This window comes from Rummeliibacillus sp. SL167 (genome assembly GCF_007896505.1).
GTDB classification, from domain to species: domain Bacteria; phylum Bacillota; class Bacilli; order Bacillales_A; family Planococcaceae; genus Rummeliibacillus; species Rummeliibacillus suwonensis.
Genome location: NZ_VCBM01000004.1, coordinates 288,358 through 335,026 on the forward strand (window position 1 = coordinate 288,358; position 46,669 = coordinate 335,026).

Annotated in this window: 38 protein-coding genes and 2 pseudogenes (1 of these 40 cut by a window edge); 10 read left to right on the top strand and 30 right to left on the bottom strand. The window is 35.4% G+C overall.

What is annotated here, in order from left to right; genetic code table 11:
- From FEZ13_RS16720 to FEZ13_RS16765, 10 genes are all read right to left on the bottom strand, one after another.
- Window positions 1–871, bottom strand: partial view of a peptide ABC transporter substrate-binding protein gene (locus tag FEZ13_RS16720; protein ID WP_146553614.1) — the 5' portion only. The gene continues 755 nt to the left of window position 1, outside the view; 871 of the gene's 1,626 nt are visible here — the first part of the coding sequence; it begins with the start codon at window positions 869–871; its stop codon lies off the left edge, out of view.
- 274 nt (window positions 872–1,145) lie between these two features.
- Window positions 1,146–2,195, bottom strand: coding sequence for an ABC transporter ATP-binding protein (locus tag FEZ13_RS16725; RefSeq protein WP_146553615.1), 1,050 nt, complete (start codon window positions 2,193–2,195; stop codon window positions 1,146–1,148).
- Window positions 2,196–2,199: 4 nt separating this feature from the next.
- Window positions 2,200–3,135, bottom strand: coding sequence for an ABC transporter permease (locus tag FEZ13_RS16730; protein WP_146547479.1), 936 nt, complete (start codon window positions 3,133–3,135; stop codon window positions 2,200–2,202).
- Entirely contained in the window at window positions 3,132–4,070 is a 939-nt protein-coding gene (locus FEZ13_RS16735) for an ABC transporter permease (RefSeq protein ID WP_146547478.1), read from the bottom strand. The genes FEZ13_RS16730 and FEZ13_RS16735 overlap by 4 nt, the downstream gene beginning before the upstream one ends.
- 26 nt (window positions 4,071–4,096) lie before the next feature.
- Window positions 4,097–4,921, bottom strand: a complete 825-nt coding sequence (locus FEZ13_RS16740; protein WP_146553616.1) for a M55 family metallopeptidase — start codon at window positions 4,919–4,921, stop codon at window positions 4,097–4,099.
- 676 nt (window positions 4,922–5,597) lie between these two features.
- On the bottom strand, window positions 5,598–6,518 hold the full coding sequence (locus FEZ13_RS16745) for a S66 peptidase family protein (RefSeq protein ID WP_146553617.1): 921 nt from the start codon (window positions 6,516–6,518) through the stop codon (window positions 5,598–5,600).
- Window positions 6,519–6,839: 321 nt separating this feature from the next.
- Window positions 6,840–7,091 carry a hypothetical protein gene (locus FEZ13_RS16750; RefSeq protein WP_255473232.1) on the bottom strand — a complete coding sequence of 84 codons (252 nt, stop codon included), beginning with the start codon at window positions 7,089–7,091 and terminating at the stop codon, window positions 6,840–6,842.
- Window positions 7,092–7,281: 190 nt separating this feature from the next.
- Window positions 7,282–8,475 (bottom strand): acyl-CoA dehydrogenase family protein, encoded by a 1,194-nt coding sequence (locus FEZ13_RS16755; RefSeq protein ID WP_146553618.1) that lies wholly within the window; start codon window positions 8,473–8,475, stop codon window positions 7,282–7,284.
- 12 nt (window positions 8,476–8,487) lie between these two features.
- Window positions 8,488–9,684 carry an acyl-CoA dehydrogenase family protein gene (locus tag FEZ13_RS16760; protein ID WP_146547473.1) on the bottom strand — a complete coding sequence of 399 codons (1,197 nt, stop codon included), beginning with the start codon at window positions 9,682–9,684 and terminating at the stop codon, window positions 8,488–8,490.
- A gap of 45 nt (window positions 9,685–9,729) precedes the next feature.
- Window positions 9,730–11,112 (bottom strand): LLM class flavin-dependent oxidoreductase, encoded by a 1,383-nt coding sequence (locus tag FEZ13_RS16765; protein WP_146553619.1) that lies wholly within the window; start codon window positions 11,110–11,112, stop codon window positions 9,730–9,732.
- A 163-nt stretch (window positions 11,113–11,275) separates the two neighbouring features.
- On the opposite strand from FEZ13_RS16765, the gene FEZ13_RS16770 reads away from it, so the two are divergent.
- A complete protein-coding gene (locus FEZ13_RS16770; protein ID WP_146553620.1) occupies window positions 11,276–11,539 on the top strand; it encodes a hypothetical protein in 264 nt (87 codons plus the stop codon).
- A 445-nt stretch (window positions 11,540–11,984) separates the two neighbouring features.
- Entirely contained in the window at window positions 11,985–12,944 is a 960-nt protein-coding gene (locus FEZ13_RS16775; protein WP_146553621.1) for a D-2-hydroxyacid dehydrogenase family protein, read from the top strand.
- A gap of 205 nt (window positions 12,945–13,149) precedes the next feature.
- Here FEZ13_RS16775 and FEZ13_RS16780 read toward each other — a convergent pair whose 3' ends face one another.
- The 3 genes from FEZ13_RS16780 to FEZ13_RS16790 are packed head-to-tail and all read right to left on the bottom strand — an operon-like array spanning window position 13,150 to window position 16,621.
- The gene (locus FEZ13_RS16780) at window positions 13,150–13,761 is read right to left on the bottom strand and encodes a hypothetical protein (protein WP_146553622.1); all 612 of its coding nucleotides are present in this window, start codon (window positions 13,759–13,761) and stop codon (window positions 13,150–13,152) included.
- Window positions 13,758–14,624: an ATP-binding cassette domain-containing protein gene (locus FEZ13_RS16785; RefSeq protein WP_146553623.1), complete on the bottom strand. Its 867-nt coding sequence runs from the start codon at window positions 14,622–14,624 to the stop codon at window positions 13,758–13,760. The genes FEZ13_RS16780 and FEZ13_RS16785 overlap by 4 nt, the downstream gene beginning before the upstream one ends.
- Entirely contained in the window at window positions 14,624–16,621 is a 1,998-nt protein-coding gene (locus tag FEZ13_RS16790; protein WP_146553624.1) for a hypothetical protein, read from the bottom strand. The genes FEZ13_RS16785 and FEZ13_RS16790 overlap by 1 nt, the downstream gene beginning before the upstream one ends.
- A gap of 1,109 nt (window positions 16,622–17,730) precedes the next feature.
- On the opposite strand from FEZ13_RS16790, the gene FEZ13_RS16795 reads away from it, so the two are divergent.
- The 4 genes from FEZ13_RS16795 (at window position 17,731) to FEZ13_RS16810 (ending at window position 21,215) form a co-directional block, all read left to right on the top strand.
- Window positions 17,731–18,099 (top strand): hypothetical protein, encoded by a 369-nt coding sequence (locus tag FEZ13_RS16795; RefSeq protein ID WP_146553625.1) that lies wholly within the window; start codon window positions 17,731–17,733, stop codon window positions 18,097–18,099.
- Window positions 18,100–18,165: 66 nt separating this feature from the next.
- Window positions 18,166–19,254, top strand: a complete 1,089-nt coding sequence (locus FEZ13_RS16800; protein WP_146553626.1) for an ABC transporter permease — start codon at window positions 18,166–18,168, stop codon at window positions 19,252–19,254.
- Between the two features lie 6 nt (window positions 19,255–19,260).
- Window positions 19,261–20,517, top strand: a complete 1,257-nt coding sequence (locus FEZ13_RS16805) for an ABC transporter permease (protein WP_146553627.1) — start codon at window positions 19,261–19,263, stop codon at window positions 20,515–20,517.
- Window positions 20,517–21,215, top strand: coding sequence for an ABC transporter ATP-binding protein (locus FEZ13_RS16810; protein ID WP_146553657.1), 699 nt, complete (start codon window positions 20,517–20,519; stop codon window positions 21,213–21,215). Before FEZ13_RS16805 ends, FEZ13_RS16810 begins: the two co-directional genes overlap by 1 nt.
- Before the next feature lie 504 nt (window positions 21,216–21,719).
- Here the strand turns inward: FEZ13_RS16810 and FEZ13_RS16815 are convergent.
- The 10 genes from FEZ13_RS16815 to FEZ13_RS16855 form a co-directional block, all read right to left on the bottom strand.
- Entirely contained in the window at window positions 21,720–22,964 is a 1,245-nt protein-coding gene (locus tag FEZ13_RS16815; RefSeq protein ID WP_146553628.1) for a DUF2075 domain-containing protein, read from the bottom strand.
- 85 nt (window positions 22,965–23,049) lie between these two features.
- Window positions 23,050–23,637 (bottom strand): class D sortase, encoded by a 588-nt coding sequence (locus tag FEZ13_RS16820; RefSeq protein ID WP_146553629.1) that lies wholly within the window; start codon window positions 23,635–23,637, stop codon window positions 23,050–23,052.
- 246 nt (window positions 23,638–23,883) lie between these two features.
- The gene (locus FEZ13_RS19710) at window positions 23,884–24,021 is read right to left on the bottom strand and encodes a hypothetical protein (RefSeq protein ID WP_186725963.1); all 138 of its coding nucleotides are present in this window, start codon (window positions 24,019–24,021) and stop codon (window positions 23,884–23,886) included.
- Between the two features lie 166 nt (window positions 24,022–24,187).
- Window positions 24,188–25,780: a hypothetical protein gene (locus FEZ13_RS20335; RefSeq protein ID WP_186725964.1), complete on the bottom strand. Its 1,593-nt coding sequence runs from the start codon at window positions 25,778–25,780 to the stop codon at window positions 24,188–24,190.
- 28 nt (window positions 25,781–25,808) lie between these two features.
- The gene (locus FEZ13_RS16830) at window positions 25,809–27,818 is read right to left on the bottom strand and encodes an ICP22 family protein (RefSeq protein ID WP_146553630.1); all 2,010 of its coding nucleotides are present in this window, start codon (window positions 27,816–27,818) and stop codon (window positions 25,809–25,811) included.
- An 801-nt stretch (window positions 27,819–28,619) separates the two neighbouring features.
- Window positions 28,620–29,003, bottom strand: coding sequence for a hypothetical protein (locus tag FEZ13_RS16835; protein WP_146553631.1), 384 nt, complete (start codon window positions 29,001–29,003; stop codon window positions 28,620–28,622).
- Window positions 29,004–29,197: 194 nt separating this feature from the next.
- Entirely contained in the window at window positions 29,198–30,178 is a 981-nt protein-coding gene (locus tag FEZ13_RS16840) for a DUF4003 family protein (protein ID WP_146553632.1), read from the bottom strand.
- Between the two features lie 435 nt (window positions 30,179–30,613).
- Window positions 30,614–31,999 carry an NAD-dependent succinate-semialdehyde dehydrogenase gene (locus FEZ13_RS16845; RefSeq protein ID WP_146553633.1) on the bottom strand — a complete coding sequence of 462 codons (1,386 nt, stop codon included), beginning with the start codon at window positions 31,997–31,999 and terminating at the stop codon, window positions 30,614–30,616.
- A gap of 14 nt (window positions 32,000–32,013) precedes the next feature.
- Window positions 32,014–33,324: a 4-aminobutyrate--2-oxoglutarate transaminase gene (gene gabT, locus FEZ13_RS16850; RefSeq protein ID WP_370467723.1), complete on the bottom strand. Its 1,311-nt coding sequence runs from the start codon at window positions 33,322–33,324 to the stop codon at window positions 32,014–32,016.
- A 245-nt stretch (window positions 33,325–33,569) separates the two neighbouring features.
- On the bottom strand, window positions 33,570–34,985 hold the full coding sequence (locus FEZ13_RS16855) for an amino acid permease (RefSeq protein ID WP_146553635.1): 1,416 nt from the start codon (window positions 34,983–34,985) through the stop codon (window positions 33,570–33,572).
- Between the two features lie 766 nt (window positions 34,986–35,751).
- Between FEZ13_RS16855 and gabR the strand changes: the two genes are divergently transcribed.
- Window positions 35,752–37,155, top strand: a complete 1,404-nt coding sequence (gabR, locus tag FEZ13_RS16860) for a MocR-like transcriptional regulator GabR (protein WP_146553636.1) — start codon at window positions 35,752–35,754, stop codon at window positions 37,153–37,155.
- Window positions 37,156–38,030: 875 nt separating this feature from the next.
- Here the strand turns inward: gabR and FEZ13_RS16865 are convergent.
- Window positions 38,031–38,594 (bottom strand): annotated as a pseudogene (locus FEZ13_RS16865) (hypothetical protein); the annotation flags it as partial.
- Between the two features lie 580 nt (window positions 38,595–39,174).
- Between FEZ13_RS16865 and FEZ13_RS19840 the strand changes: the two are divergent.
- Window positions 39,175–39,396: a hypothetical protein gene (locus FEZ13_RS19840; protein WP_222434431.1), complete on the top strand. Its 222-nt coding sequence runs from the start codon at window positions 39,175–39,177 to the stop codon at window positions 39,394–39,396.
- Between the two features lie 551 nt (window positions 39,397–39,947).
- On the opposite strand, the pseudogene FEZ13_RS16875 reads toward FEZ13_RS19840, so the two are convergent.
- The 3 genes and pseudogenes from FEZ13_RS16875 to FEZ13_RS16890 form a co-directional block, all read right to left on the bottom strand.
- Window positions 39,948–40,585: pseudogene (locus FEZ13_RS16875) on the bottom strand (sporulation delaying protein family toxin).
- 85 nt (window positions 40,586–40,670) lie between these two features.
- Window positions 40,671–41,633: a lipase maturation factor family protein gene (locus FEZ13_RS16885; RefSeq protein WP_146553640.1), complete on the bottom strand. Its 963-nt coding sequence runs from the start codon at window positions 41,631–41,633 to the stop codon at window positions 40,671–40,673.
- Complete coding sequence (locus tag FEZ13_RS16890; protein WP_146553641.1) at window positions 41,618–42,226, bottom strand: SdpA family antimicrobial peptide system protein; 609 nt, start codon at window positions 42,224–42,226, stop codon at window positions 41,618–41,620. Before FEZ13_RS16890 ends, FEZ13_RS16885 begins: the two co-directional genes overlap by 16 nt.
- A 562-nt stretch (window positions 42,227–42,788) precedes the next feature.
- Between FEZ13_RS16890 and FEZ13_RS16895 the strand changes: the two genes are divergently transcribed.
- Window positions 42,789–43,181, top strand: a complete 393-nt coding sequence (locus FEZ13_RS16895; RefSeq protein WP_146553642.1) for a thiol-disulfide oxidoreductase DCC family protein — start codon at window positions 42,789–42,791, stop codon at window positions 43,179–43,181.
- 200 nt (window positions 43,182–43,381) lie between these two features.
- On the top strand, window positions 43,382–43,786 hold the full coding sequence (locus tag FEZ13_RS16900) for a PH domain-containing protein (protein ID WP_146553643.1): 405 nt from the start codon (window positions 43,382–43,384) through the stop codon (window positions 43,784–43,786).
- A gap of 629 nt (window positions 43,787–44,415) precedes the next feature.
- Here the strand turns inward: FEZ13_RS16900 and FEZ13_RS16905 are convergent.
- From FEZ13_RS16905 to FEZ13_RS16915, 3 genes are all read right to left on the bottom strand, one after another.
- Window positions 44,416–44,712, bottom strand: a complete 297-nt coding sequence (locus FEZ13_RS16905) for a DUF3784 domain-containing protein (protein ID WP_146553644.1) — start codon at window positions 44,710–44,712, stop codon at window positions 44,416–44,418.
- A 541-nt stretch (window positions 44,713–45,253) separates the two neighbouring features.
- On the bottom strand, window positions 45,254–46,120 hold the full coding sequence (istB, locus tag FEZ13_RS16910) for an IS21-like element helper ATPase IstB (protein ID WP_146553645.1): 867 nt from the start codon (window positions 46,118–46,120) through the stop codon (window positions 45,254–45,256).
- Between the two features lie 85 nt (window positions 46,121–46,205).
- The gene (locus FEZ13_RS16915; protein ID WP_186725966.1) at window positions 46,206–46,514 is read right to left on the bottom strand and encodes a transposase; all 309 of its coding nucleotides are present in this window, start codon (window positions 46,512–46,514) and stop codon (window positions 46,206–46,208) included.
- Between the last annotated feature and the right edge of the window lie 155 nt (window positions 46,515–46,669).

Below are 46,669 nucleotides of genomic sequence, written 5' to 3' on the forward strand. Positions count from 1 at the left end.
CATTTTTTAGTTCTGGGTTATCTTTTAAATCTTGGGCAAGTTCTGATGGAACAGTAGCAATGTCCAATTCATCATTTTGATACATTTGATATTCTGTATTTGTATCATTGACCATAGCCCATTCTATTTTATCAAGTTTTACTGTATCCTTATCCCAATACTGATCGTTCTTTTCAAATACCATTTTTGAATCATGCTGCCATGTTTTTAAGTTAAAAGGTCCATTTCCAACAAATGAATCCGCTTCTGCAAACCATTTGGGATTTTCAACTGCCACTTTTTCATTTATCGGGAAGAAGCTTGGATTTGAAATAATGTTTAAGAATGCTTCAGTTGGAGATTTTAATGTGACAACAAAGGTTCGATCATCCTTTGCCTTAATAGCAATATCCTCCGGTTTTCCTTTCCCAGTGTTATAGTTTTCTGCCCCATCGATCACATAAGCTAAAAATGCTGCTGGGGAAGCTGTTTTAGGATCTAGCATATGTCTCCATCCATATACAAAATCGCCTGCTGTTACTTTATCTCCATTTGACCATTTTGCATGATCACGTAGTGTAAAGGTGTACGTTAAACCATCCTCCGATACATCAATCTTCTCAGCTGTCGCTGGTTCTGGCACATTCTTGTCATTTAATCGTACAAGACCCTCCATCAAATTATTGAGAGGTGCCCATGATACCGCATCAAATGCAACAGATGGATCGAATGAGTTTGGTTCGACCGCATTATTTAAATGCAATACTTTTTCTCCCTTTTTTGTATCATCACTTGTTGTATTTTCTTTCCCTGCATCCTTATTTGCTGTACAGGCCGCTAGTAAAAGCATCAGCAATGAAAGAAATACTAGTGAAAGCCATTTTTTCTTCATACATTTTCCCCTCTTTCCCCTTTTTATCTTGCATGAATGAGCAGTAAGCAACATGCGCTTGGGCTTATTCACTGCGGCTCTCTCCTTTTTATTCCACACTGATGAGCAGTAAGCTCCCCACTTTTTGAGACCCAAACCAACCAACAGCAGATAATATGTGGGAACATCAACTGCCCGTAAAAATCCGATTGTTTCAACGAATACCTAGGATAAGAAAACCTACACTGAGTAAAGCTTTATTTTATATTTATGTGAAGCATTCTATGCTCATCACCTAATCATTGAATAATCCCTTTGCTCTTTCATCTTGCAGCCAGCAGTCCGTATAATGACTAGTCGTTAAATAGGTTGTCCCTGGTTGCACATAGTCACATACCTCCATCACATAAGGACATCTTGCTGCAAATGCACATCCCCTTGGTGGTGCAAATAAATCTGGAGGAGTACCCTCGATCGATTCTAATTCTTCCTCCGCTAGATCCAGCCGTGGAACAGAATTCAACAATCCTTTTGTATAAGGATGTGTTGGTGTATAGAAAATTTCGCGTTTCGTACCGATTTCAATTATCTTACCTGCGTACATCACAGCGATACGATCTGCAATTTTCGCAACGACGCCCAAATCATGCGTGATTAAAATAATAGAAACGCCCGTCTTTATTTGAATCTCTTCAAACAATTCCAATATCTGCGCTTGAATCGTTACATCTAAAGCAGTTGTTGGTTCATCCGCAATTAATAGTATTGGATCACAAATAAGGGCAATAGCAATCACAATTCGTTGCCTCATCCCACCGGAAAATTGATGAGGATACTGTTTTAGTCGTTCTCTCGGATTTGAAATACCAACAAGATTCAACATCTCAATAGCTTTTTTATTAGCTTCCGCTTTACTGATTGATCTATGTGTTCTAAGACCGTCTGTCAATTGCTCTCCAATAGTTAAAGTAGGGTTTAGTGCTGTCATAGGATCTTGGAATATCATCGAAATGTCTACACCTTGAATTTTTCGTGCAGCCTTTTTATCTAGTTTGGTTAAATCTTTTCCTTTGAAAAAAATCCGACCATTTGAAATTTTACCCGGAGGCTGTGAGATTAACCCCATAATGGCATTTGACGTAACACTCTTGCCACATCCTGATTCCCCAACAATTGCTAATGTCTCTCCTTCGTGTAAATCAAATGTTACCCCTCGAACAGCATGAACTTCACCTCCATAAGTTTGGAAAGTTACATGCAAATCCTGTACTTCTAAAATCTTCTTTCCAATTACTATGGAGAGATTTTGATGCTGTTCATCATTCTGCTGTACTTGTATGGTCATATTCCTACCCCCTAAGTTTTGGATCAAGTGCATCTTGCAGACCATCACCTAAAACATTGAATGCGAACATCGTCATAGCTATAAATAATGCTGGGAAGAACAATCTCCACCAATACCCCGATAAAATAACAGGCAATGCATCATTTGCCATCACACCCCAACTAGCAAATGGTGCTTGAATCCCTAAACCTAAAAAGCTAAGAAAGGCTTCTGCAAAAATAGCACTTGGTACTGTTAAAGTCATTTGAACGATGATCGGTCCCATCGTATTCGGTAATAAATTCTTCCGGATAATTCTTAAAGTACCAGCCCCAAATGATTTTGACGCCGTCACAAACTCATAATTTTTGATTTGTAATACTTGACCTCGTACGATCCGTGCCATACCAACCCAACCAGTTATGGTTAAAGCAATGATGATTGTCGTTAAGCTTGGCTCCATCACAACTAAAAGGAGAATAACAACCAACAAATGTGGTAAACCATATAAAATCTCAATAATACGCATCATCACTAAATCTACTTTTCCGCCTTTATAGCCGCTAATGCCGCCATAAATAATTCCAATCGTGACATCGATTAAAGCCGCCATTAGCCCAACAAATAAGGAAATACGCGCTCCATACCATGTTCTTGTAAATACATCTCTTCCCATTTCATCTGTGCCAAACCAATGTTGCATAGATGGCGCTTTGTTTTGATTTGGTAAATCTGTGGCTGTTACTGAATGAGATGAAAACATCGGGATCAAAATAGCAGCTAGCCCTAAGAAAATTAAAAAATATAACCCAAACATGGCTAATTTGTTTTGCTTTAAACGTCTCCATGCATCTGCCCAATAAGAAAGGGACGGTCGTACAACAACCTCCGCCTTTCCCGTACTTTTTGCTCTTGGTTGAAACCATTCATCTTTTACTTCAATTTCACGAAAATCCGTCATGATGGATCACCTTCTTTTTGATGCAATTTGATACGCGGATCTAAAACACCGTATACGATATCTACCAGAAATAACATGAACACTAAAAAAGCACTGTAAAATACGGTAGTTCCCATAATAACAGGATAGTCACGATTATTAATGCTCTCAACGAAGTATTTCCCCATCCCCGGAATGGCGAAGATCTTCTCAATTACAAAAGTACCTGTTAAGATACCCGCTAGCATGGTTCCCATAATTGTCACAACCGGCATCATCGCGTTCCGCAATGCATATCGAACGATGATTTTCCAAGGTGTCAATCCCTTGGCTTTAGCCATCTTTATATAGTCCTGCGTCAACACTTCTAGCATACTAGCTCGTGTTAATCTTGCTATCACCGCCATTGGACCTGTCGCTAATGCAAGTGTTGGCAGTACCATATGCATTGGACTTTGCCACGTTGCTGCCGGAAACCAACCAAGTTCACCTGCAAAAATACGTATAAGCAAAGTTGCCAATATAAAGTTTGGTAAAGAGATTCCGATCACCGCAAAAGTCATCGCCAAATAATCAATGACACCATTATGTCTCAATGCTGCTAACGTGCCTAAAACCACTCCCGAAATAACAGCGACCAAAATGGTAACCATGCCGAGCTCAAATGATATTGGAAACCCTCTACCAATTAGGCTATTAACTGATTCGTTTGGTTTTTTGATCGAAGGACCAAAATCAAATGTTACAATCGATTTTAAATAACTAATATATTGGGAGGACAATGGTTGATCCAACTTATAAAATTTTTCTAAGTTTGCTTGAATAGTTGGATTTGTTGTACGATCGCTATCTAATGGTGATCCAGGAATCGCATGCATTAAAAAGAATGTTAAAGTCGCGATAATCAGGACTGTTCCAATCATCATAAAAAAGCGTTTGATGACATAATTGACCATACAGGTTCCCCCTCTCTTAGATATCTTTAACAATAGCGTGTTTGGAATGCTAATTCGGCCATAACGAGCATTGCTCGATAAGCCTCCAGAATATCCTTTGCTTTAAATTCTATGATTGTCGTTCCTTCTATAATTCTAGTCCCTGGCATCAAGGCAGCCCATTCAGCCTGCCCATAGTTTGTAAATTCAATTTTCAAAATGGGATTATCAGGTGGGATTAATGGTTGAATCTGATCCTTTTTCGCAATCGCTTCTGCTACTTTTGCAGTAACTAATGCTCTTGCCTTTTTCGGATGGAGTGTTTTAACACAGGAACGAGAAATTGTTTCTTTCACTGGAGCCGTAACAACGCCTGGGATAAGGGCTTCTATTTCTCTACATGCGCAGTCATCACCTGCTAAAAAAATAACAGGTACCCCATGATAACCTGCTACATATGCATTAAAGCCAATTTCTCCGATTTCAACATCGTTTATGAAAATCGTTCGGAAGCTAAACGTCATCGAATGACTCATTACTCCTGGCATTCCAGCTCTTGCATGATACCCCGCAAACAACACACCATCAAAAGTTGGGTCAACATTATGTACCATCGAAAATGGCTTGAAGTCACCAGAAATCAATGTCGCATCTTCATGCAATTCTTCCACTAGTAAATTATTCATCTTAGAATGACTATCATTTACTAGCACTTCAGAGGCACCGTGTTGAAAGGCAGACTCAATAATCGCATTCGCCTCTTGTGTCATGATTTTTCTTGAATTTTCATAATTGTGCTCTGAAGATGTAACAAATGTATAATCCGATAAGCCTGTGATCCCCTCCATATCTACTGAAAGAAAATATTTCATCCTCTCTCCTCCCTCATTACCGTTTCATTATTGATTAATCATTACGAATATTCTGAATTTTTAATCGAAATGGTAATAATGTGGCAAAAACTAACATTAACTTATTTTAGCATAAAAATAATTAATTTCCAATAAATATTTTTTAAATAAAAAATGGTGTCTTTTTCAAAACATGTGCTTGATAAAATGAATATGAAGATTTAATAAAAATAGGATTTAATAGTAGTTTTAACTTTGCTTAGATAGATCTTCGCTGTGACTTGCTCGAGTCCTCAAAAATGAATGCACATTTCCTTCATGCGGTGTAGATTCAAGAAATAAATTCAATGTCCCACGGAAAAGCGAACAGTTGAGACCCCTCATGAACAACTAAGGAACGGAATTGTAATGCGCCAATTCCTATTGGTAACGACTCGTGATCAACGTCCTGTTACCCCAAGGAGGCTCAAGCCGTGCCCGCAGGAAAGCGAGCCGTAGCGGAAATCAACAGGCTCTCTCATTTTTATGTCAAGATCAGATTTTGGTGTAGAGCCCCAAAATGTAAAATGTTTTTGATAATAAAACATATGCTCCAATGGAAAGGATTTATTTCTTTTTTGATCACCTGATCCATAAAAAAACAGCCCAAAAGAGTGGATTCCTCTTTTCGACTGCTTAGATTCTATTTTTTAAAATTTTATTCTACACCAGGTAATATTGCTAAATCTTTGTTCACCGCATCTAGAATAACATCGACTCCCAATGGAATTCCCACATTGGGCTCACAATGTCCGATTTTAAACCCACTTACAACAGGAATATTCAAATCTTTGAAATAAAATTCAAATAATTCTTCTAAGTGAGGAGAATCTTCATATTCTCGTGGATGAATCTCTGCAAAATCACCCATCACAATTCCCTTTACTTGTTCGAATTTGCGCGCTTGTTTTAGTTGGTTGAGTATGGCATCAATTTGTGCCGGTTCTAATCCGATATCTTCCATAAGTAGAATTTTCCCTGCTGTATTAATCTCAAATTTCGTTCCTAAACTATTGGCGATCAAAGTCAAGTTCCCACCAGTTATTTCACCACGAGCCACTCCACTGCAAATCGTCGTCAATGGTGAAATACTTTCATCATAGTGAATTTCTGCTGGTTGAAATAACTGCTCAAACATATGCTTTGTACGTTCTGTTACATCATCACGTCCGATGCTTGACAAGGTAGGTCCATGAAATGTAACGATATCTGCATACATCCCAATAGCCGTATGCAAAAATGTAATATCAGAAAAGCCCCAGAAAATCTTTGGATTCTCCTCTATCGATAAATAATCAATTTGATCCGCTATTCTCGCTGCCCCAAATCCAGCACTCGCACAGAAAATGGCTTTAATATTTGGATCTTCAATCATTTCTTGCAAATCTTCAGCACGTTCCTTGTCTGTTCCCGCAAGATAATGATTATGTAGCTGTACTGTATTTCCTAACACATAATGTAAACCTAATTGTTCTAAAAAAGCGAGTGATTGTGTTAGCCTTTCTATATTAGGAGGACTTGATGGTGCAATGATCCCTACTGTATCCCCTTTGTGCAATCTTGGTGGGCGTTTTTTCATATGCATATCTCCTATATCAATTTATATATCCACCCTTTACTTTACCAAATACTCTATTAAAAAAGCGAGTGGAGCAATCGATTTTATGCTAAATGAAAAATCATTTTAATGCTAATTTAACGGATGTTTCTATTCGTTCCTTAAAAATACCTTCAGCATACACATATGTAAATTACATGATAGAAATGACTTATCCAATAAACCACTCACTTTATAAAAAAACAAAGGCCCCTGACAATTTGCTAGAGTCCTTAAATGTAGTTTGAGTTGGTCAGAAGAATAATAATTCTCAAAAATTTATGTGACCAATTCTAATATGTCTTAAAATTTTGCTTTTGAATCCTTCAATCGAATATTACTTTTAAGTATAGGTATTTCTATACTTTGTTCTATATTATAGGCAATCCATTTTTGCTTTTCACGCTCTACAGCTCTATTTTGCCATTCAAACCACCCACACTCAGAACAATGACTTTCTACATAACTGTTACCATGAGTATCTCGATGATGATAGATGGTATGTGTTTTACAATTGTAGCAATAGATGATTTTATGATCACTCTGCATATACATAAGCACCCTCCTGTATTCATAACCTACTAAAACCAGAATTTACAATTTGCCCTGGCTTTATACAGGAGGTTTTTCATTAAAAAATAAGGCTCCACACCAAAATCTGTTCTTGACATAAAAATGAGAGAGCCTGTTGATTTCCGCTACGGCTTACTTGCTTTCCCGCGGGCAAAAAGTGCTTATCAATTTTTTACTTTCCTTTTTCCCACAATTCAATAGGTAAACCGACTAAGCCTTTTCCAATTTGATCTAGAGCTATATTGTTAGATGGCGCCATTGGTATGCCGCCTCTTGCATCACGATATAATTTTTCAAAAATACTAACATGATAGCCATAGCCTCCTGCAACATCCATAGCTGTTCGTGCAGCAAAGTCAGCTAATTCTGTTACTTGTACTTTCAGCTCGTTGATTTCATGTGTAGCTTCCGTCAATGGCTTACCGGCTTCTTTTAACTCATCTAAATGACGAGCAATATCGAGCAACCATGCACGTGAAGACTTAATACGTATGACCACTTCTGCAAGCTTTACACGTAAAATCTGATGATCGGCTAAACTATTATGAAAACCTTTATTTTCTGTTTTCTTGACATGATCAATCGCTGCATCCAATGCGGCCTGTGCAACACCCAACCATACTGCATTTAGACCGATGATTGCTGCCGAATTTTGATAGATATCCTCAGGTGTAGCATCTAGTAAATCACGTTTATGAACACGAATATTTTCGAATACTAATGGTCCACTTTGATTTCCTCTAACACCTAGTGCTTTCCATGGCTTCGCTATAATCCCTTCTTGCTGCCCAGCAACGATAAAGTAACTTTGTGCACTTGGCTCTGTCGTATTGGCTGTACCTGTTTGAGCGACATAGAAATCCGCCTCTCCTCCACTTGTTGTAAAGGATTTTTCAAAATTCAAAATGTATTCATCGCCATCTTGAATCGCACGGCTTAAATTGTACCAAACATGACCTCCCGTCGCCTTTTCGCTAATTGCAAAAGTGGTAATTTTCCCTTCATCACGTACGGGTAAAAGCCAACGTTTCTTTTGATCCTCCGTACCATAAATATAAATTTTTTCTGATGCCGCAATATGCATCGCATAAACAAGGCCTGTCGATGCATCTGCTTTTGCTATTTCTTCTGTTACGATGACAAATCCCGTATAGCCTAAATCTAAACCTTTTAAGCTTTCATCAAATAAAATAGAGTTCCATCCAGCTTTTCCTAATGCATTTATACTCTCTCTTGGAAAAAATCCATCTACGTCATTGATCTTCACATTCGGTTTAACATTAGCATCTACAAAAGCAGTAATCTCCTCACGCAATTTTTGTAAATATTGACGGTCATATATATTTTTTTCAGTAGCAATTGCCATTTTCCATTCCTCCTAGAAGTAAACTTCATTGATTGGTAAATCTCGATCATTTAATACATAGTCACCTATCAGACGCTCTTTATATACATTCGGGTTGTGTGACGCGATTGTTCGAATATTCCGCCAATGACGGTCATAATGATTCTCTTCACGGACTGCAGACGAGCCGCCAACTTCAAATAATAAGCTTGCTGATTGTAAGGCCAGTTCATCCACGATAATCTTTGCCTCCGCTGCCTCCAAGGCTGCTTGATGAGAATCCTCTACCTGCACCTCGCCATTTTGCACATGATCTACCGCTCTCTGTAGAGCATGTGAAGCCTTTAGTACAATTGCTTTTGCAGCATATGCATTACTTACAAGCTTACCGATTACTTGCTGAAGCTGTGGATCCTCCCGAGGTACATCCGCGACTGCAAATGTAAAAGTACGTTTTCTTGATAAAATAATTTTCTTTGCATCTTGCACGATCTCTTGAGTAATTCCTGCAATAACAGCCTGTAAGAATAATTGTGCATATGAATTGAATGGTGTCTTTGCCTCCATTAATTCAAATTCGCCTTCTGTAACACGAACATTTCTAAAATGTGTCGTCCCACTCCCTGTTGAACGTTGACCAAAGCCATCCCAATCATCAACAATTTCAACACCTTCTCGATCTGCTGGTACAATTACCGCTACTACCTTATGATTCTGATCTGCTGCTGTTACAAAAATATAATCTGAATATAACGTACCTGTGCTATAGTATTTAGAACCATTGAGTACATAATCCTTACCATCTGGAAGAAGTGTCGTATTAAACTCCAATTTTCCAACATTGTTCTTTGAAATTTCTGTATAGGCATTGCCTAAAATCACACCTTCAGCAATCCTTTCAAGCCACACTGTCCGTTCAGGGCTTTCAACATCCATTAAATACGTTTCCACTTGTGAGAAATGCGACCGTAAAATATGTGCCACATCTGGATCTGCCGCAGCAAGTTCAATCAAGGCTTCAAATAATTCTGGTATGGTAGCCCCGCCACCACCTTGTTCGACTGGTAATCTTAAAGCACCCAATCTTGTTTGTTTGATCAATTGGATCGCATAAAACGGATGCTCTAATACCGGAAGTTTTCTTCTTCTATTTGCATCCTCCCGAATAGCTGAAAGCAGCTCTTCAAATTCAGGCGTACCAAATTGAATGGCTTTTGTCTTCACCGTCATGTAAAACCTCCTAATTTCATTTAATTACTTGGTATTTAATGAAAATTATTTTATACTTTCCGGAATACGTTTATATTTATGTCCAATATGATCTGGACGCAAATAAGATGATTCACCAAAAAGCTTTTCACGCAATGTCCCCTCATCGTATTCCTTTTTAAAAATGCCCCGTTTTTGCAATTCAGGAATGACGAATTCTACGATGTCTTCAAAAGTGCCTGGAGTAATGGCATATGCAAGATTAAAACCATCTATATCGGTATCATCAATCCATTCCTCAAATTCATCTGCTATTTTCTCAGGTGTTCCTACAAATACAGGTCCCAAACCTCCAATGCCTGCAAAGTTAGCAAGCTCTCTCGGTGTCCATTTTTTATTTGGGCTTGCTTTTGTCAAACTTTCTAGCATCGACTGAATAGCATTCGTTTCAATATACTTTAGTTCTTCATCTGGATCAAATTGTGAAAAATCAATACCTGACCATCCGCTTAATAATGTTAGAGCTCCCTCATAACTAATATACTGAGCTAAATCATCATATTTCTCCTGTGCTTTTTCCTCAGTTTCCGCTACAATAACCGTCGCAAGCGCTAATACCTTTAATGATTCAGGATCACGTCCATGTTTTTTGGCTTCTTCTCTTAAGGTTTTGACATACTTTAAAGTCGCTTCTTTCCCTGGTGCTGAGATAAAGGTAAGTTCTGCGTGCTTTGAAGCAAATTGGATACCACGTGGAGAGCCTCCTGCTTGATAAAGTACTGGTGTACGCTGTGGTGAAGGTTCACATAGATGAATACCAGGGACATCAAAGTATTTTCCATGGTGTGCAATGTCATGAACTTTTGCTGGTTCTGTAAACACACCTTTGTTTGCATCTTTTACTACTGCGCCATCTTCCCAGCTATTTTCCCATAGTTTATAGCAAACTTCTAAATATTCATCTGCAATATCATAGCGTTTTGTATGTTCAAACTTATCGCCGATTTCTATATTCTTTGTGCCACTTTCCAAATAGGATGTGACGATATTCCATGCTATACGGCCTTTTGTTAGATGATCCAGTGTCGATATTCGACGTGCGAATGTATAAGGGTGTTCAAATGTAGTGGATGCCGTCAAACCAAATCCAAGATGCTCCGTTACATAAGCCATCGCAGATATAAGCATCGCAGGATCATTCACTGGTACCTGCGTTCCTTCACGAACCGTTGCTTCCCGACTATTTTGATATACATCATAAAGCCCGATCACATCTGCTATGAATAAGCCATCAATTTTTCCCTTTTCCAATAGCTTAGCAAGATTTACCCAATATTCGATTGTGTTATACGTACTTGACCGATCCTTTGGATGACGCCAAAGCCCAGGTGATTGATGACCGACACAGTTCATATCAAATGCATTTAGATAGATTCGCTTTTTGCTCATAAGATTCCCTCCATAAATAGTATTTCATGTAATAGTTTTGAGCGTTTATTCGATTTTAACTATACAATTCCTATCTGTCAACTATATTTTAAAATTTAAAACTATTTACATATAGCACAAAAAGCATACCTAAATACTATGATATGAATGTCTTTGTAGGAAGATGCCAAAATTTGTTGAATTAAAAATTTTATTATTAGGTGTGTTGATTATCCGATTTCTCCCACAAGATATGATGTATTCGCTGATTTCCGCTATGGCTCGCTCTCTTTCCTGCGGGCGTGGCTTAAGCCTCCTTTGGACAACAGGTCATTTTCTTTCTTGGGATTTATTTGCTCTCTCCAGAGATTTATTCGCTCTCTCGGAGTTTATTCGCTCTCTCTGGGGATTTATTTGCCCTCTCGGAGACTTTATTCGCTCTCTCTAGGGATTTATTCGCTCTCTCGGAGGATTTATTTGCTCTCTCGGAGACTTTATTCGCTCTCTCCAGGGATTTATTCGCTCTCTCGGAGATTTTATTTGCTCTCTCGGAGTTTATTCGCTCTCTCCACGGGACATTGGATTGTCTTCACCAAATATGAACTGCACGAAAGAAACGAGCTAGCCGTGGCGAAGATCTGCATTCTACATAAATGGAGCTAAAAATACCTGTTTTTTAGAATTACGCCAAATTCATCACCTATTTTTCTCCAATCAGCACATCTGTTTCATTATGAAAAAATGAATTCATACAGAAATCTTTTAAACAGAACTAAGCATTAAAAATAGGGGAAAACACATTTTTATCCAAAATGTGACAAATATATATGCATTTATTATATAAAACTGATAAAATTCACCATAAGAAAACTATTTTGGAGGTACAAGAGAATATGAAACTTAAATGTGCCATTTTAGATGACTATCAAAAAGTAGCACTTGATTTAGCAGATTGGTCATCCATTTCAGAAAAAGTGGACGTAACAGCTTTTCACCAGCACTTTAATCATGAAGATGAACTTATAGAAGTTCTTCAGGATTTTGATATTATCGCTATTATGCGTGAACGTACACCATTTCAAAAATCATTATTCGCACATCTTCCTAAACTGAAACTATTAGTTACGACGGGTATGAGAAACGCAGCAATTGATTTAGAAGCGGCTAAAGAACATCATGTGACCGTTTGTGGGACAGCCAGTGATTCAGCACCACCTACAGAACTTGCTTGGGGATTAATCCTCAATTTAGCTCGTCAGATTACGCAAGAAAATCTCACCTTACGAAATAACGGTCCTTGGCAAATTTCCGTTGGTGAAGATTTATGCGGTAAACGCCTCGGATTAATCGGTCTCGGAAAAATCGGCAGTAAAATGGCGCGCATTGCCCAAGCATTTGGAATGGAAGTAACCGCTTGGAGCCAAAATCTAACAACTGAAAGAACAGGGCCTCTTGGGGTACAAAAGGCAGCTTCTTTAGAAGAACTTTTGCAAAATAGCGACTATGTTTCCATTCACCTTGTATTAAGCGATCGTACAAGAAACCTAATTACATTGCGGGAACTTGAGCATATGAAACCATCCGCCTATCTCATCAATACATCACGAGGTCCGATCGTTAATCAGGACGACCTTATCCATGCATTGGAAAAGGGGCTGATTGCAGGTGCTGGACTTGATGTATTTGAGATAGAGCCTTTAGATGAGGATCATCCTTTCCGCACGCTTCCAAATGTCTTAGCAACACCACATCTTGGTTACGTCACAAGAGGCAATTACAGTAAATATTATCATGAAACACTCGAAGATATTCAGGCTTATCTATCAGGTTCACCGATTCGCAAATTATTTTAAATACAAAAAGGAATTCTCTACCGCTGAGAATTCCTTTTGTCTTGTATGAGGGATAATCTTACTAACTTTCAATTATTTCAAAATAATATTGCCAATGATCGGAATTGTAATGATAATGACTTAAATAAATTCATTTTATATCAAAAAACATATTTATTAGGAAGCCTACAATAAGCATGTTCTCTAATCAAATACATACCATCTTTTACTTTCTTGTTATATAAAATCGACTAATGATACCAATTGCAAGAATTAAACCGATGACAAGTGAGATATACGTTAATCTCACCCATAAATCGACATAAGGATAGACAAAGAAGAAAATATGAGGCCATGGCATAAAGCTCCCCTGTGTACCAATTTCCATGATGGTATAAACCAATATGCAGGAAATAGTAATCTCTAAGTTTTTTATGATCATAAGCAACGCACTACTTCCTAAAAAGTAGCATAATGCTAAAAGAATCGTATGGGCCACTACCTGTGGGGTATGAAAAAAGGGATCGACAAAACAAAAAACAATCGCTATACAAAGCCCATCTACTAACCCATAACGTAAAAGATCCAGCCAAGCAGTTTGACGATAATAGGGCAAAAGAATTTCACTTGCTCCCTCTTCAAATAAATAACTATAATGTAAGAGTAAATGGACTCCGCAAACGCTAACGGCTAATACTTGGAAAAAAATATAGTCACGATTCTCATCTGGAGATATATAGATACAAACAATGGCTAAAGCATATGCAATAAATGGAAGGAAGAAGAAAAACTGCTGTAATTTTAGATCAAACTTGAATAAGTAGGAAATTTTCTTCATAGCGAATCCTCTTGTAATAACGCTAGGTATCCATCCATCAAACGAGGACTAACTGGCTTCCCAATATTATCTTCCTCACTCAAAATCCTTACACGAATTTTCTCTTCTTGTTCCTCCAAATAGACAACCTCATGCTTTAGAATAAAATCATCCAAGTCTTCTTTTGAAATTAGCAGATCGAATGTTTTGTGTTTAGCATAATTTTTTAACGCATCCGGTGCCCCCTCAAATAATTTTTTTCCTTTTCGTATGACACCGATTTTCGTACATAAGAATTCAATATCTTCTACGATATGTGAGGAAATGATAATTGTATGATTGCCACCCAATACTTTCAATAAGTTGCGAAAGCGAATTCGTTCCTCAATATCTAGCCCTGCTGTTGGTTCATCGAATATCAAAATAGATGGCTTTCTTAGCAGAAGCTGAGCAATTCCCACTCTTCTGCGCATCCCTCCAGACAATTCATGAATTTTTTTATGCCTTTGTTCAGAAAGATTGACCACTTCTAATACTTCATCGATTTCTTTTGCAATAAGAGACGGATCGACAATTCCCTGTAGAACTGCAATATGTTCTAAAACTTCAAAAATCGTTAGCTGCGGATAAAACTGAAAGTCTTGTGGCAGATAACCAATGGAACCTACCCGTTTGACATAAGTTCCTCTACTTATGAGTTCCTCATTTAAAAAAACCTCGCCATCATCCATCTTGGATAGTCCTGCAATAATTTTCATAACGGTTGTTTTCCCTGCTCCATTTGGTCCTAAGAGGCCATAAATCCCCGTTATATGCAGGGATAATTGCGATAATATCGTTTGTTTTTTCATCTTTTTTGAAAGGTCTTTAATATATAGGTCCATTATTTTCGATTCCCCTTTAGCCAACTATGAATTTCCTTCCATGTAGTCGCTTCCTCCATATGGGCATACCAGTATTTCAAAAATTCCTGTTGCTCTTTCAATGATTTTCCTTGAAATTCCTCTAAAACTTTCGTACCTTCTTTTACAGGTGCATCATCTGAATCCGAATAAAAAGGTAAGTCTGAGTCGAAGTGAATTTGATCTAATACATGGAGTTTACGATTCATCCAACTAGTTGCTGCAAGGCACCAAGCAGTATAGAATGGACTTTTTTTCGGTGCAATGATAATCGGCATCATCTCTGTAGGAATTCCTTCCAAAGTATCCTTAGATGCTAATGGATACAATGACCCAGTATCATAAACGAAATGATCCTCATTTATTAATTTCGCTACTCCATTAGTGATATTCTGAGCTAACACAATTTTCGAGGGCACTCGACTTACAACAGTTGGACCGATTTCTTGGGCATATGCCAATAACTTTTCCTGAAAAGCAAGAAAGGTGGGCGCACTTTCTGTAAGATCCGGCCAATCACTCGGATACGTGATGTGATAGTCGCCTGTTTCCAACGTTTTTCCCTGCCCCATAATCAATGTGACCGCCTGAGCCTGTCCTTCATACACACCCTCACTCTTTTTCGGTAAATTGATAAATAATAGCTTGTCTTTCGTTTGGACGGTCATTTTTACTGCTTTGGTAGGGTCATCGGGAATAAAATCGACACCCCTTCCATCTTTACTTATACGATACATTTGATCACTATTTTTCTTTGGATACCAAGCCATATTTCCAAGCAATAGCTTTCGACTTCTTAAAACAGGATAAAAATTTGTTGAACGTAAGGTGTAGGTAAATTGCAATTGATCAACAGGTTTCTTTAAATGAAGAGTGATCAAATCCCCATACCGATCATAGGAAACCGCTCGATGATGATTGGTGATCGACTGAATGGCGTATGCGTGATAAAGTTGAAAAGTAGGACGTACTGTTTTCATATTTTTTAGCGACATTGTTACTTGTAGCTGATCTCCCTCTAGATGCATCACATATTGCTGGATATCATATGCTTCATTTGTCTGGCTTTTTGAATGGGAGAGCTTTTGATAATATTTAACTTCTTGATTGTAATCCGCATTATTCCACATATTCGGCATCCATAAGATTGCCATTTTCCCTACAAGCAGTAACACTATTGGAAGAACAATCAGCAGATTTCGAATCCGCTTTCGTAAAGCAAAATCCTGTGCCCAGCGAAGAGAGAGAAGAAAAAAGAATTCCCCCAATAAAAGCAGCCAAAATAGAAAGCGTAATTCATATGCCAAGCTAATATCATAACCAATAAATGATTCATAAGCACTGTATATGTTGCTCATGCTAAATGAAAGCAGAATCTTCCAATCCTTTGCCGGGATGTTATTGAAAATGGTCCCTAAAAATTCTGTATTCATCCCGCCTGTGATAATCCACCCAACCGCAATAAAAAAGAAACTGATTTTACGCTTGCCACAAATAATCGCGATAAGAATCGCCATAAAGAAATAGAGAATCATCGGTTCCCATAAAAAAGTCATGATAAAGCGAAATAATTCGGCATATAAAAAAGTCATGCCTAGCCCATTGATTAAAAAATAAAAACTATAGAATCCATATGTAATAATGGCTAATGCGAGTTGAAAAAGGCTATGCACCGCACCCATTGCTGAAATTTTTTCGACCATGATCCGATGCCCATCTGTAAAAAACGTCTGAATCCCATATTGAAGCTCATTGGAAACGATTTGATAGGCATAAATCATATAAAAAATAGAGACAATTTGGACAATGCCGCTGATTTCTGATGGTAAATTACCAAAATTCTGGATATGAAATTGATCAAATTTATGCAACATGATCCGGCTGATGACAAGAATAATCAGTGCTAGACTTGCCCCCATATACAACTTGCTTTTGATAAATTGCTTACTATAAAAGTGAAATAACCATTTCCACCGCATCCCCATTCTCCTTTTTACTGTGATCTTAACATATTGGAACTGGATGTTCAGTAGGCAGAACTTGCTCATCTGCCATCCAAAGTTGTATCCAAATCCATCCCCCTACTAAGCACCTATTGGAATTAAATATTTTGTATAAAGCGTGATCTATGCTGGATTAATAACATATGGATTAAAACAATATATTGTAAGTATTACTATAAACATAATTAAAGTAATTTTATTTACTCTTTTTTCCAAAAAAGTTTTTAAACTTTCAATAAATTAAACAATCTACAACTCTCCTAATAGCTTACATCTATAGATTAAAATAACTTCCACCGAAATGTCTAGATGTATTTACCGACAAATCTTTGTCGTATTATAGACAAAAAATAAGTTTTTTACAAAAAAACAGGAATATCAAGCTGTTTTAACATAGATGTGCCTTTTCAAAAATTGAATCCTAAATTAAATTTTTTTGCCTATTTCCTATCAATTTAAAATGTACATCCAATAGAAATAGAAGAAGAGCAAGAGCGTATTCTATTTTACGTTTTTAAAAAGACTATAACAATTCCAAATGCTTTATAAAGTGAAGCTTCCAGCAGTGCAGGTTTTCCTCGTCCCCCATTGAAATAGAGGAACTCAGGTGTTGCCACGTCCTGTGGCAACACCTGAGTGGTCAACATCTTGTTGGCCCGACCAATCGGGCTTTTATGGGCAGTTGATCTCCCACCTATCTTTCCCGTTTCTCTCTAAACCTTGAGGTGGAGTTCTTACTGCCCGTTAACGCGGGATAAAATTTCTATTCCCTTACCTAAACGGATAATAACTGTTTGGATAAGGGATTTTTATGTGATGGACACAATTACAAACTACTCATTGTTTTCCACCTTCTTACTTAACTATATAAATGCTTATAACAAAAATCCTATTTATTAATCCTTTCACAGTTGAAATATAAAATTTGTTGGAAAATCACCTTAATAGAATTTCTTTTATAACTTTTTGTAAATTATATGTAAATAATGTGGAAAAATATAGACTTATAAGAAAAAAATATGAGAAGTTAAACTTAGCAGTACTTAACTAATTAACGAAATATTAAAAAGGAGCAATGATATTTTATGAAAAATCGATTAATAAAATCAATCTTATCACTTGGAGTGGCAGCTAGCATAGTTGGTTCTTTGGCTACTGTTTCACACGCCTCCATTGCATGGGATTCCGACGCAACTTACACTGGTTCAGGAGGAAAGGCGAATGTATATGCCTATACGAGTCAGAAAAACGAATCGGCTAATTACAAAATAACAGTTGCTGCAAGAACAAATGATGGATCGTCTAGACATAAAACAAAGAATCCTGCAAGCAGCACAGATACTGCTTATGTAAATTTTACAACTAAAGGTGCAATAAGTAGTGGATCTTCAGACCATGAGTGGGTTATGAAGGGCGAATCTGGAAATGTACACAAAGTTATGGATATCCATTAATGTTTAGTAAAAATCGTGGATAAGGTTTTTCAACCTTATTCACGCTTCTAATAACTGGAGGACAATATGAGGCATATAGTAAAAAGTATATTCGTAAGCAAAAAAATATTTACTCTGCTTTTTTTAGGATTCTTATTAACGATTATCCCCATTCTGATTGCTCTCTCGACCAAAAGCTATTATGATGATCGATTTTATGACTCCAAAAATGGTTTTTTTCATTATTATTATTCTATTCATATGACGAAAATAGATCATTTTGATTTACATAGCATCCAGGAAATAGCAGAATCTAATTTTGCCAACTCTAGTGTAATTACAGGTGATATGAGTTTGACCGTTCCCGAAATAGGATTAGTTACAATTGTTGGGCTTTTGAATTATAATAATTGGTCTCCTCCTCTAATTTCAGGTGAAAAATTAACACCTAACACGTCTGCGAATATTATTGTAGGAAAAAAAATTAGTGACCATGTTGGTACATTAAAAGTATTTAACAAAAAATATCATATCAATGGAATCTCTGGAAAAAGTACAGGAGATGAATATAACTATAAACTTTTTTTCTCTCTCAATCATTTACCTGCTCAAATTACAGAAGAGATCAGCAGACAAAATGCCCTTCAAATTATTGTCCGATCAAATCAAGATCCTACTAAAGAAATCGACCATTTTGTTTCACAGATTAAACAACAAAATAAATTAGTAAATTTAAAAATTGTCAATGAAAAAAACAATTACAAAAAAGAAAAAAACACTAGAGGAGGAGTTACAGAAGTACTTAGTTATCCTTATAAACTTTTTGTAATCGCTCTGATCAATTGCATGATTGTCAGTTATTTTTGGATTTATCTGAAGAAAAAAGAAATCTCTTTAAGAAAAGCTTTAGGAGCAAGTAATTTAAACTTATTTTCATTTATTTATAGTCAATTATTCATATGTACCGTGCTAGCAGCTATCTTTTCACTCTTTATACAATGGCTACTAAGTAAGTTCAACAACCATATACTCAATTCTACAAGTTATAACATCAGTCTAAGCCCTCTGCATTTTACTTTGAGTATATTGATTTCATTGGTTATTTCATTTATTACTTCCATTATGCCATTTAGTTTTATTATGAAAATTGAACCTGCTAAAGCGTTAAAGGAGTAACAGAAAATGAGAACAATAAACGCTTTGAAAGCATTAAAAAATAGATGGTTTATTTCACTACTGCTTTTAATACAATTTACATTTGGGTTATCCATAATAACTGGATCTATCAATATTTTTTATAACTTTTTTTCTTTGCACAATCATTCATTATTAGATCTATCCAGTACTTATCTACTAACTTCTTATGATCCAACTATTAAAACCTTTGAGGAAAAATTTAATAGGGATCAACTTAACCAAATATACGATAAGATTCAAAAACATAAAGATGTCATTTCATATGGCACCTATTATGAAGATAAGATTCCCATCAGTACAAGTACAAGAACACTGAATAAAAAAATGCTTGCCGATTTGACAACAACAATCTTTGGCCTCAATCAGCCGGAAATTAATGCGATTGTCATAGATGAAAATTACAATCGGCTTTTAAATCTACAGGTAGAGGAAGGAAAGAATTTCTCGAAAAAAAGCTTTACCTCTAAAAGAAATGGGAAAATAAATATTTTAGTAGGTCCCTATTTTAAAAAATATTTTCGTTTAGGTGATGTCATTAATAACCAGTATACAATTATTGGATTTTTACCGAAGGATAAGTATATTGTCAATAATAATTCAACAAATACTTATTTAAAATTAGACAAAGCGGCAATCATTCCTATGTCACAAGATATATACAATGATTATGGCAATATGTTTTTAAGATTTCATCAATCTACCGTTTTAAAACTGCGTCCAAATGCAGACATAGATGCATTAAATCAATTGGTCCAACTAAAAGGTGATACCTTGAAGATGTATTTGAAAAATTTAGGTCAAGATATCCATCAAAACATTACTGATAGTACCTATTCTGAAATTCCTCAAATCTTATTAGGCGCATGTTTTATTTTCTTCTCAGTGACTGGGATTGTCATGACCACCATCCTTTCCATCATCATAAGAAAGAGGGAATTTGGGATCAAATTAGTTCTTGGGGAAAGCAAATCTGGTCTATTTTATCAAATCTTTTTAGAGAATTTACTCATTGGCATTGCTGGGACAATCCTATCACTTTTCTATTTTATATGGAAGTACCAAAAATTATTAAAAATATCACATGACTTGAATGTAGTAAGTGTACTAGATTTTAAATTTAATATGCCTATATTATTTCTAGTATTTATGTTTTTATTTATTATTATTTTAATTTCAAATTTTGTTATATTTATATTTTTCAAAAAGTTGGAACCAAAATCCTTGATTGGAGGAATGGAATGATGGAACTTATTGATGTAAAAGATTTAAAAAAAATCTATTATCATAAAAACATTCAAACTTTTGCTTTGGATGGGATCAATTTAAACATTAAACAAGGGGAAATGGTTTCGATCATAGGACGTTCCGGCTCTGGAAAAAGCACATTATTAAATATTTTAGGATTAGTTGATATTCCTACTGAAGGTGAATATTTTTTACATGGAAAATCTTTAAAGGAAATCCGAAAAAATAAAATTCATAAAACTAGAAACCAAATGATTGGATTTATTTTTCAATATTTTGCTTTACTTAAAGAATATACAGTCCTTGATAACGTCATATTGCCATTAACCTATCGAAAATCAAGCCATAAAGAGCAAGTAAAGAAAGCGCAAGTATATCTTGAAAAAGTAGGCTTAAAAGAGCAAATGTATAAAACTCCTGATGAACTATCTGGTGGTCAGCAACAGAGAGTCGCCATCGCAAGAGCATTAGTAGGCGAACCCGAATTAATATTAGCAGATGAACCAACTGGAAATTTAGATCGAACGACTGGTGAAGAGATTCTAAATCTCCTAATGCAAATAAATAAGGAAGGAAAAACAATTATTATCGTCACTCATGATATGGAAATTGCACAAAAATGCGATCGAATCATTAAATTAGATGATGGAAAAATCGTTTATGACTCTGCACAACAACAGATTTCTATCTCTTAAAGGACCATCTACTTTAACAGATAGTCTTTTTATAATACATCCCGTCTTTTCCTTTATCCTTCCAGAGAATTCAGCTAACATTTCTCTAAAGTTAATCCATCATCGCTTCTTGATAGGTACTTTTGAATAAAGATGAAGTTTATAAATATTCTTACTAAGAGAGAAGAATTGGATTCATTCACTTTGGGATAACTTTTTAGAAAAAAGTATTAAACCCGCAATTGATTGAAAATTGGTATAAAGAGTAATTACGGAATAATATATCTGTAATCTATAGTCAAAAAAATCTTAAAAAGATAGTCTAATACTTTCTTCAAAATATCTAATTAATTTTATAATATCCTTTTCCAACGGTGCAGTTATATGTCATTTTTTGTAGCTCCATGATTATTTGTATCTCTTAATGAAATCTTCAATTGATATAATAAGCCTCCAATCGGACTTTTACGGGCAGTTAATCCCCCATCCATCTTTCTCGTTTCTCGCTAAACCTTGATGGGGATCTTACTGCCCGTTAATGCGGGATAAAGATAGCAATTTTTTTCGTAATGTTGCATCGCTTGGATAGATATATAAGCCATGGACTCCTCGCGTCATAAGGACATTGATAGAGTTTAAAATGATTTGCTCCTTTATCGCTTCAGGATTTTTAACATCTTTTCTGAGAATAAAAGCCGCTTGATCCTCATATTTGTCACTATTAATCCTAATTTGATCATGTTCTTCATCATAAGAAACCGATGGGCCTAAAATCACGCCCACATAATTCAAGTCAAATCCTTGGACTGTATAAACGGAACCGACTTCATCAATAGTATCCGCTCTTTCAGCCCAAGCATATTTAGCATTTGGCTGATAACGATCCCACCGCAGCTTAAAATTTTTCTCTTGAACAAAATAATCTTTTCCATCTAATTTATATGGATAATCATATGTAGCAACTATTCTGGAAAGCTGATGTGTTGCATTTCTCTCTTTTATTGTCCGATACATTTTTACTGGATCATCAAAAATTTGAAAATCAAAGTCTTGTTTTTGGGGCAGAGGAAGTATCCTTTTTTGCACAAATTGTTCGATCCACTCGATAACATCTTGATCCGCCTTTATCCGAAATTGATTGGTAAGATGAAAAGACGTATTTGGATATTGATCGATAATTTCAAATAGCTTCTGCTTGTCCCAATAACTTTTCATTTTTAACATTTGTTTTTCATCAAAAACGATGATAACAACCTTACTAAGTTTGATCATCTCTTCTAAATGATTCTCCTGATAAAATCGATTATATTTATCACTTTTGGTGAGGAGAAGATGCGCCTCATCGATCAATACAATATCTGCCGTTTCCCCTTGCTTATGCATTTGATTGATAAATGATGTAGGTCGTTCAAAATCTTTTTTTCTAAAATACGGTAAGTCCTCTGAAATATTCTTATAAAGCTTTAACATTTCCGGATGATTCACGATAAAACGATTATTTGTATGATAAAGAGGATCATCTACCTTATTTCTAGATAGCGTTTGAAGTTCATAAAACACGGCATTTAACAATACACTCTTTCCCGTTCCTGCATCTCCATGGATCACAAGTACAGTAGGTGTGCTATTTTTCACATTTTCCTTACAAAAAGTAATTATTTTTTCCTTCAGCCTCATTTGCTCATCCGATAATGCTTTAAAAGGCGATAATTTATAAATCGCCGCATTTTCAACTTGTTGTTTTTTTATCTCAATGCTTGTGCCATTCATTTTAAAACTCCTTCTAGTCATGGGAATCCAGTTACATCATACACCAGATTCATAGGTGATTGGCATTTGGAAAATTGAAAGAAGATTAATCGGCCGCTAACTCTGCAAATATAACTAATCTTTGTTTATTTGAATTCTTGGGATGACATGTGATAAGCGTGATGATAGATTTGCCTTTGATGGGTTTAACCACTTCCACATCTGTTGGTTTAATAATTTTCTTTTTAAAAACTTTATATGTAAATTTTCTCTCTTTCGTATTTAAAATAATTTTATTTCCCTTTTTCAATTCATCTAGTCGATTAAAAAATTGACCATATGTGTAAGAACGATGCCCCGCAATTGCAAAGTTTTGATTGTCTTTTCCTAAATCATCTACTGAGCCACTTGATGGTAGATGTCCAACAGCATATCTAATATCATCTTGTGTGGCACCTTCTACAACAGGAGTTTTTAAATCAATTTTGGAAATTTTTAAAATGCCAAGTGTTTCTCCATCTTTTGGCTTCGATTTTGCCGCTTTTGCTTGTTGTTCCGTTTCTTTAGGAAATGTTAACGCATTGAACTCTTCTACTAATTTTTTTTGTTCCATATACGTTTGAATTTTTGTATACGCAACAAAAATAATTAGAGCCAATCCTAAAAAAATGAGTATGCTGCTTAATTTTTTCATCCTATTTCCTCCTCGATACCTTTTCTCTTTTCATAAGTTTCATGATGTTGTTCGTGAAATAGCTTATTGGACGTTTCCTTATTAGTAAACTCACTATTTGTTTTTTTCTTGATGATTTTCTTCTTGAAGGATTCATACGCTCTATTTACTTCATCCATTCTTGGAAAAATCAACAACAGGTCAAATATACAGAAAAAACATTTTGCCATTTGAACGTTTGTGAAAAATATCAGTCAGCACGGCCGCTCATATGAGATAAAGTGAAGCTTCCATCCGCGTGGGACTATCCTTCACTGAAATAGAAGAACTTAGGTTAAAAACGCCGAGTCCTATGGCAACACCTGAGTGACCAACATCATGTTGGTCCGAACCTATCGGGCGCATACGAGCAACTAATCCCCAGCTCTCTTTCTCTCCAATCTTTGTGTTGGGGGTCTTACTGTCTTTAACGCGAGATAAAAAAAAGGAGGGTGATCAGTCCCCCTTTTTTTAAAACTAAAACTTGAATAGAATTGTTTGTTTTTAGATTAGTTAGTCTTACGTTTATGACTTATTCAAATCTATATTTTCTAATAGCAACCCCTGAGAATAACATCATAATAGCCATGAAAAAAAGCATTGTTGAGCTGAAGAATGAACCAGTTGTTGGTAATGCGTTTAATGCACCATTTGTGATGTTTTTAGCTACAGTTGTTACATCTTTTTGATGATTGTTTGTTGTTGCGTTGTCATTATTAGAATCTGTTACATTATCTGAATGATTTGTTGTATCTGGTTTGTCTGAATTCGTTCCATCTGGGTTTGTTGGTTCGTCAGTACCCGGATTTGTTGGATCATCCGTTCCTGGATTTGTTGGATCATCCGTTCCTGGATTTGTTGGATCATCTGTTCCTGGATTCGTTGGATCATCTGTTCCCGGATTCGTTGGATCATCTGTTCCCGGATTCGTTGGATCATCTGTTCCTGGGTTTGTTGGATCATCTGTTCCTGGATTTGTTGGATCATCTGTTCCTGGATTCGTTGGATCATCTGTTCCTGGATTCGTTGGATCATCCGTTCCTGGGTTTGTTGGATCATCTGTTCCTGGATTTGTTGGATCATCTGTTCCTGGATTTGTTGGATCATCTGTTCCTGGGTTTGTTGGATCATCCGTTCCTGGGTTTGTTACTTCATTTGTTATAACCTTTTCAAATTCACCAACGCCTGCATGAAGATCGCCTAAAATAGGTGTATCGTTTGTGTCAACAATTACCAAACCACTATGAATAGTAGTAGCTTCTTTTGTCTTTGATACTTCCCCTTCTACAACTCCTGCATGAACATCACCAAGAATTTGATTGGAAACATCTGCATCGACAAGAGCTCCATAAGTATACTCACTGTCTGCAGTTTTTTTATGTTTTCCTTCTATAACACCTGCATGGACATCGCCTAAAAGACCAGAATCATTAATGTCTACTTGTGCTAATCCACCTGAAAAATCTGAACCTGTAGCATTTTCAGTTTTTTTACCACCTAAAACATTAATGTCTACATCACCAAGAATTGGTTTTAATAGACTTCCTCCTAGTTGAATATCAATAAGTGAAAACTTTGTTTCTTTATTACTACTTTTTGTTTCTTGATTAGGAGTAGTAGTTGTGCCTGAAACAGTTGTTTCTTTTTTGGCATTTGAAACAACTGGTGCTGTTTCAGTTTGTTTTGAAACAGTTGTTTCTTTTGAAGCATCTGAAACGGCTGGTGTTGTTTCAGCTTCTTTTGAAACAGTTGCTTCTTTGTCGGTATTTGAAACGGCTGGTGTTGTTTCAGTTTCCTTTGAAGCAGTTTTATCTGAAACAGTCTCTTTTACTACTTCTTCCTTAGCCTTTGTTTCACTATTGTTACCTGCTAATTGTTGGTTTGAAAGATTTGCTTCAGAATTATTTGTAAGACTACTTTTAGTTTTAGCAGCTGTTGATGCAGTATCTTTTGAAACTTCTATAGTCTTAGCAGAATCTAATACTACTTGTTGTGCCTCTACATTAGTCGTATCTTTTGTTAATTCTTCAGCGAATGCATTTCCTCCCCAAACTGAAAGTCCAATCGCAAAAGTACTTGCATAAACCATACCTTTAAGTGAATTTACAACAATATTCTTTTTCATTATAAATCTCCTTCTTCTTAATATTTTTTTATGCGCTTAAGAAGAAAGAAGATTTTGGCGGCTCTATTAAAGGATCGCCTTTCCACTGATCTGCTAGTTTTTTTACAATGGAACTACCTAAATAATTTTCCACCTCTAGATTAAATCTTTCAGAAGAAAGATAACTTGGTATAGAATCTGAGTTAGAAACGGAAGAACTTGCGGCTCCAGGTCCTGATGATGGGCCACCGCTTGAAACTGTTGTGCTTGAATAAGATGTAACAGCTAAAGAATTGTTTGCTTGATTATCTTTTGTGAATATATTTTGTACATCTTTATCATACAATCCAGCAATTTCTTCATTTAATATTGTGCTATTTCCAGCTTTGATCAACTCTTTAATCGTTTGAACAAGCGTGCTTTCTTTTTGATTTTCTACTTTTTCACTTACACCTGAACTTAAATCTTTTGTACTTGCAACTAAATCTTGACTTGATGCATTTTGACTTGATGCATTTTGACCTGATGCATCTGGACCGTCAAGGAATGGTTCTGTAACATTTTCTGACTTATCATTGCCATCTGGATTTATAGTTGGGGGTACAGTGTTAGTTGGTTCTGTTGAAGTAGTAGGTAAATCACTTGTTTTTCCATTATCATTCGTTACGCCTTCATCGTTTTTATCAGAACTATCATCAACTTGTGGTTGATCAGGTTTTTCTTCATCAGGTTGGGATTGATCAGGTTCTTCCTCACCAGCTTGATCATCTCCATCTGATGAATCTTTTGAATCTACGATAATTAGGCCTGTTGTGATTTCTTTACCATCAGCTGTTTCTGTTTGATGATATTCCCCTACACCAACATGATAATCTCCTACTGGCGTATTTTCTGAATCTACAAGGATTAATCCTGCTGTGGTTTCTTTACTGTCAGCCGTTTCCGTTTGGCGGTATTCTCCTACACCAACATGTTGATCTCCTAGTAAAGAATTATGAAGATCTCCTAGTAGTAATCCAGATTGAACAGAATTACTTTCAGCAGTTGTATGGGTATTTAATTCCGCAACACCGATATGGGCGTCCCCAAGTAGTGTATCTTTCAAATCCCCAAGTAATAAACCTGTTCGAAAGCTTTGTTCATCGTTAGTAGTCGATTTATGGTTTTCAATAATACCCAAATGTGTTTTACCCAATAAGTTATCGGTATCTAATGTTACAATTCCGCCTTGAAAGTTGTTATTATCTTGTATACTTCCTGCTAAAATGCCAAGATTTAAATTGCCTAATAATAATGAATTTGTAATACCAATACCTAATAATCCAGTAGGTACGACATAAGTATGACCTGTCTTAGAAACGATTGTTGATGTTGAAAGAAGGTTCAAACTGATATTTCCTATAACAGGTAAATTCAATCCTATGCTTAATAAATTTGATGCTAAACCTTTTGAAGATTGACTGGAATTACTATCTCCCAGTAACCGAATACTAAGTGGTAATTGTTTTCTGACGTTTTGTACAACAACGGATTCTTGTTCTGGTTGATTAGCGGCTACTAATACGCCCTCTTCTTTAGAAGATTGCTTGTTAGCAAGTTCTTGTTCATCTATCTTCGGGTTTGATTCAGCGTTTATATCACTAGCTGAAGTTATTGCATCATTATTATTGGATTGAACTTCATTTTCCTTTACTGTTTCATTAGACTCAGCTATTGCTGTTGAAAGCGCTTCATCTTTGTTAGATTGAATCTCATTTTCTTTTGCTGTTTCACTAGATTCAGTTGTTACTAAAGTCGCTTCTTGACTAGTTTCTGAGTCTTGTTGATTTTCTTCTACAGCAGTCTGCTCATCAAGATTATTAGAATCTTCAAGATTATTGAAATCGTTAAGATTTTGATCAATTGCCGTTTCTTCTAAAGCATTGTTTTCTTGGAGTGAAGAATCAGAAGCCGATCCTCCAGTTGTATCTCCCGATTCAGCCGCCTGGGCCATCGTTGGCATTGCAAATATAACGGATGCAGATAGTAGGTAAGCAAAAAACTTCTGATAACTTTTCACATTTTCCACCTCCTTTCAATTCAATCAAATTATTACCATTCCATTTTTACAAATCATTACATCCTTTTCAAGGGTTTATAAGGAATTCACAATATTGTAACATTATACACACGAAAATTTCACATATATCACATTTATAACTTCTTTTCATTTAATTATTTGAAAATAATAATTTAATTAAAAATAACATTAGAACCTGTTTTTGATATAAAGATGGGGCATAATTATTATACAATTTTGTCCAAAATAATACTGTGATTTCTGCTACAGATTATTTGTTTTTTCTTGGTACATTGAATAGATTTTTTTGAAATAACCTCTCACAAAAATTTTAAAGTGGGTTGAAAGTTTACTTCAATCTTAATACGAGGATCTTCTATCTGTTAATGCAATCTCAACAATGTTATTCTATTCCTTGTTATTATTATTTTAAAATAACTATTTCAATTGATGCTTTGATAAGATTATTTTAATTTGGGCTAGCTTTATTTTCCAAAAAGCTTTTAAATAAAATGTGAATGAAAGTAAGAAAAAAGATTTGGAGGTGCTTTTCTTCTAAGTAAAAAAATGATATTTATTAGAAATTCAAATGAGGGGAGAAGGATAATTATAAAAATTGCTCCTTATAATGAATCAATTTATGGAAAATTAAGGATAAAAAATAAACTAAAAGAATTATAATTTTATAAAAATATTTATAAGTCAAATTATCCAATTGTTTTAAGCTTTTAGCGAGTTAAAGTTCATTAAATTTTTTAATAGCCGAAAGTTGAGATTTCAAAAAATGAAAAATGGTTGTTTTTATCCTTCTGCTAAGGCGATATACTTTTTTATTTTTCCATTTATCTCTGCAATCACTACATCATTTTGTTCTTTAGTTGAAAAAATTTTTGTTTTTACTGGTAATTTTGAGGCCGTTCCATCTTCGAAGTCTTTCTTTGAAGTTTTTTGAATGATCGTAATTTCTTTATCTTTCGTAACCTTAAGATCATCTACTCTTTTAATATTTGTTTTATAAATCGTACCATTGATTTGAATAATGTCAGCATTTGGTTCTTCTTTTAATACTTCTTGAGCAGTTGGTTTACTGCTAGTTATTGTTTCTCCTCCATCATTACTACAAGCGGCAAGTAATGTAAAAGTTACTAAAGTATTCATTCCTAATAAGAAGATTTTTTTTAACATTAAGACACTTCCTTATCATTGGTTTGAGATTATTTTATCAGTCGAATCTGTAAATCCGAAAATTGAATGATGGGTCATTTTGATCGTTGCAGAGTGAGAACGGCGACTCCTCGAAATATTTGCACCGATGCCCACTCAGTGAAGTTTATTCAGATTCCACGGGAAAGCTTGAATCTTAAAGGCTTGCCCTTCTATTATTCACCGGATGTGTTCGATGCAGCTGCCACTGCTGCTAAGGTCGTAGTCGTCACCAACGCTTGCTCCGCTTGAATCAACATTTCTAAATTGGTGATCATACTCATATCCAATGAATCGTCTAAATGGGCAAATTCGTGAAGAACCTTTTGCAAAGCCATATGAAGCACCATACTTTTATACCAACGGAATCTTTTCACTTCTGTTAACTCTTCGTAAAGAGCTACAATTTGGTCGATATGCTCTGTCTTTGCGCCTGCCACAGCTAAAAAACCGAATAGAGGGTAATGCTCTTGTTTCACTTTAACGTTTCTTTGTACGAATTCATCTCGGATTTGAACAACATAAGGCACCATTTTTTCCACATAATCAGCACTTGGAAAAGTTAAAATTTGAGAAAGCCATTGCAACTGATTCCCCAACACAAAATGATGTTTTCGTAATTCGGTGTAATAACGATTCATCGTTTGTGCACGATGTTCTAAATTTTCATCCTCTTCACTACTTAATAAAACAGAATATGGCATATCTTCATAGGATGTAAGGAAAGGATGATGTTTGCGAATAGCAGTATACAATTTTCTCGCACTTTCAGCATGTGTTTGTTTTTGTTTGGAATCATCTGTTAAGAAAAGGGCGGAAATATAGCTATATACAGAACGTTTGAATTTCGCTTGTTTAAGAATTTCTTCATTTTCGATCAATTCGGTTACTGCCTGCTGCGGCTCTTTTTTGCCATCTAGTAGCATAGCTACACCATAAAGAAGACTGCTACTTGTACGTAAAGTTGAGAACCAGCTTGTTTGACCCTTGATTTCTTTAACGATTTCATCAAAGGATGTAAAGGAAAACGTTTTTCCCGCTGCACTATAGTGGCTCGCAAGCATTAAAATAATTCGTTTATCTACCGTCCAACTTAAACCATTAACGACTTTATCATAATTTTCCTGTAACAACTCTATATACGCTTTATTATCCATCAGATCCACTCTTTTCTGCTTTTAATTGAAAAATGCTATGCATTGTACCGGCTTCTCAATACTCTTTTGTTTTTTCTACGAGTTAGATGGGCATAAGGTTTCAAATTCTGAAGGAAGTCAATGGAGCCAAAACTGTATTATTCGCAACTAATGAGAATTAAAAAAGAAGGTTCCCCAATAATGAGTACCTTCTTTTATGTTTAACTTGTTACCTTAATTTCTGGAAGACCGATAAAAAAGCGTTTGTACTTCACTAATAGCTGCTACTTTAAAGACCAGTTTCTTTATGTGCATTCATTTGTTATATCCATATCATCTGTGAGCTATCAATTGAAAGCCCAGTTTAATCTCAGATGGCAAATGAAGGAGCGAAATAATATTTGTCATTCGCTCTCTTTTACCTAACGCGGGATAAAATTTAACTTTGTCTATTCATCATATTTTTGTAGAAATATATTTTGTTTCTAGGTATGGTTCGATTCCTTCCAAGCCACCTTCACGTCCGATGCCGCTTTCCTTCATACCGCCAAATGGGATATGCGCTCCAGATGGCGCACCGTCGTTCCATCCTACAATACCGAATTCAAGATTTTCGCTTAAGTAAACGCCCGTTTTGTAGCTTTCTGTAAAGAAATATGCTGCTAAACCGTATGGTGTGCTATTGGCAATCTCCACTGCTTCCTCTAATGTATGGAACCGTATAATAGGTGCTACAGGTCCAAATGTTTCTTCCTGCATGATTCTCATTGTATCATTTACACCTGTAATAACTGTTGGTTGAACAAAATAATATCCCTTTTCATCGTCATAATCATATTCATTTCCACACGCAATATCTGCACCTTTGGATACAGCATCTTTCAACTGATGAACGATTTTATCGAATCCCTTTTTATTAATAATGGGGCCTACTGTTACACCCTCATCTAACCCGTTTCCTAATTTTAATTGTTTCACTGCTACTACAAACTTTTCTGTGAACGCGTCGACCACTCGATCTTGCACAAGTAGACGATTCGGGCAAACACAGGTTTGACCGGCATTACGGAATTTAGCGTTAATAGCTTGTTGTACAGCTAGGTCAAGGTCTGCATCCTCTGCAACGATGAACGGTGCATGACCGCCAAGTTCCATCGTCGCATGTTTCATCGTATCTGCGCAATTTCGCAAAAGTTCCTTGCCGACCGGCGTTGATCCTGTAAATGTAATTTTGCGTACATAAGGACTATCTGTAAATAATTTGCCGATGCGAGGTCCATCACCATTGACACATTGTACAACATCCTTTGGGATACCTGCTTCATGTGCCAATTCGATCAAACGAATTGTTGTAAGTGGTGTTTCCTCTGCTGGCTTCACAATAAATGTACAGCCCGCTGCAAGTGCCGGAGCAGCTTTTCTTGTCATCATCGCTGCTGGGAAATTCCAAGGGGTAATCGCTGCTACCTGCCCTATCGGTTGCTTAATCACTAGTAAACGTTTGGATTCTTGATGTCCCGGGATCGTACGGCCATAAACACGTTTTGCTTCTTCAGCGTACCAATCGATATAACTTGCAGCATAATCAACTTCCCCGATTCCTTCCGCAAGCGGCTTACCATTTTCACGTGTGATCAATTCACCGATTTCATCGCGGTGTGCACGCACTAAATCGGCCCATTTGGATAACAGTGTTGAACGTTTATGTGCATTTACTTTGGACCATGTTTTAAAAGCACTATGACCTGCTTTAAGTGCAGCAAGAACTTCCTCATTGCTTGAAACAGTTACTTCTTGTAAATTTTCACCTGTTGCCGGGTTGGTTACTACGAATGTAGACATTGCCGATTTCCTCCTTAGCTATTCGCAAAAGCGTCTTCTAAAATAGCAAAGCCTTTTGCCAATTCTTCATCTGTGATAACGAGCGGTGGTAAAAAGCGAATCACATTCCCTTTAATACCAGCTGTTAATAATAATAATCCATGTTGATTTGCGTAACTAGTAATATCTGTTACTCGGTATTTATCTGCCTCCCGTGTCGTTGGATCTTTGACGATTTCCATCGCTACCATCGCACCTAAACGACGGATATTCCCGATTTCAGGATATTTTGTTTGCAGTTCTTTTAATTTATTTTCAATTTTTTGCCCAACTATTTCAGCGCGCTCTGGTAATTTTTCCTCTTTCATAATATCGATGACCGCTAACGCCGCTGCATTGGCTGTTGGACTACCACTGTAAGTACCGCCTAATTCCCCTGGTCCTGAAGCATCCATGATTTCTTTACGTCCAATGACACCGGATAGTGGCATACCCGCTGCTAATGATTTGGATACAGTGATTAAATCTGGCACCACATCAAAATGTTCAATGGCAAATAATGTACCTGTACGTCCAAAGCCTGTTTGAATTTCATCCGCTATGAAAACAATATTGTTTTCATGACAGAATTTCACGACCTCTTGTACAAATTTTTTCGGAGGTATGATGAAACCCCCTTCGCCTTGTACTGGTTCCATTACGACACAAGCAACCATTTCAGGAGACACTGTTGAGATGAAAAAGTCCTTAAATTCTGCGATGATACGATCTACATATTCCCCTTCTGTTTCACCGGCTGGTTTTTGATATAAATAAGGGTATGGCGCTTTGTAAACTTCTGGAGCGAATGGTCCAAAACCTTCTTTGTATGGTTTCACCTTACTGGTCATAGCCATTGTTAAATTGGTACGACCATGATAACCACGTGTGAAGGCTACGACGCCTGATTTTTTCGTATAGCGACGGGCAATTTTCACAGCATTTTCTACAGCTTCAGCACCAGAGTTAAGAAGAATGACTTGTTTATCATGTGTCCCTGGTGTAACTTCACAAAGCTTTTCTGCTAGTTCTACATAGTTTTCATACATGACAACATTGAAGCTAGGATGAATGATGCGATCCACCTGTGCTTTTACAGCTTCTACTACTTTTGGATGACTATGACCTACATTGATCATTCCAATCCCCGCCGCAAAGTCAATCCATTCATTTCCTTCGATATCAATAATTGTAGCTCCTTTTGCTTCTTTTGCAAAATTTAATGACCCATTGCTTACTGCGCGAACAACATATTTTTGTCGTTTTTCTAATAATTCCTCTGTTTTAGTCGTTACTTTCATTTTCATTTCCTCCTTGTTTTGTATTTACAGAAAATTATGGCACCATCTGGTGAAAATAAAAGAACCAAATTTTTATTTTTTTAGGTACCAGATAAATTCATTCGATATAGCAAAACTTCACACAAAGCATCAGTTTCCTTGATCTTCACTCTATGTTAGTTGTCCAACCAACTTTTTGACAGGCATGTGATCCGCTCCTTGCAACTTATCGTGGACCTACTCTTCCGCAAATGAATGTGGGACCTATTTGATCACATATTTTGACTCTTTGTCCCATTATCCACATCTGCATGTTGATAGGGATTGCCCAATTGATAAGCCTTGATTTTTTTATCCTTAAAGAAGAATACAGCGACAGTAATTATAAAAAATGCTGTACTTAGATAAAATTGTGCCCGTAACGATGGAATAAATATTTGACAAACATACACCCCTAAAAGTACGGCAATTGTCAAATAAGTTAAGTAAGGGAACAACCACATTTTAATGGCTAATGGCTCTGTTTGTGTACGCTCATATTCTCTTCGGAAACGAATATGAGCAATTGCGATAAAGATATAAACAATGATCATTAATGCGCCTACTGCATTTCCTAAGAAATAAAAAATGACATCTGGAGATAAGAAGTATAGGATCGCGCATATATAAGCAACAATTGTGCTACCCAAAATCGCCCAAGTTGGTGCATTGCGTTTGGAAACATGTTTAAATATAGCTGGTGCATCACCTTTTTCTGCCATCCCTAAAAGCATGCGGGAACTTGTAAAGAGAGCCGAGTTCATAACTGAGATCAGAGATACAAAAATAACAAATTGCATCACTTCACCTGCCAACGGGAAACCTGCCATTTTCAAAATATTCGCATAGGGCGCTGCTAATGCTTTCGTATCATTCCAAGGTATAATCATGATCATGACTAATACGGAACCAACGAAGAATAAACCTAAACGATAAACCACATTGTTAATGGCCCGAATGATATTCCGTTTCGGATTTTCAGATTCACCTGCAGCGATTGCAGCTACTTCAGCGCCAGAGATAGAGAAAATAACAAAGACAATCCCAGTGAAAATGGGTAGTATCCCTTTCGGAGCAAAGCCACCTGCATCTGAGATAAATCCTAAGCCTTTGTACTCGAAATTAGGATTAATACCTAAAATCATTGTCACACCGACAATCAAGAATAGGATAATCGCACTCACTTTAATAAATGCTAGCCAATACTCGAACTCACCAAATGTCTTAACAGAATACAAGTTTAAACCCGTTAAGATGACTGTGATCCCCACACTACCTACCCATACTGGCACCATCGGGAACCAAGAATTAAAAATCCCACCAATGACTGCTGCCTCTAAGCCTACAATGAACACCCAGCTTATCCAATATAACCATCCCACTGTAAATCCTGCCCATGGTCCAATAAAGCGACCTGAATAGGCAGCAAACGAACCATTTTCCGGTTTGGTTGCTGCCATTTCACCAAGCATGCGCATGATAAATACAATAATCATACACGCCAAAAAATATGAAATAATCGTTGCCGGTCCAGTTGACATGATATTTTTACCTGTACCAATGAATAACCCTGTACCGATGATCCCACCAATGGAAATCATCGTAATATGTCTTGTTTTTAACGATTTATCTAATTCTATTTGCTCCATTCACAACCACCTCCGTATAATCTTCCATTCCTGTTTTTGTTCATACTCCCATCTTGTCATTGCACCAAATAGCAATATTGCGAAAATTCATCCAGTGAGGTTTTCTTCTTCTCGCACAGTTTATAAATTGAACCACTCAGACTTTTACAGGGAGTTGATTTCTCGCTTTTATGCCTTTTGTTTTGAAGTGGACAACTTACTGCTGAGTACTCCATAGTCCACCACCTTTATTTATTGAAAATTTAGAAAACTTTAATTTTAGATATCTTACTGAATAAAAACAGGTGAAATTCAACTACTTATTAAAAATATTGAACAGTAAATGTCCAAAAACATCAAAGTAACAAAGTCTCATTTCGTAAGTATATTGACTAGTTCAAAAGTTTTTTACTTTCTGGGTAGCTCCTTTTTATGATAAAAATATGCTGAGTTAAAAAACGAGATATTCTATCGCAAAACGAGTTTCTCATCTAGCCACACTCTTCTCAAGATGATTATTTTATCTAATCACCGATTACCAATGACCTTCAACCTCAATGAGCGTTACCCCTTTGTTTCTCTTAGAAAATTTGATCCCCCATTATTTACTACATAAACGACATATTCTTGTTGTTTATGCGGTGATTTTTCTGTTTTAGTTTTAACTTTCACTTTTCATTCCCCCTTGTCCTGTATTTACAGAAAATTATGAACAGCTTATGATGAAAAAAAAAGAACCAATTTTCGATTTTTTTAGGGACCAGATGAAAAGAAAGGAAGATCGTAAATGTTAAAAAAACAATATGTAGAGCGAGAATATAAATACAAAAAAATTTATCAACAAATCAAAAAACAAATTTTATCTGGTAGCTACAAGCCACTAGAAAAGCTCCCCTCAAAGCGCCAATTAGCAGATCAATTAGGCGTTAGTACAAACTCTGTTGTTGTTGCCTTGGATCAATTATTAGCTGAAGGTTATATTTACAGTGTAGAACGAAAAGGTTATTTTGTGGAGAATATCACACCTTATGTGGCAGATGAGGAAGAAATCAAACCATTACCTAAACATTTGAAAGAAACACATGCACCTTTCTTAAATGCCATTTCCCTATCACATATGAGTACCAATATGGACTTATTTCCATCCAAAGAGTGGATAAAGTGTGAACAAAAAGCGTTAAGAACTTTTCAGCATGAACTTTCTTTCATGTCACATAGACAGGGTCCCTTTGAGGTTCGCCAAACTTTAGCACAATACATTGGATTTAACCGAGGGGTACGTTGTGAACCAGAACAAATCATTATTCATTCTTCTAGCCAAGCACTCATTTCGCAATTATTAGAATTATGTTGTGACAATAAATCCATTGCATTAGAAAATCCCGGATACGCTCGCTATTATGAATTGATTCAGCAACAAGGCTGGACAATCCATACGATCCCACTCGACGATAGTGGCTTTTGTATCGAAGCTATTCAAAACAAAAACGTTGGTCTACTTTACACAACACCGTCACATCAATTTCCTACCGGTATTATCATGCCTGTATCCCGCCGCTTTGAATTATTAAACTGGGCAAGCGAAAAAGAAGGACGTTACATCATCGAGGACGATTATGATAGCGAATTCAAATATGGCACCAACAATATCCCTTCTCTTCAGAGTCTTGATCATAATCATCGTACAATTTATACCGGCACCTTTTCGAAAACCTTATTTCCTGGTATCCGTATTAGCTACATGGTACTCCCTCCTAAACTTTTGGAGATTTATCGAAAAAGGTTTGCCTACCTACTACCCCCATGTAATACATTAAATTTATATACGCTGCATTATTTCATTAAAGATGGCTACTATCAAAAACATTTGAATAGAATGGCCCATCATTTTGAGATGATACGAAAAAGACTACTTAAAGAACTTAAGCAAACTTTCCAAAATCATATCGACATATTCGATGTTCCAGCCGGCTTACATTTTCTTGTTAGGATCAAAACACGACGGAGTTATGAGGAAATAGCCATCCGAGCCAGAAAAATGAAAATCCAGCTTTTCAATTTAAAACGATTTTATTTAAATGAGATCAAAGAGCCCGATGATGAGCGCGGATTTATTATCGGCTTTGCAAGCTTGAAGGAAGAGGAAATTAAAGAAGCCGTTCAACGACTTTTTACAACGACCAAAGGATAATCAAATGAAAAAGTAGAAAGTAAAGCTTCATATACTGATATTCCTCATTATCTTGTTATATATGAGTTTGACTGTTCAAGATGATGCGGGCTCCGTTTTTTACTGGGGCGTTCGCTATAAAGGTTGAGGAAGACTCATTCGCTGTCTGTGTTAGTGCAAGATAAAATGTGATATTGAACACTCTATTTCAAAATACAAACGCAAAATTGGAAGATATTCAAAAGAAACAAGAGCTTAACTATTTCAAATACAAACACTGAAAAATCAGCTTTACATCACTATGTCTTTATAAAGGGAATCTTCACAATGCAAGTTTCTTCATCTATTATTGGAGGTTAATTGAACCAATCATGCTTTTTCATGTAATGAATCCAACTTACCTTCTGCTTGTTACTTGAATCTTAATGTTGTTGGATGATTTGTTCCTGTTAATATGGGATAAAATCATCCAATATTAAAAACCATTCTTACATCAGCCTGAATAAATGATCTCCCATATACAAGAATGGTTTTAACAGGATTAAATAGCACAGCTTTTATTATGTATAAAATCATTTTTCTTATAGTTTCTTCTATTATATATGTGAAAATCTGAATCCCATATAGCCTTGTAAAATGGTCGTCTATTCTAATTCTTTTAAAAAAATGGTTCTTCCCTTACATAAAAATGTTAAAAACCTAAAAATCTCTATATAAGTGGCACTCTTCAGTGATGGTTCTCTAAATATTGTTTCTCCAAATCCTTTCATTTTCTCCTGCCGTATACATGTTAAATAGTTATCTTGGGATAGGGGCTACACTCAGTTGAGCAAAAAATGGGTACTTGTACAACAATTTTAACAATCAAATAATAAGAAAATCAGATTACCGCTGTTTTATTTCTTCTCTATTTTTGATTGATAAACAATGGAAGAAATTAATGTATCTAAAGGATTAATTATAGGCTTAGATGTCATATATTCGACTTTCTTGGATGCATCGACCATAGATAATTGAGCAACTGAGATAATTTTATCTTCTTTAATAATTTTGTGCAGAAATTTGGAAATTTCCTGATTATATTCGTGCTTTCTACCTTGCATTATTAATTCAAATGTAGTGTTAATGACAATTACATCTACATCCAAAGATTTTTGATGACTGTAAGCATATTGATTGAGACGCTTCATAGTACTATTAACAGTTGCGGGATTTGTAAATAGGATTGTCTGAGGTTGCCGTATATTGCAAATGTGTTCAAAGTAGGGTTCATCAATTTTTATAACTGGCACTAATATTGAGAGCTTCTTTTCCTGTAAAATCGCACTATAGCTTGTGCAAGTAATGAGAATGGCATCAACATTACATTGGGCAATCTATTCCATTTGCTCTTTAACTTTATTTTGAGCGTCCTCTTCTTTGAAATTCTCATCTGCCGTAATTCGATATATTAATGCGGGTGTTTATTGCAAAATAAAAGTGCAGGCTAGTGCAATGTATTTGTATAGAGTCTAGCACTTTTTTAGTGCCATAAAAAAAGACTTGCCAGGCCACCCTAAGTCACTCACTGTAAAGGTGTCGAATCCAACAGTGGAGGTAGGAAAGAATGCTAGCAATGTCTGAAATTAATTGTATCAAATTAATGAGAAATCAAAAAGAATAATCAATTACTAAGATTGCAGAAACACTAAAAATTAATTGGCGTACTGCTAAAAAAGTATGCAGATGATGAGCAAGTACCAACAACTAAAATTCGCCCTAAACAAGGGATGATGTATGAGGAACATTGGGGAGAGATGGTTAGTGATTGGTTAGAAGAAGATCTTCGTTTAAAAAAGAAACTACGAAGAACCAATAAACAAATTTATGAAGAGTTGATATTCATGCCTTAGTTATGTCGTTTCCTTATAAGTAATGTTGCATTTTCAGTTCCCCTTCCATCTGAATAATCAAGAATGTTTCTTAAGTGGATGGAAACAACTGTTTAAGCAAGCAGAAGGTGTTCCATTAAGTATACACATCGATAATTCGAAACTTGCGGTGAAAAAATTAAGAAACTCACAAGGGGAAGCACAATTAACAGATGAATTTTTAGCTTTTCAAAATCATTATGGTTTTAATGTACAGGTATGTAATCCGAGAAGTGGTCATGAAAAAGGAAACGTTGAAAGAAAGGTTGGCTACATTCGGTATAACTTTTTTAGTGTACCTCCTATCATAAAGGATTTTGATGACTTAACTGAAGCAAAAGTTGGTAGATAATCGTAAACGGGAACAAAAACAGAAACTGATTGATAGTCTATGGACTGAGGATCAAAAGCTACTTTTGAAAATACCTGAATATGCACTCTGCACTTATACCTTATGTAAAAATCATTACAGCAAAGGAATATAACGAAGATTTTCATGGAAATATCATTAAATGTATAGATAGTTCATGTCATGTGCTAGTGTTTTTTTGGCTTAGTGTCATAATTCACAGATGAGAAGGATAATGATGTAAGATGTTTTTTAACAAAGTATATTTGCACCAGAACCTATAAATAGATAATTTATCTAATACTTCGTTACCGATAAAAAATAGGACGGTTTTAAAGAAACACTACAAAACAAGAAAATGTATTATTGAGTCAGTCCAGAAAGCCATAAAAATAGGGGTATCTGTAAATACCATTCTACAGATACCTTATTTGTGCCGTCTATCTAGTTATCCTGTTGAATAAGAGAAAATGGAACGCATATACAGGAGCAAATACCTGATAAAAATCGAATTTCCTATGGAAATCACTCAATTATTATTTCTAATAATTCTTTTAATTATATTTTAAAGCACTTTCAATCAGTGATAACGTCATAAGTTCTTGTTCTGTAGATGTATTTCCTTCTTCTATAATACTTGAGTAGAAATACACTTTATTGTGTACCCATGCAGCACTCTCTAAAGCAGCTACGTTTAGTCCTACAATAGCAACCTGCACTCCTAAAGCCAATGCTAGAGTTGCAACAGCAGCGGCTAAACAATTTGTAGAAATATCACCTGGATCACTAGTTGATGCTCCTAAATTATCTAAAGCTTTCTCAAGAACTCCTGTACTTTTAACTAAAGCTTCATGGGTACCTTCTAAATCTGAACTGTAAACGTTAGCTTCTAATTCATCAAAAAAGGCAGGATCTACTTTATTCATTTCATCTATTACTAGTTTAGTAGTTAATCTTCCTTCTTTAGAATTAACTTCTTTTAATGCTTTTTTGTCCATATCGTATCAAAGCTTTTGGCAATTTCACCTTGTCCAAAAATAAGACCTGCATATAGTTCTTCACCACTTAGTCTCTCTTTTGGAGTTGTATCGGCATTGGCCAGGTTGGTAAAACCTGTTAGAGATGAAATTGTTATTACAGCTATCATAGTCAATATAAATCTACTTTTTAATCTTTTAAAATGGTTGATCATTTTTTCCCCCTGCCTATTTTTTAGTTTAAATAATTTTGACCTTTTGCTAAAGCTTCTAGATGAAAAAACTGATACCAAATTGAGATTAAACCACCTCCTTCAATTTTTCCTCATTTAATTTATTTTCAATTTTCTTTCTAGTTGAAAAATTCAAAAAATTAAATTTAAACTCATCTTCATATGGTCTCAAATATAAAAGGAGTATAGAGAACATTATTAGAGAAAAACTTATTAAACCTAAGAAAAAAGCGAATACTTCATGCATACAGATGGCAATGATTAAAATATATTTCCTGCGTTTCCTTGGTGCAAAAAGAGCTACAATAAGTAGAATTTGGACTAGTAAAGTTCCCCATGTTGGAAATATAATAAGCCAAGAAGATAGTATAGGATTAAATATTTTTTCCAACCAAGGATTAAGACCTAACATTGGATCCTGAAGATAGTAATAAACTGCTGTACCATCAATCCATTCTGGATCTGTTAGCTTAGCAGTGGTAGAGCTAAAGTATAATAATGCGACTTGAATTCTAATAATACTAAAAGCGACTAAAGCCATTATTTTGGCATAAATTTTGTCCTTTATTTTCTCAGGTTCTTTGATTTTTTCCCAATGGCTCTTTCTAGGGTCAGTTAGAGCAATCGGTAGAAGTAATAAGGTGAAAACCGCTGCTACTTGTTCACCACCGTCAAGCGTTAGCCCTGAGACTTGTAGACTAAAAGATATCCACCAATGAAAAAGAGCCGTTACTCTAGGTCTCCACCCTGAAGCTACTATTAGCAAAATAAGTATACTGATCCATCGCATAATATTTAACCAAAAATAATCGTTCGATGTTAAACAAAAAATACTAATAGCGCCAATATTTGAACATACGGGATATTCATCTATCCCAACTGCAGGTTTAAATATTGTTTCTGCATTATTTAATGCCAAGGTTAATGCTGTAGAAAAAGCCATAATAGTTCTTGATAATCCATAAACATTAGTCCAAGGATTATTGTCTGTTGCCCATTTACTTATATATATATTTAACTTGTCGAACATGATACTTTCACCCTAACTAGTTTTGACGTGGGTTTAATTTTATCTGAATACTTTGCCCAAGCCCATGGGATTGGAGAGGACTCTACTACACCAATATCTCCACATATTGTAGGATTAGGAGTGCTGTTATTAATTGTTATTTTTTCTGTATTTAACTCTTCTAAACATTGAAGTGAATCTTTTTTACAAATAGCCCATTTATCATTCTTCACTTGGTGTACTAGCATTGCTATTTCAGTTCCTTGTCCTCTGCCATATCTTATTAATCCGAACCCATTACGTATTCTGTTATTAGGCCATTTAACCGCTTGTTCACCAGTGTTAGCATCAATAACGTCATAAAACTCGGCTCTAGGATTTTTACTGAAAAAACCCCAAGATTGCGGATACAATATTTGTACTATGCTTCTTTTTTCCTTATCTAGTGAAACCGGAGAAGTAGGGAGTGTTGATACAATTGAATAAAATAATACTAAGAATCCAATTAATACAGTTACAAAAAAGAAGATAAAGATAGTTTTATTAGTTTTAATATAAGTAGAATTATTCATAATTATCTTTTTAACACCTCCGTTTTTTCTATATTTTAGCATTTATTCTCCAAAATAAAATACATTTATAGAAATATTTTAATATATAGTAAAAAATATATAAATTTTTTATTTTATTTAATAGATTTGTTAGAGATTTATTTTAAAAATTTTATTAGGCAAGTCGAGTAGGATGGAGAGGAATTTACCAATGAATAGATACCAGTTTGAAAACAACATTGGTGCTTCTTCTTTCGAGCTATCTCATACCTCTTAAAGATTTTCTCAAAGATTACGTTTAAAGTAGAAAGTGATTTATTTTTTAAGCTGAGATTTAGAAAAAAAGTAATATACATTCAAAAACTTAAAAAGCCATAATTTTCAGTTTTTAAAAACTATAATAAACCTCTTTAATTATCTATTTACTGTTAATAAACCAGGTGGAATCTATATTTTAACTGATTAGAAAACATCACTGTCCTATGCCATCTATAATCTATAAATCATTAATTTCGAATATTATTGCTTTTATAAAATAATAAATCAAATTTTAGTTAAATATTAACAAAAAAGTAATTATAATATTGTTTAAGTATTATAATAAAGACGAAAGGAGTTGATATAAATGAATGTTTTCGGAAAAATAGTCGTATTTTATGATAGTTGGTGTCCTATTTGTAAAAACGTAAAAATTAATATAGAAAGATTTGATTGGCTTCATTTAATTGAGCTTCAAAGTATTAGAGAAAATTTGGAAGGCACGATTAATGTACCTCTAGAAAAGCTAGAGAAGGAAATGTATTGTTTGAATAAAAAGAATAATCATATTACTGTAGGTATTGAATCCATTGCTTCAATCACAGCTAGGTTGCCACTATTTATGATACTTTGGCTTCCCATTAAACTCTCTAGCTTATTAGGTATAGGAAGTTGTATTTATAAATACATAGCTAGAACGAGAAAAATTATCCCGGTTAACAATTGTGACAGTAGCTCTTGTGTGTATAAAAAAGAATAAATTTAAAGCGACTTATGTTTCGTTTAAATTATAAAAAAGGGTATTTCAGATTAAAGGATGGTCTATAAACAATGGTTTATTAGAAACTGCAGGCCAAGTGGTATTCATAAGGAGCATGTTTACGAAATCACTTAGAATTAAGCTATTAGTAGGATCTGTTAATCATTATTAAAATATTAAGATAAAGAAGGAGTGGTTTTATGAAATTTGTATCGAAAAAAGATTGGTGGATTTTTTTTATTCTTTTTGGGGCAATAATAGCACTTTATACTATTCTTTTAATTAATATGGATATTTATATTGCACTATCGTGTATTCCAGTGAGCCTTTTAATCCTCTGGTTTTGGTTTACGACTTTTTATGTTATTACAGATACAAAATTAGTCATTCGCTCTGCCTTTATTCATATAAACATCTCTGTTTATAATATCCAATCTGTCCAAAAAGCCACTAATATTTTATCTTCACCTGCTCTTTCACTAGATCGGTTAAAAATAGTTTATGATTCTGAGAAGAGTGTTCTAATTTCCCCAAAAAATCGAGGCGAATTTCTTGAAGAATTATTAAAGTTAAACCCTTCTATTGAAGTTGAGAATAAAAAATAACAATAAACTATTTACAGTTAAACTGTACCCTGTAATTCTGGTTCAAGAAGGGTTCAATAATATAGAGTTATTTGAATAAAGCAGCAACTAGCATTATTTAAGAAAATGAAACAAGACATATATCACGTAAGGAAGTAGACTTCATAACATCAGTAGCTCAACCCAAAAAAGTTGATAAGTTAGATACTTATTATTATACAGCGGCAGCAGGCGATTTAGTAAAAAAACAGAACTGATTCTACAAGAATTATAGATCAAGCTCTGTTTTTATTTTTACCCTTATTTAGCAATAATCTGTGAGTAAACAGCCTAAGATAAAGAAGAATAGGGATTGGCGAATAGGTAAATGAGTAATAAACCGTTCAGCTAAATGAATAAAGAAAATATCAACTAACTCATATATTACGTCAACTAGTCTCAAGACGAAGACTTATAAGTTTAAGTGAATCTTTATTGCAGATGAAAAAGAGAGCTGTCCAGAGGGGAGGACCCCGATTAAGTGTCGAAGGCTGCACACTACTTCAGAGTTGTCAAGGTTCAGTCTATGCTTGTATCTAATGGTTCTATTAAAACTACGCGCCGCAAGTCAAACTAAACAATCCGTTGTTGAAAGTTGATATGAAGTTTTTTCATCGTTTACTTTTCACCAAAAATATCACTACTATCCCTATAATGATGAGTAAACAATAGATTATTCCCATAGCGTTTCCAAACCAGTATAGGAAATAGGGTAAAAGTATCGTTACTATACCTGATATGATAAGAACAATCCCAGTTCCTTTTGCTAATTTTTCTTTATCCCCTTCAAAAGTTGAGTCATTGTAACCCGCTATTAAAAAAAGCATCTTTTTAAACCAAATTAAGTATCCCAAAAAAATACAAATCAATCCGACTACTGTGGTTATGATCAGTCCATCAGTATCCATAATCCATCCCCCTAAACTCTTTATAATATTTTATTTAATAAAAAAGTTTTTAACCTTATTTTACCTTAAAAATTTTCCGTAAGATTACGAATATTGAGAGGTTACAGAATATGGAGCTTTCTTTTATAGGATAACACTAAAAATACAGCCCTAAATTCTCCATCTCTGATGTATTGGATGCATCCAATATAAACGATATATTTATTGTATTCAGACATAACATATCCTCCTAATAAATACAATTCGCAAAGACTTCACTACAATCCTGCTATAATCTTTAAAAATTTGAGATATCAGGGATAGCTTTAGGAAAATTCAAAGTGATCATTACTGATAGCTCTAACCAAATGTTATATATAATCAGATGTAAGAAAGAAAGCGTAACTATAAATATGTAAAGACGGAGGGTTCTGGTGCAAATATAATTTATTAAAAATCATTGTACATCATTTTTCTTATTATCAGTGAATTATGATACTAGGCTAAATAATCTATGGATGAATTCAATTGTTTTTGTCAATATGAAATTGAGCCAGAGCGATCACTTCAAAAGTGAGCCACTTAATATTGTTAAACCCCATAAATGGAGGAATATGGGTGTTTGGGATACTTGCCCCGGGGCAAGTATCCCAAACACCTTGCGCCGATGATTAATCTTGACGTTTTCCTTATGCATCATACTTTGACGGAAACGGTATGATTCTCCATTTAGTAAGTGGATATGTGAACGATGCGTCAATCGATCGAGTAATGCAGCGGTCATCTTTTCATCCCCAAAAACATTCGTCCATTCAGAAAATTCTAGATTAGTTGTGATCATTACGCTAGCGCGTTCATACCTACCTGAAAAGAATTGGAACAATAATTCCGCCCCCGTTTTTGAGAAGGGGACGTAACCCAATTCATCTACGATGATCACATCAAATTTGAGCCACTTTTTCTCAAACATTCCAAGCTTATGCTCTTCGTTAGCCATTAGTAATTCTTCCACTAGTGCAGAAGCAGTAATAAACTTAGTTTGATAGCCATTTTGAATCATTTCTATCCCCAAGGCCGTTGCTAGATGTGTCTTGCCAGTGCCACTGTTGCCGAGAAAAATGAGATTCTCTTTCTTTTCTACAAACTCTCCTTTCGCTAAAGTAATAAAGCGGTTTCGATTCAAACTTGGCATCATGCCGAAGTCGTAGGTATCTAATGTTTTTTGGACAGGAAATGAGGCTTGTTTGAGCCGTCTCTGTCTTTGGTTTTCTTCTCTTGTTTGTAATTCTGTTTCTAGTAATGCTAATAAGTATCCTTCATAACTTAGATTTCTTTCTTCGGCTTCTCTTGCGAGAGAACGATACTGTCTTCCAATTGTAGGCATTCTTAATTGTTTCACGATGTGATCAAGCATAATTTCTGTATTCATTTCATCTGACCTCCTGATAACTGTTCATATTGAGCTATGTTCGACTTTTTAACTTTATAGTCTAATAGATTCGTAGGCGTTTCCCCTATTCTTTTTCTTTAGCCCACACATCGCCAACTGTTTCCTTTGAGTGAGGAACCTTTTTGTTCTCAGCTTCTTTTAAACACCATTCCTTTAAGTAATCATTCAGTTCATTTAATGATTGAACTTCTGGTTCTGGTACAAGGGCATTCCTTCTTACATACCCAACCGATCCTTCCACTCGTCCTTTTTCATTTCCTGATCGGACATTACAGAACTCAGCTTTAAATAGATAGTGTGTTTGTAAGGCAAGAAAGGACTCTTGTTCTAATCGGTCTCTGCCTTGAAGAATCTTGATGACAGCTGTTTTCAAGTTATCAAAGAGTCCTTCGGTTGGTACCCCTCCAAAGAATTCAAACGCATGAACAAATCCATTGTATTTGATAAGCTAAAACTGAGCCACCATCGCAGTTGAAAAGTGAGCCACTTTTATATGAAAATAATCCTAACTTCAGAGTTAGGAGTGTA

Coding starts and splice junctions, on each gene's coding strand:
- FEZ13_RS16725 (WP_146553615.1), bottom strand. CDS start 2,195: ATGACCATACAAGTACAGCAGAATGATGAACAGCATCAAAATCTCTCC.
- FEZ13_RS16730 (WP_146547479.1), bottom strand. CDS start 3,135: ATGACGGATTTTCGTGAAATTGAAGTAAAAGATGAATGGTTTCAACCA.
- FEZ13_RS16735 (WP_146547478.1), bottom strand. CDS start 4,070: ATGGTCAATTATGTCATCAAACGCTTTTTTATGATGATTGGAACAGTC.
- FEZ13_RS16740 (WP_146553616.1), bottom strand. CDS start 4,921: ATGAAATATTTTCTTTCAGTAGATATGGAGGGGATCACAGGCTTATCG.
- FEZ13_RS16745 (WP_146553617.1), bottom strand. CDS start 6,518: ATGAAAAAACGCCCACCAAGATTGCACAAAGGGGATACAGTAGGGATC.
- FEZ13_RS16750 (WP_255473232.1), bottom strand. CDS start 7,091: ATGTATATGCAGAGTGATCATAAAATCATCTATTGCTACAATTGTAAA.
- FEZ13_RS16755 (WP_146553618.1), bottom strand. CDS start 8,475: ATGGCAATTGCTACTGAAAAAAATATATATGACCGTCAATATTTACAA.
- FEZ13_RS16760 (WP_146547473.1), bottom strand. CDS start 9,684: ATGACGGTGAAGACAAAAGCCATTCAATTTGGTACGCCTGAATTTGAA.
- FEZ13_RS16765 (WP_146553619.1), bottom strand. CDS start 11,112: ATGAGCAAAAAGCGAATCTATCTAAATGCATTTGATATGAACTGTGTC.
- FEZ13_RS16770 (WP_146553620.1), top strand. CDS start 11,276: ATGCCAAAATTTGTTGAATTAAAAATTTTATTATTAGGTGTGTTGATT.
- FEZ13_RS16775 (WP_146553621.1), top strand. CDS start 11,985: ATGAAACTTAAATGTGCCATTTTAGATGACTATCAAAAAGTAGCACTT.
- FEZ13_RS16780 (WP_146553622.1), bottom strand. CDS start 13,761: ATGAAGAAAATTTCCTACTTATTCAAGTTTGATCTAAAATTACAGCAG.
- FEZ13_RS16785 (WP_146553623.1), bottom strand. CDS start 14,624: ATGGACCTATATATTAAAGACCTTTCAAAAAAGATGAAAAAACAAACG.
- FEZ13_RS16790 (WP_146553624.1), bottom strand. CDS start 16,621: ATGCGGTGGAAATGGTTATTTCACTTTTATAGTAAGCAATTTATCAAA.
- FEZ13_RS16795 (WP_146553625.1), top strand. CDS start 17,731: ATGAAAAATCGATTAATAAAATCAATCTTATCACTTGGAGTGGCAGCT.
- FEZ13_RS16800 (WP_146553626.1), top strand. CDS start 18,166: ATGAGGCATATAGTAAAAAGTATATTCGTAAGCAAAAAAATATTTACT.
- FEZ13_RS16805 (WP_146553627.1), top strand. CDS start 19,261: ATGAGAACAATAAACGCTTTGAAAGCATTAAAAAATAGATGGTTTATT.
- FEZ13_RS16810 (WP_146553657.1), top strand. CDS start 20,517: ATGGAACTTATTGATGTAAAAGATTTAAAAAAAATCTATTATCATAAA.
- FEZ13_RS16815 (WP_146553628.1), bottom strand. CDS start 22,964: ATGAATGGCACAAGCATTGAGATAAAAAAACAACAAGTTGAAAATGCG.
- FEZ13_RS16820 (WP_146553629.1), bottom strand. CDS start 23,637: ATGAAAAAATTAAGCAGCATACTCATTTTTTTAGGATTGGCTCTAATT.
- FEZ13_RS19710 (WP_186725963.1), bottom strand. CDS start 24,021: ATGCGCCCGATAGGTTCGGACCAACATGATGTTGGTCACTCAGGTGTT.
- FEZ13_RS20335 (WP_186725964.1), bottom strand. CDS start 25,780: ATGAAAAAGAATATTGTTGTAAATTCACTTAAAGGTATGGTTTATGCA.
- FEZ13_RS16835 (WP_146553631.1), bottom strand. CDS start 29,003: ATGTTAAAAAAAATCTTCTTATTAGGAATGAATACTTTAGTAACTTTT.
- FEZ13_RS16840 (WP_146553632.1), bottom strand. CDS start 30,178: ATGGATAATAAAGCGTATATAGAGTTGTTACAGGAAAATTATGATAAA.
- FEZ13_RS16845 (WP_146553633.1), bottom strand. CDS start 31,999: ATGTCTACATTCGTAGTAACCAACCCGGCAACAGGTGAAAATTTACAA.
- gabT (WP_370467723.1), bottom strand. CDS start 33,324: ATGAAAATGAAAGTAACGACTAAAACAGAGGAATTATTAGAAAAACGA.
- FEZ13_RS16855 (WP_146553635.1), bottom strand. CDS start 34,985: ATGGAGCAAATAGAATTAGATAAATCGTTAAAAACAAGACATATTACG.
- gabR (WP_146553636.1), top strand. CDS start 35,752: ATGTTAAAAAAACAATATGTAGAGCGAGAATATAAATACAAAAAAATT.
- FEZ13_RS16885 (WP_146553640.1), bottom strand. CDS start 41,633: ATGTTCGACAAGTTAAATATATATATAAGTAAATGGGCAACAGACAAT.
- FEZ13_RS16890 (WP_146553641.1), bottom strand. CDS start 42,226: ATGCTAAAATATAGAAAAAACGGAGGTGTTAAAAAGATAATTATGAAT.
- FEZ13_RS16895 (WP_146553642.1), top strand. CDS start 42,789: ATGAATGTTTTCGGAAAAATAGTCGTATTTTATGATAGTTGGTGTCCT.
- FEZ13_RS16900 (WP_146553643.1), top strand. CDS start 43,382: ATGAAATTTGTATCGAAAAAAGATTGGTGGATTTTTTTTATTCTTTTT.
- FEZ13_RS16905 (WP_146553644.1), bottom strand. CDS start 44,712: ATGGATACTGATGGACTGATCATAACCACAGTAGTCGGATTGATTTGT.
- istB (WP_146553645.1), bottom strand. CDS start 46,120: ATGAATACAGAAATTATGCTTGATCACATCGTGAAACAATTAAGAATG.